The 57,671-nt window shown below is 60.8% G+C and carries 43 protein-coding genes and 5 pseudogenes; 18 read left to right on the top strand and 30 right to left on the bottom strand.

Translation table 11 applies throughout. The features are described from left to right. Window positions 1-295: 295 nt before the first annotated feature. The 6 genes from NKI24_RS27410 to tssL all read right to left on the bottom strand — a co-directional run bounded on the left by NKI24_RS27410 (window position 296) and on the right by tssL (window position 11,602). Window positions 296-2,629, bottom strand: a complete 2,334-nt coding sequence (locus tag NKI24_RS27410) for a M23 family metallopeptidase (protein ID WP_352749868.1) — start codon at window positions 2,627-2,629, stop codon at window positions 296-298. After that, window positions 2,626-3,036, bottom strand: coding sequence for a DUF1036 domain-containing protein (locus NKI24_RS27405; protein WP_352452797.1), 411 nt, complete (start codon window positions 3,034-3,036; stop codon window positions 2,626-2,628). Before NKI24_RS27405 ends, NKI24_RS27410 begins: the two co-directional genes overlap by 4 nt. Window positions 3,037-3,143: 107 nt before the next feature. Further along, window positions 3,144-5,834 (bottom strand): serine/threonine-protein kinase, encoded by a 2,691-nt coding sequence (locus NKI24_RS27400; protein ID WP_352746835.1) that lies wholly within the window; start codon window positions 5,832-5,834, stop codon window positions 3,144-3,146. A 5-nt stretch (window positions 5,835-5,839) separates the two neighbouring features. Beyond that, window positions 5,840-6,613: a PP2C family protein-serine/threonine phosphatase gene (locus NKI24_RS27395; protein ID WP_352692841.1), complete on the bottom strand. Its 774-nt coding sequence runs from the start codon at window positions 6,611-6,613 to the stop codon at window positions 5,840-5,842. 173 nt (window positions 6,614-6,786) lie between these two features. Next, window positions 6,787-10,347 (bottom strand): type VI secretion system membrane subunit TssM, encoded by a 3,561-nt coding sequence (gene tssM / locus NKI24_RS27390; protein ID WP_352749865.1) that lies wholly within the window; start codon window positions 10,345-10,347, stop codon window positions 6,787-6,789. Between the two features lie 22 nt (window positions 10,348-10,369). Next, window positions 10,370-11,602: a type VI secretion system protein TssL, long form gene (gene tssL, locus NKI24_RS27385; protein WP_352749863.1), complete on the bottom strand. Its 1,233-nt coding sequence runs from the start codon at window positions 11,600-11,602 to the stop codon at window positions 10,370-10,372. Between the two features lie 235 nt (window positions 11,603-11,837). On the opposite strand from tssL, the gene NKI24_RS27380 reads away from it, so the two are divergent. Continuing rightward, complete coding sequence (locus NKI24_RS27380) at window positions 11,838-12,140, top strand: hypothetical protein (protein ID WP_352749861.1); 303 nt, start codon at window positions 11,838-11,840, stop codon at window positions 12,138-12,140. A 24-nt stretch (window positions 12,141-12,164) separates the two neighbouring features. Here NKI24_RS27380 and tagH (NKI24_RS27375) read toward each other — a convergent pair whose 3' ends face one another. Further along, the gene (gene tagH, locus NKI24_RS27375; protein WP_352749859.1) at window positions 12,165-13,220 is read right to left on the bottom strand and encodes a type VI secretion system-associated FHA domain protein TagH; all 1,056 of its coding nucleotides are present in this window, start codon (window positions 13,218-13,220) and stop codon (window positions 12,165-12,167) included. A gap of 242 nt (window positions 13,221-13,462) precedes the next feature. On the opposite strand from tagH (NKI24_RS27375), the gene NKI24_RS27370 reads away from it, so the two are divergent. Genes NKI24_RS27370 through NKI24_RS27360 form a run of 3 tightly spaced genes read left to right on the top strand, consistent with a single transcriptional unit; the run spans window position 13,463 to window position 16,623 of the window. Continuing rightward, a complete protein-coding gene (locus tag NKI24_RS27370) occupies window positions 13,463-15,793 on the top strand; it encodes a type VI secretion system Vgr family protein (protein WP_352749857.1) in 2,331 nt (776 codons plus the stop codon). Window positions 15,794-15,805: 12 nt separating this feature from the next. Continuing rightward, window positions 15,806-16,231, top strand: coding sequence for a DUF6484 domain-containing protein (locus tag NKI24_RS27365; protein WP_352692836.1), 426 nt, complete (start codon window positions 15,806-15,808; stop codon window positions 16,229-16,231). Further along, on the top strand, window positions 16,231-16,623 hold the full coding sequence (locus tag NKI24_RS27360; protein ID WP_352746843.1) for a hypothetical protein: 393 nt from the start codon (window positions 16,231-16,233) through the stop codon (window positions 16,621-16,623). Before NKI24_RS27365 ends, NKI24_RS27360 begins: the two co-directional genes overlap by 1 nt. On the opposite strand, the gene NKI24_RS27355 is transcribed toward NKI24_RS27360, so the two are convergent. Genes NKI24_RS27355 through NKI24_RS27270 form a run of 18 tightly spaced genes read right to left on the bottom strand, consistent with a single transcriptional unit; the run spans window position 16,593 to window position 37,009 of the window. Next, window positions 16,593-17,432 carry a hypothetical protein gene (locus tag NKI24_RS27355; RefSeq protein WP_352749854.1) on the bottom strand — a complete coding sequence of 280 codons (840 nt, stop codon included), beginning with the start codon at window positions 17,430-17,432 and terminating at the stop codon, window positions 16,593-16,595. The two genes, NKI24_RS27360 and NKI24_RS27355, sit on opposite strands and share 31 nt — an antisense overlap. Next, on the bottom strand, window positions 17,429-18,547 hold the full coding sequence (locus tag NKI24_RS27350) for a DUF4150 domain-containing protein (RefSeq protein ID WP_352749852.1): 1,119 nt from the start codon (window positions 18,545-18,547) through the stop codon (window positions 17,429-17,431). The genes NKI24_RS27355 and NKI24_RS27350 overlap by 4 nt, the downstream gene beginning before the upstream one ends. Then, window positions 18,544-19,569, bottom strand: coding sequence for a beta-ketoacyl synthase N-terminal-like domain-containing protein (locus tag NKI24_RS27345; protein WP_352749850.1), 1,026 nt, complete (start codon window positions 19,567-19,569; stop codon window positions 18,544-18,546). Before NKI24_RS27345 ends, NKI24_RS27350 begins: the two co-directional genes overlap by 4 nt. Then, on the bottom strand, window positions 19,566-20,669 hold the full coding sequence (locus NKI24_RS27340) for a DUF2169 family type VI secretion system accessory protein (protein WP_352749848.1): 1,104 nt from the start codon (window positions 20,667-20,669) through the stop codon (window positions 19,566-19,568). Before NKI24_RS27340 ends, NKI24_RS27345 begins: the two co-directional genes overlap by 4 nt. Further along, entirely contained in the window at window positions 20,669-21,196 is a 528-nt protein-coding gene (gene tagF / locus NKI24_RS27335) for a type VI secretion system-associated protein TagF (protein ID WP_352749846.1), read from the bottom strand. Before tagF ends, NKI24_RS27340 begins: the two co-directional genes overlap by 1 nt. Further along, entirely contained in the window at window positions 21,193-24,729 is a 3,537-nt protein-coding gene (gene tssM / locus NKI24_RS27330) for a type VI secretion system membrane subunit TssM (RefSeq protein WP_352749844.1), read from the bottom strand. The genes tagF and tssM (NKI24_RS27330) overlap by 4 nt, the downstream gene beginning before the upstream one ends. Before the next feature lies 1 nt (window position 24,730). Next, window positions 24,731-26,053 (bottom strand): type IVB secretion system protein IcmH/DotU, encoded by a 1,323-nt coding sequence (gene icmH, locus NKI24_RS27325; RefSeq protein ID WP_352749842.1) that lies wholly within the window; start codon window positions 26,051-26,053, stop codon window positions 24,731-24,733. A gap of 4 nt (window positions 26,054-26,057) precedes the next feature. Then, window positions 26,058-27,392 (bottom strand): type VI secretion system baseplate subunit TssK, encoded by a 1,335-nt coding sequence (tssK, locus tag NKI24_RS27320; RefSeq protein WP_352452812.1) that lies wholly within the window; start codon window positions 27,390-27,392, stop codon window positions 26,058-26,060. A gap of 39 nt (window positions 27,393-27,431) precedes the next feature. Continuing rightward, window positions 27,432-27,887 carry a type VI secretion system lipoprotein TssJ gene (gene tssJ, locus NKI24_RS27315; protein WP_352452813.1) on the bottom strand — a complete coding sequence of 152 codons (456 nt, stop codon included), beginning with the start codon at window positions 27,885-27,887 and terminating at the stop codon, window positions 27,432-27,434. Between the two features lie 3 nt (window positions 27,888-27,890). Beyond that, complete coding sequence (tagH, locus tag NKI24_RS27310; RefSeq protein WP_352452814.1) at window positions 27,891-29,366, bottom strand: type VI secretion system-associated FHA domain protein TagH; 1,476 nt, start codon at window positions 29,364-29,366, stop codon at window positions 27,891-27,893. Then, the gene (gene tssG / locus NKI24_RS27305; protein ID WP_352749839.1) at window positions 29,363-30,424 is read right to left on the bottom strand and encodes a type VI secretion system baseplate subunit TssG; all 1,062 of its coding nucleotides are present in this window, start codon (window positions 30,422-30,424) and stop codon (window positions 29,363-29,365) included. Before tssG ends, tagH (NKI24_RS27310) begins: the two co-directional genes overlap by 4 nt. Then, window positions 30,388-32,262, bottom strand: a complete 1,875-nt coding sequence (gene tssF / locus NKI24_RS27300) for a type VI secretion system baseplate subunit TssF (RefSeq protein WP_352749837.1) — start codon at window positions 32,260-32,262, stop codon at window positions 30,388-30,390. Before tssF ends, tssG begins: the two co-directional genes overlap by 37 nt. A gap of 1 nt (window position 32,263) precedes the next feature. Continuing rightward, window positions 32,264-33,019, bottom strand: coding sequence for a type VI secretion system baseplate subunit TssE (gene tssE, locus NKI24_RS27295; protein ID WP_352749835.1), 756 nt, complete (start codon window positions 33,017-33,019; stop codon window positions 32,264-32,266). Next, window positions 33,006-33,467, bottom strand: a complete 462-nt coding sequence (locus NKI24_RS27290) for an Hcp family type VI secretion system effector (RefSeq protein WP_023678576.1) — start codon at window positions 33,465-33,467, stop codon at window positions 33,006-33,008. The genes tssE and NKI24_RS27290 overlap by 14 nt, the downstream gene beginning before the upstream one ends. Window positions 33,468-33,513: 46 nt before the next feature. Beyond that, window positions 33,514-35,016: a type VI secretion system contractile sheath large subunit gene (tssC, locus tag NKI24_RS27285; protein WP_023720342.1), complete on the bottom strand. Its 1,503-nt coding sequence runs from the start codon at window positions 35,014-35,016 to the stop codon at window positions 33,514-33,516. 2 nt (window positions 35,017-35,018) lie between these two features. Further along, entirely contained in the window at window positions 35,019-35,555 is a 537-nt protein-coding gene (gene tssB, locus NKI24_RS27280) for a type VI secretion system contractile sheath small subunit (RefSeq protein ID WP_023678574.1), read from the bottom strand. Between the two features lie 6 nt (window positions 35,556-35,561). Further along, window positions 35,562-36,740 (bottom strand): type VI secretion system protein TssA, encoded by a 1,179-nt coding sequence (gene tssA / locus NKI24_RS27275; protein ID WP_352749833.1) that lies wholly within the window; start codon window positions 36,738-36,740, stop codon window positions 35,562-35,564. Window positions 36,741-36,787: 47 nt separating this feature from the next. Further along, window positions 36,788-37,009, bottom strand: coding sequence for a hypothetical protein (locus NKI24_RS27270; protein ID WP_352692803.1), 222 nt, complete (start codon window positions 37,007-37,009; stop codon window positions 36,788-36,790). Between the two features lie 67 nt (window positions 37,010-37,076). On the opposite strand from NKI24_RS27270, the gene tssH reads away from it, so the two are divergent. The 3 genes and pseudogenes from tssH to NKI24_RS27260 form a co-directional block, all read left to right on the top strand. Continuing rightward, complete coding sequence (gene tssH / locus NKI24_RS27265; RefSeq protein ID WP_352749831.1) at window positions 37,077-39,827, top strand: type VI secretion system ATPase TssH; 2,751 nt, start codon at window positions 37,077-37,079, stop codon at window positions 39,825-39,827. Window positions 39,828-40,105: 278 nt separating this feature from the next. Continuing rightward, a pseudogene (locus NKI24_RS36020) lies at window positions 40,106-40,252 on the top strand (FadR/GntR family transcriptional regulator); the annotation flags it as partial. A gap of 234 nt (window positions 40,253-40,486) precedes the next feature. After that, a pseudogene (locus NKI24_RS27260) lies at window positions 40,487-40,660 on the top strand (DUF736 domain-containing protein); the annotation flags it as partial. Window positions 40,661-40,759: 99 nt separating this feature from the next. On the opposite strand, the gene NKI24_RS27255 reads toward NKI24_RS27260, so the two are convergent. Further along, window positions 40,760-41,284: a Ros/MucR family transcriptional regulator gene (locus NKI24_RS27255; protein WP_352749830.1), complete on the bottom strand. Its 525-nt coding sequence runs from the start codon at window positions 41,282-41,284 to the stop codon at window positions 40,760-40,762. 2,155 nt (window positions 41,285-43,439) lie between these two features. Further along, window positions 43,440-44,498, bottom strand: a complete 1,059-nt coding sequence (locus tag NKI24_RS27250; protein ID WP_352749829.1) for a LacI family DNA-binding transcriptional regulator — start codon at window positions 44,496-44,498, stop codon at window positions 43,440-43,442. 161 nt (window positions 44,499-44,659) lie between these two features. Between NKI24_RS27250 and NKI24_RS27245 the strand changes: the two genes are divergently transcribed. The 7 genes and pseudogenes from NKI24_RS27245 (at window position 44,660) to NKI24_RS27215 (ending at window position 51,561) form a co-directional block, all read left to right on the top strand. Continuing rightward, window positions 44,660-45,649, top strand: coding sequence for an autoinducer 2 ABC transporter substrate-binding protein (locus NKI24_RS27245; protein ID WP_352692793.1), 990 nt, complete (start codon window positions 44,660-44,662; stop codon window positions 45,647-45,649). 86 nt (window positions 45,650-45,735) lie between these two features. Further along, window positions 45,736-47,250, top strand: coding sequence for a sugar ABC transporter ATP-binding protein (locus NKI24_RS27240; protein WP_352749826.1), 1,515 nt, complete (start codon window positions 45,736-45,738; stop codon window positions 47,248-47,250). After that, window positions 47,243-48,244, top strand: a complete 1,002-nt coding sequence (locus NKI24_RS27235; RefSeq protein ID WP_352692789.1) for an ABC transporter permease — start codon at window positions 47,243-47,245, stop codon at window positions 48,242-48,244. Before NKI24_RS27240 ends, NKI24_RS27235 begins: the two co-directional genes overlap by 8 nt. Then, window positions 48,241-49,236, top strand: coding sequence for an ABC transporter permease (locus tag NKI24_RS27230; RefSeq protein ID WP_352749824.1), 996 nt, complete (start codon window positions 48,241-48,243; stop codon window positions 49,234-49,236). The genes NKI24_RS27235 and NKI24_RS27230 overlap by 4 nt, the downstream gene beginning before the upstream one ends. 5 nt (window positions 49,237-49,241) lie before the next feature. Continuing rightward, the gene (locus NKI24_RS27225; protein ID WP_352453096.1) at window positions 49,242-50,090 is read left to right on the top strand and encodes a sugar phosphate isomerase/epimerase family protein; all 849 of its coding nucleotides are present in this window, start codon (window positions 49,242-49,244) and stop codon (window positions 50,088-50,090) included. A gap of 8 nt (window positions 50,091-50,098) precedes the next feature. Further along, window positions 50,099-50,749, top strand: coding sequence for a class I SAM-dependent methyltransferase (locus tag NKI24_RS27220; protein WP_352749821.1), 651 nt, complete (start codon window positions 50,099-50,101; stop codon window positions 50,747-50,749). 139 nt (window positions 50,750-50,888) lie between these two features. Then, window positions 50,889-51,561: pseudogene (locus NKI24_RS27215) on the top strand (protein-L-isoaspartate(D-aspartate) O-methyltransferase). Between the two features lie 191 nt (window positions 51,562-51,752). Here NKI24_RS27215 and NKI24_RS27210 read toward each other — a convergent pair. The 3 genes and pseudogenes from NKI24_RS27210 to NKI24_RS27200 form a co-directional block, all read right to left on the bottom strand. Continuing rightward, window positions 51,753-52,301, bottom strand: a complete 549-nt coding sequence (locus NKI24_RS27210) for a ParB/RepB/Spo0J family partition protein (protein ID WP_352453126.1) — start codon at window positions 52,299-52,301, stop codon at window positions 51,753-51,755. A 146-nt stretch (window positions 52,302-52,447) separates the two neighbouring features. Continuing rightward, a pseudogene (locus tag NKI24_RS27205) lies at window positions 52,448-52,609 on the bottom strand (hypothetical protein); the annotation flags it as partial. 722 nt (window positions 52,610-53,331) lie between these two features. Then, a complete protein-coding gene (locus NKI24_RS27200; protein ID WP_352749819.1) occupies window positions 53,332-55,077 on the bottom strand; it encodes an adenylate/guanylate cyclase domain-containing protein in 1,746 nt (581 codons plus the stop codon). A 490-nt stretch (window positions 55,078-55,567) separates the two neighbouring features. Between NKI24_RS27200 and NKI24_RS27195 the strand changes: the two genes are divergently transcribed. The 4 genes and pseudogenes from NKI24_RS27195 to NKI24_RS27175 form a co-directional block, all read left to right on the top strand. Next, window positions 55,568-55,846 (top strand): hypothetical protein, encoded by a 279-nt coding sequence (locus NKI24_RS27195; protein ID WP_352749817.1) that lies wholly within the window; start codon window positions 55,568-55,570, stop codon window positions 55,844-55,846. Next, window positions 55,818-56,108 carry a hypothetical protein gene (locus NKI24_RS27190; protein WP_352749815.1) on the top strand — a complete coding sequence of 97 codons (291 nt, stop codon included), beginning with the start codon at window positions 55,818-55,820 and terminating at the stop codon, window positions 56,106-56,108. Before NKI24_RS27195 ends, NKI24_RS27190 begins: the two co-directional genes overlap by 29 nt. 51 nt (window positions 56,109-56,159) lie before the next feature. Continuing rightward, a pseudogene (locus NKI24_RS27185) lies at window positions 56,160-56,326 on the top strand (tyrosine-type recombinase/integrase); the annotation flags it as partial. Between the two features lie 1,190 nt (window positions 56,327-57,516). Then, window positions 57,517-57,671 (top strand): selenium-binding protein SBP56-related protein (locus tag NKI24_RS27175; RefSeq protein WP_352749874.1); only part of this gene is annotated, 155 nt, incomplete at its 3' end.

Here is a 57,671-nt window from a genome sequence, read left to right as displayed (position 1 = left end):
TCAAGGTTTTGCCACCGACCGTGTGCCAGAGCGTCTCCAACTTGCCGCCTCGAAGGAGGCCCTGTAGCTCACGGAGCCGGGTCCTGCTTTTCCTTCCGCCGTCGCAGCGAACTCTATTTTGCACGTGTTAGGTCTTTTCAGCGACAGGTCGCTTCAACCCGAAAATGGCCGTGGCGTATGTGAACTTGGCCACGGTTCGAAAGTGCGCAGAGGTCGAAGTACAGCACTCGTTGGACGGAAAGCCGGTCGTCTGCGTGCACCGAAGCGGTTACGATTTGCCGCGCCATGCACAGGTTCAAAGCGCATTCTGAACAGAGCTCAGCATCGCCGTGATCGCCTGTTTGTACTTTGCGAACTCGGGCGACGTCTGCCGGACCTCCGTGGTGGTCGTCGTCTGCTGACCCGCCGTGGTTGTGGCTGGGCTCAGCTTGCGACCCATCTTTCTTTCGGCCCAGTCCGCGACATAGCTGGCGGTCTTGCCCGTCAGAAAGGGATTGGCCTGAATGACGGCTGACCCGAGCACGGCGCTCAATTGCGCCGAACCCGATGCCGACAGCACCTGATGCGCGCCCTCCATGCCGAGAAAGTGGCAGAGATAGAGCCGGCCGGCTGTGATCTGGTGGCCGCGCGTCCGAAGATAGGCTTCGCCTTCTCGCGCCAGATTGCGAACCATCTCGCGCGAGATCGTGGCGTCGTATCGCAGGGCGAGCAGGTCGGCAGTCGAGAGTGTGCGTGCAAGTTCGGGGCGGTAAGTGTTCATCATCCGGATCCAGGTCTTTGTGATGAATTGGCCGGCGCCGGTCGCTGAAGAATTTGGGTTCTTGGCACGGGCGCTGCCGCCACTTTCGACATGAACGATACGGTCGGTGAGCGTTTCCACGGCGGAAAGATCCGAAGCGACCGCGGTAACCGTGCCCAGTGGGTCGATCGCCGCGCCATTCTGATAGAGTTCGAAATGCAAATGCGGTCCGGTCGAAAGGCCGGTGGTGCCGATATAGCCAATGATGTCGCCAGCCTTCACCTTGGTGCCGACGCCGCCCTCGATTGCGAATTTCTGCATATGAGCGTAGCGCGTCTCGCGCCCGTTTCCGTGCGAAATCTTGACCAGATTGCCATAGCCGCCCCCATCGCCCTGGAAGCTGATTTCGCCATCGAAGGCGGCTGCGATCGGCGTGCCGACCGGCGCCGCCCAATCGACGCCCTTGTGGATGCGAACGGTGCCTAGAATTGGATGCTTGCGCGGCCCGAAGGTCGAGGTCAAGACCCCGTTGACCGGTGTGACCATGCCGTTGGTGACCGTCAGCGAGCGGACCTGATCGTCGCCTGTCACGCATGCAAACTGGCCATCGCCCTGCTGGAAGACGAAACAGTCGAGACTTTTTGTCGTGCCCTGGACACCCACATATAGCACCCGCCCGGCGCCTTCGTCCTTGCCGCGCGGCGTCTGCGAATAGATCAGTACAAGACGCTGGTCCTCGCTTGCGAAAGCGTCCAGATCCTGTCCTCTCGACAGATACATGATCGCTTCGCCGATCACGCCGGTCGGAACGCTGTTGCGTGCCGCTGTCGAGTAAATCGCGTCGAGCAAACGATACTGCCTTTTGTGTGCGCCTTCTTCCGGCGCACCCGAGTAGTTGAACAAATCTTCGCGTACCCAGGGATCAGCCCCCGAGACGAACACGCCTGCGGCATCACGCGTCAGCGTCCCGACAAAAACGTTCTTGGCGTAGATCGACACCTGCATGAGGGACATTGTTGTCGTCTCGCGGTTGGGTCGGTATCCACGCAGGGCGACGACATAACCCGGTTCCAGGCCGTCCCGGCTAAAGAGCGCCTTCAGGGCCTCGCCTGCCAGCCTGGCGTCGTCGGCGGAGAAATGCGCATCGAGCGCAACGCTGTCCAGACTGCGACTGTTGAGGATCTTCACGAAAGTGTCTTCGGTGGCCTCGAACCGCTGATATTCATTCGTGACAGTTGCGACGCTGGTGTTGTTTTCGATCTGGGTCTTCTGGAATGCGGGAAGGGCTGCGTCGCCTGCATCGATTGTTTCACCCCAGCCGGCTTCGGGATCATCGGTGTCGGCCTGTTGATCCGAAGCCGGCGCGAGCTCACCCGCGGCAGGAGATGGCTCAAGATCGTTCTGCAAATCGCTGGAGGGCGCGGGGGCGGTCTTTCGTTGCGCCTGGAAGAATGCAAAATCCTCCTGCGTCGACGGTATCGTCGTCATGAATTTTTCGCTGGCGCTAAGCATGACGTCGAACAGGAACTCGATCTGTGGCGAAACCCCTGCCGGGTCGAGTTCTGCCGGACGCGGAATCACGCGGCCTTTCGTTGCTGCGCCGTTATCGGGTGCGAGCGTGATCCACATAGGGTCCCCCGCCAGGCCGATAATCGCAGGCACATAGACAGATGCATCGGCCGGCACATCGTCGGCTCCTTCTACCGCGCGCAACTCCTCGTCTTCGTCGCCAAATGACCAATAGTCCGCGGTGAGGTAGAAGCCGACGGCGATCGAACACAGGAAAATCAAGGCCAAGCCTGCAATGAGCCGGCGCCAAAGTGCGCGCCGGCGAAGGGCGGCGCGCGCCTGCTTTTTCGCCTTGAAGCTGGTGTCGATGGCGTGCGTCACGGACTGCTTCCGGTCAGGAAAAACGTCCACCGCACCTGTTCAAGCGTATCGACTTCAACAAATCGCGCCGCGATATGGCCGCGCTGCCAGCACTCGTCGATGCCGCGTATCGAGAACCGTCGACGCTCGATGCACATTTCGGTCGACCCGGTCAGGATCGCGTGGCCAAAAACGTCCGTGGCGTAGATGTAGATGAAGCGGTTCGTCAGTTCGTCTCGAACGACGTTTACGCACTGATTTGCGCCGATCGTCCACCAGCCATCGGTCTGGTCGGCATTGTCGATTGTCTGGCCGACGGCGAGGTTGACGACGTCGAGTGTCTGATTGCAGACCGTGAATTCGGCGCGCGCTTCATTGCATGAGAGCACGGCCAGGAGTGCCGCGCCCGAAACGACCGCAAGCCTCATGCGGCCTGTCAAGATATGCAAGGCTCGAAACCGATCGCTCTGCTTTACGGGCAGGCCGTCAGACGAGCGGGGCAAACGCGAGCGGCAGAGTTCCATTGCACGCCATACTACCCGCCGAGCCGGAAATATTTGGCATTGGCCGAGAACTGAGATCCGTTGGTCTCGATTTCTTCGAGAATTTTGGGCAACAGTTGCGAGGCCGGCGTTGGCGTAGAAAACGCAGCCGCCTGAATGTCCTGGGGGCCGGTGATCACCATAATGATCTGCGGTACGGCCTTGCCTGCAGCCCTGTCGGCGGCGCCGAGGCCGATCGGGATGCTGAAGGTGGCCTTGTCCGACTGTACGACCATGCGGTCGTCGAGGTTGAACATCATGCCTTTGTGGTCGATCAACAGCACGCTGGAAATGAGCCCGCCATGCGTCACCAGCGTGCCGCTGATCGGCGTGCCGTTCGGCACCGATGTTCGATCGAGAACCAGCTGCGGCTTGACGACTGCAGTCTGGCCCAGAAAGCGCAGGAAGTTGGTGACTTCGCACTGGGGCGGCTCGATGAGGCGCACGCTTATGTCCGGTTCAACGTGGAACTTTGCCTGGAAATCAGTCAACATTTGTTCGAATGGATGAACCGCCGTTCCAAATCCTTCGATGGCCGCCGTCTTGTCGGTTATCGACGTGACGGCCGCATAGAAACAGTCGCCGCCGCTGAAGTCGCGAACCCACGAGACCCGTTGCGCTACGTCGTCGATGACCGGAGGAACTTCCAGCTTGGGCACGTTCAAGGCGACCGTGGCCTGGTCTGGCTGTCTGGCGGCCGGCTGGTCGGCCTGCTGCCCCTTTGCGCTCATCGCATCTGCCTGGCCTGCAGCCGGCTCGGGAAAGGGCGCGGCCGATTTCGCCTCCGCCGGCTGGCTTGCCTGTCGTTCAGGCTTTTGGCTCACCGCGACATCGGGTTGGGGGGCTGGCGGCGTTAAAGCTTTTTCGGCTGGTGGAGCGATTGGAGCGATCTTGCCAAGCGGGGGAGGCGTCTTCGGGCTGTCGCCGGCCGCGATGTCGGGCTGAACTGCCGGCGACATTTTTTCGGCCGGCGGCTGTGCCGCGCTTGCTGACGATTTCGGTGTTTCCCTGGCTTGCAGGGGGATCTTGGCGGGCTCTGCCGGCTGCGGCTTTTGGCTTTCGGCGACGTCGGGCCGCGGCGCTTGCGGCGTTGACGTTTTTTCGGCTGGTGTTGGAGCTGGAACGAGCTTGTCAGGCGGCGGAAGCGTTGTCGGGCTGGCGTTGGCAGCGGTATCGGGCTGAATTGCCGGCGCTACGTTTTCGGCCGGCGGCAGCGCTGCGCTAGCTGATGGCTTCGGGGCTTCCCCGGTTTGTGGGAGTATCTTGGGCGACTCTGGCGGTTGCGGCTTTTGAGGCGCAGCCGCCTCTGCCTGATTTTTAGTTGGCGATGCGGTGGTCTGCGTTCGCGGCTGCGCGGGTGGAGCTAGCTCTGGCGGCTTAGGAGCGTTCGCAACATTATCCGTCGCGACCGGCTTTGATGCCTCTGGTGCGGGCTCTGATGGTTCTGGGGCAGATAGCGATGTCGTGCCGGCGCTCGGCGTGGTAGGCGTCATAAAACCGCTGACATAGAGGCCAGCAACCGCGGCGAGAGCCAGCGTCGCGAAGGCAGATATCGCGATGATTCGGGTCTTTGTGGACTTTCCAGGCCTGCCACGTGCGACCGCGCGTGGCGGGCTGGCGACTGCTGAAGGCCGCCGCGGTTCGGACAGCAGCGCAGGCCGGACATGCGGGACGAAGCGCTGCCCACCTGAACTTGCCGTCGCAGGCGCGTCACGCCCCAAATCATAGGAAGGCTGGGCCTTGGACTCAGGCGCAAGTGTTTGCCCCGCTCGTGGCAAACCCGGCCGATCGCGGGTCGGGACGAACGTTGGTGGCGTTGTCCCTTCGTCCTCGTCACGCGTCATTCTGGCGATTTCCGCCATGCTCACCGGGCGGTCTCGCGGATCCGGCTGCAGCATGGCTTCAAGAATGCCACGAAAATCGTCCTCGATGTCGGACAGGTCGGGCACGGTCCGGCGCTTTTCGATGATCTCGAATTGCGACCCGCTCATGTCGATCGGCTTCCCGCGCAGAGCGGCAACCAGCACCAGCCCCAGGCTGTAGATGTCGGATTGCTCGCTGACGTCGCCGCTGTACAGCCCCAGCTGTTCGGGCGAAACGTAGTTGTACTTTCCCGCGAATTTTCCGCCGATCAGGGTCTCCCCGCCGACGGTCGCCGATCGCGCAATACCGAAATCGATGATCTTGGCGTGGTCGACTCTACCCCCTGGCAAGATGATGTTATCGGGCGAGAGGTCGCGGTGAATTGCTCCCGCTTGATGCACGGCGCTCAGACCCGACGTGAGGCGATGGCAGAGCTTGCGTACCTCTTCAGTCGGCATCGGGCCACGTCGCATGATGTCGTACAGCGACTCGCCGTCGACAAATTCCATGGCAAGGTAGGGACGGCCGATGCCTGGATCGATGGTGAAGACGTGATATCGCACGACCGCATCATGCGACAGGTGATTGAGGATTGACGCTTCCTTGCGGAACAAGGACAAGATCGTCGGGTCGCGGGCAAATTCGGGCAGGACGATCTTGATCGCGACGTGGTCGCCAGTCTGGATGTTGTGGCCACGGTAGACCTCGCCCATGCCACCGAATGCGATCCGCTCGTCAAGTTCGTAGATGCCGCTGAGTTGCGTGCCGACGGCGGTATTGGCCAGCTGCGGCGATATTCGCGTCTTGTCGTCGGCGCTCATCAGCCTCAACCCTCCGCTCTGGACAGATCAGGGTAGGGGGGGTGTCCATTGTGCCCGTTTGCGAACTTCACCAGCACAATGGTGACATTGTCTGTTCCGCCCCGCGCCAGCACCATTTGCAGCAGATTTTCGCAAGCCGCCTGAGGCGTCGCAGACACCACCACGGCCCCGATCTCGGCGTCGGTCAAATGCGCCGTCAGCCCATCTGTGCACAACACGAAGATGTCTCCCGGCATAATTTCGCCTTGCTGGAAATCGATGACGATTTCGTCGCTGACGCCGACGGCATGCGTGATGACATTGCGGCGCGGCCAGGTGAGCGCCTCGGCTGCGCTGATCATGCCGCGATCGAGAAGTTCCTGAACTTCGGTGTGGTCCCTCGAGATCTGCGAGATCGAGGCATCACGGACCAGATAAACCCGGCTGTCGCCCGCCCACAGGCAGGCAAATCGCCCATCCATCGCCAACAGGGCGGCAACGGTGGAGCCGATGGTTATGCCGCGAGATTCGGAGATCCTGCGGATCTCGGCGTTGGCGCGGCTCAGCCTGTCTTCGAAGCGCGCACGAAGATCCGGGGCGGAACTAGCAATGCCGATCGTGGCCAGATGATCGACAATGCTGGCTGAAGCGACCTCTCCGGCTTCATGTCCACCCATTCCGTCGGCCACCACCCACAGGCCGGTTCGTGGCTCGACTAGATAGTTGTCTTCATTGTGCTCACGGACACAGCCATTGTGGCTCACGCCGAAGCTTTCAAAGGAAAGGGCGACATCGCTCACCTTGCCACCAAGCGCTTCTCAAAGCGTCCTCTGCGGCGCACCTTCAGGCGCTCGCTGCTGCCACTTTGCCACAGGCTGGAATATTAAAGTATCGAAATTTAGCTTTGAGCCCGTGACGCGGGATCGCAGCCAGCTTTGGCGCCCTAGTTGCACCAGGTGAGGCTCAAATCCTCTCAAAACGCCTTCGGGCAGCTGAATGCGGAAAGTGCGGGAAGTAAGAAGGGACTGGGTCCGGAACCGGTCTGGATCGTGTAGCTGACGTCGCGTCCGCCGATTACGAAGCGCGCCTCAACAGTGCCGTCTTTGCTGGTGATCGTCGCCTTGTCCAGCAACCTCTTGAGCGACCACGGCCCTTCGAAGCTGATAGCGGATTCGCGGCCCGGCATTTCCGGCATCAGTCTCAGACTGGCGGATGCCGAGGCCGCACCGCTCGGCCAGGACACAGTGCTTGGCGTGTTACCCGCCTGATTGCTCTGGACGATCTGGCCATCGACGTCGAGCACCGCAGTATCTGCATCACCGTTCAGCGAGAACGGGGTAAAGGTCAGGTTGACCGACGGCATTGACCCACCCGACGGGAAAAATGCGCCGCGGATTTCAGCAGCCAGCTGAAAGTTTTTCAGCGTCGACTTCGACAGGTCGCGCCCAAAGCGCGCATCCCGTTTCCAGCTCCAGTCCTGGCCGCTCATGTCGATCAAGGAAGCAAGGTTTTGTGCGAAGAACCGGTCCATCAGGCCGCCTGGAGAGAACAACTTGGCGAAGTCCGCCATCGCAACATCCTGGGTACCATCGCCGGCGAAGGGGTAGCGGCCGTTGACCGCCTCCTCGCAGGGCTGCGTGACGGCCTGGTCGAGCATCTCGTTCAAATTCGTCAAGGAAATTTCAGCCGCGTTGCCCTCAAATTCGTCTGCAGTTGCGTTGACCATTCTGCCGAGTTGCTTGGGCAGACGCGATGCATTGGCGCGAAGAGTGGCTATCTGCAGCTGCAGGTTGGCGTTGACACGTTCCGTCTGCAAGGGGACCTCGGTTGCCAGTTGCAGACTCTGGTGGATGTCGCGAAAATTCTGGGTCAGCGCATCGATGGGTCGGTGTCCAAAAGGACCGCTTACCAGAGCCTGGAAGGACCTGAACTGCGCTTCGATGTTTGCCCCAGGGCTCTGGCGAAATTTCGCGGACCCCGTACCGGCACGGCTTTGCGACTTTGCGGAGCTAATTTGAATGCCGATGCGAGCCAGGCCCTTGGCCATGTCCGCGACATCCTGGTACTGGCGCATGAGGGTGCCGGCTATCACCCCAGTGCCCGAGTCTTCGCCGGAGACAGGGTCGCGCGCCAGGGCTGTTTCCTCGGCAATCGCGGTAAAAAGCTGTTCGATCGGCGAGCTTGGTGAGGCAACGGCGGAAAGCGCGACATAGTTCGGCTTGTCGTTCAGCATGGCTTTGAATTTCAAACCATCGAGAACGCTGTTCCACGCGGCTGCGAACTCCTTGCCGTAGCGATCGAGAAGTTCGGGGCCGAGCTGGAGCAACTCCTGATCGATCCCGCCTTGCTCGCCGCCACCGCCCAGGACCCACTGGTCGTCGACGAGTGTCTGCGCAATGCGCGAAAGCTGTCCGAGATAAAAGTTGTTGAATCCGGCATGGGTGTAGAGACCGGGAATACGGAGCTTCGACAGATCGCCGCCATCGACGCGCTCGAACACAAGCTGCGCTTCCGGCCCGCCTTTTTGCGAAACAGAAAAATCGTCCAGCGCAGCCGCGTACACCGCCGACTTGATCAATGCGGACGCACGATCGGTAAGGCTCATGCGCCCGAGTGAACGTTGGGCGGCTTCCACAAGCGGCTGGTTGAGTTCGAAAACCGGATCATAGGCATCGTCCAACGCAAGCATGGCGCGCAGGTGCTTTTCGAGCTGCGCACGTCCTTCGCGGTTGCTCTCGCCTGGATACCGGTTCTGTTCCCAATCCTGCTTCATCCAGGAGATGATCAATGCGTCATCGACCTTGGGTGCCTTGCCGCCGAGCATCAGGTAGATCTTGAGCGGTTCGTAGAGCGCGGCGGGCTCAGCCATCGTCGCCTGGACGCTCCGCTCCGCCTGAACAAGCAGACGCGACCGCAACATTCGTTCCAGTGCTTGCCGGTAGGCCGTTGTCGATGCCGAAAGAAGCCTTTCCCGCTGGCTAAGGCCGACCGTTTCCTCGATCGGGGTCGGTAAGTCACTGGTTTCAAAACCGGCCGGCATGTTGCGCAACTGGTCGAGCGGCCCGATGACGTTTTCAAGGTCGACATCGGTGACCGTCGTGCTCTTGGGCAGAGCGTCGGCTGTCTCGCGATATTGGCTCGTCGCCTGCGTCGTGGAGGCAATCAGCGAGCGGTTGGCCATGAAGCTCATCCCGAGCGCGCCAAGGGCCGCTGCAGTGATCAAGGCTATGATGCCAAAGCCGCCATATCTGAGGGCCGCTGCCCGCCTCTCGCTCGCTCGGTCATAGGAAACCCATCCGGATTCGGCGAAAATGACATCAGTCAGGAGATCGTGCAAAAAGAAGCTCTTGCCGGTCCCGGACAGGTGGGGGCGGGAATTGTTGCCGAAACTGCGGCCGATTGCGCCCAACACTTGATCGATCGGCGTTCCCTCTTGGGTCCCCGACGAGAAGTAGAGCCCACGCAAGCTGATGTTCACTTGGCTACGGACCGGATCGAACAGGCTGGTCACGAAATTGGCAATTCGGCCCTTGAGCGCGTAAAACTGGGCCGGAAAGCCAAAGATCGATATGCGCGAGACCGGGTCAGGCTCTTCCTGCAGGCGATCAGGCATCTCGTCCGCCAAGCGGATCGCCAGTGCATCGAATTCGGCCGAAGCCTCACCGGCCATGTTCTTGTTGCGGTCCGTGGTCTGGAATGTCGCGCCCCAGACCTTGCGCCTGCGCGGCTCCTCGAAACTGCCGAAATAATCCATGAAGCCGGCAACAAGATCGGCCTTGGTGAACAGCAGGTACACCGGAAACTGGATTTTCAGCGTCTCGTGGATCTCCCTCAGGCGACTGCGTATTTCAACGACATGGGCGTCAAGCTGCTGGTCATCAAGCCTGATGAGATCGGCAAGGCTGATGGCCAGGATAACCCCGTTAATCGGTTGTCTGGTGCGGTGTTTTTTGAGCAGTGACAAAAACGCAAGCCAGCTCTTGCTGTCGCTTCCAGCATTGGAATCCTGCGTGGTGTAGCGTCCCGCCGTGTCGATCAGCACAGCCTTTTCGGTAAACCACCAGTCGCAGGAGCGGGTGCCGCCAACACCGGCCACCGGCTGGGCGTCTCCTGAACCGGCAAGCGGAAAATTCAGACCCGAATTGACCAGTGCCGTCGTCTTGCCGGCGCCCGGCGGGCCAATGACGATGTACCAGGGAATGTCGTAAAGGAAATTGCGCTTGCCGCTCGACCGCTTGAGTGCTGCGATGGCCTCACTCATGCGCGCCTCGAGCACCGGTGAATCGTCATTGCGCCCGTCGTTGCGGGCAATGACCGTCTCGAGCGCTTTTTGCGCCTTTCTCACATGCCAAGCGCGCACTCCGTAAACGAGGGCCGCGGTCGCCATGATCGTGCCGATGATTGTCGCACGCAACCAGACAGGTCCCAGCGGCCGGATATCGGCGAAGCGTATCAAAGGTCCAGCAAACCAGATCGCCGCCGCAAAACCGGCCAACGCGGCCGTGCTGAATATCCGCGGCAGCCAACGCATCATTGGCGTTTCCCACCGGCGGTGTTCACAGCGTTTCCTCCTTGAGGATCATCACGTCGACACGGCGGTTCTTGGCGCGGCCCTCGGACGTCGCATTGTCGGCAATTGGCTCATCTTCGCCCTTGCCCTCGGCGGTTACTCGCGAGGGATCGCTAAGCTTCGCGGCGATCATTGTCTCAACAACCTTCGCGCGGGCGACCGAAAGGTCAAAATTCGATTTGAACGTGCTTGATTTCCGTGGTTTCACATTATCCGTGTGGCCAACGATCGTGATTGGCCCTGGCTCGTGCTCAAGGGCTGCGGCAATCTGTGTGGCCAGTGGCAGAAAGTCGGGCTTCACTTCGGTCTTCCCTGGCTGAAACAATAATTGATTGTTGATCTCCACTACGATGAAGTCGCCTTTTGTGCCGATGGTCATCCCGCCGAGCTCGACTTGCGTGGACAGTGCTGAGCGGATGCGGTCGATCTGGCCGGTCACGGCAGGCGAGGCGGCTGTCACCGGTTTGGCGAGTGGGGGTACCACACTGGCGCGCTCGATCGTCACAGTCGTCGAGGGATTGAGCGCGAGCAATTGTCTGGCTGCAGCATCGCCTTCATCGGTCATGAACGCCCGCAACGTGAAGAACGCGGCCGTCACCAGGGCTGACGCCGCTGCAGCAACTCCCCAGAGCGGCAGGCGGGTCGAAGACGGCACCATCATAGCGGCCATGCCTTGCCAGCGGGGGGAGATGTCCTCTCCGGCGGCCCTGAAGTAGCGAAGCGTCTCGTAGACGTCGCGCCGCACAGGTTCGAGACTGGTATCGTCGCGCGCCAGGCCACGATACTGGCCCTCAAATCCCAGGGATAGGCAGACATGCATCAGCTCGAGCAGGTCTAAGTGTGGCTCAGGATTGGCCAGCACCTTGTTCAGTGCTTCGTAAAAGCCGCCGCCGGTGGGCTCGATGTGAAAGAACCGCGACAGCATACTGTGCTGTGCCCAGGTGTCCTCGCCGGCCCAAGGCAGGTTGCCGACAAGATCGTCGGCCGTTTCGCAAAGGGCAAACTTCGCGATCCGCGCATCCTCTTCGGCAACCCCTGACTTCTCCAGCGTCCAGTCGAACCTCTCGATCGCCTCGGCGATATGTTCGGCCAATGGCGCCGCCTGTCTTTCGACCGGCACGAGCCTGAGATGCCCGAACAGGACGAGCAACGGTGCTGACCCAGCGAGGATCGGATTTGCCGTCGAATATTTTACCGTGTCTGCGGCGCCGAGCAGCACCTCCTGCTGAATGCTCGGCCTTGACCCGGCCGCCTCGGCTCTGGCCGCTGTACCGGACGATGCTCCCTGATAAAGAATGGTTCCGGATGTCCAGTCCGGCGGCATATGCCGACCTATGTCAGGATCGAAAACTGTCGATTCCTTGACATGCGGGGGCGCGACGGTCTTCGCAATCGGTTCGTTTGCGGCTGGTTTCGCATTCTGCCCGCGTGGTGGATTGGTGCGGATGACGGTCTTGCGGACCGGGCCGAAAGGATCGTCCTTCGAGCTCATCGCCGATATGCCGCTGCCGTGCAGTGTCCGCGCTCGCGTGCGAGAGGCGCCAGATCTTTCCTGGCTGGATAGGGCAGGCAATGGTCCTTCCGGCAAGGCGGTCCGGAGCTACAAGAAACAATGGCGCCACAATGTGACATTTGCCGCAGACCCCCGGGTCAATCAGGCTTACCCGCTTGGCGAACTGTCGTATGTGATCGTAGTCCCAGATGTTGTCGATTGGAACATGATGCGGCGCGCCGATGCGTTTTTCTTCGTCTGCTAAAGCGCCGCAGTCTGTTGGGCCGGTCTATTTTTGCTTGTCAGCTTTTGCATAGGCTTCGCCAAAATAGGCCAAGAATATATCAAGCATGCCGTTTTCGTGTGGTTCCTCCATGCTCCTCCACGTCCCGACAAACGCGTCCCATGCTTGGGCCTTCTTCGAGGTAAACGATGTCGGCGGGAGCTTTTTACCGATCGCCTCCGGCGAAAGGTCATCAAGCAGTCGCGAGAGCGCTGCTTGCATGGCGGCATAGGTGGCAAATTCGTGCGCCTTGAGATCGCGGAATGCGTCCTCGACGCTGTGCCTGGCATCGAGATAGCCGGCCCTGCGCCGCGCGAACATGATTTCGAGTATGTCGTCGGTGCCTGGGACAAATTTGAGAGGATTGTTTTCAGCGGAGCTTATCATCGTCCGGTGTGGGCTCTTGGCCAATGTCTTTGCAGCCGCACGTGCCTTCAGCAGCATGGCCAGTTGCTCGACCACCGTGCGCAGCACCGCGCCGATTTCGGCAGCGACTTCATGCGGATCACGCAACTGCAACAATTCCGGCGAAATGCCTGCGGCGATTGCAATTTCCCGCAGCACCTCGTCTATCGTCGAAGGCAAGGTCGCAGGCGGCGACGATGTCGATGGCGGGGCTTGCCCGAGCCATCGCTCTGCCGAACTGAAAAAAGGCTCGCCTCCGGAATCGGGCAGCCGATCGGCCGCGACCGGCATGTGTCGTTGCGTCGAACCTCGGTCAGCCTCCGGATGACCTGGCGTTGCGTGCTCGTCGTCAATCGATACAAAGATGACATAGCGGCCGACCAGGAGCCTGTCGCCGTGGTCTAGCCGGCGCGGACCGGTGATGCGTTGGCTCGATCCATTGATGAAAGTGCCATTGCGCGAAATGTCGTGCAGCCAAAACGCGCCTGCCTCGTATCGGATCTGGCAATGCCGGCCGGAGATGAACTTGTCAGGGTCGGGCAAGATCCAGTCGCAATGTTCGCGCCCGATTTTGAAGCTGCGATTACGCGATCTGTAGCCGGGCGACACGCCAGCGGGCAGGGCATCAACGTTGCTGATCTGCAGACTGATTAACATGCGAAATCGCCTGTGTGATCGCTGGCGGCCTTGCCGACAGGATACTCCATGTCTTTAGCGTGGCTAATCCCAATATTCGCATCCCAGTCGGTCCTATTCGTGGTCAGCTTTGGCCTGCACAACAAACATGTGGTACGTTCGAAATGGACTGGCAACCATCAGGGTCTGATGTGATTTCGAGTTCCTGACTAGGATCTTCAAATCCACTGGGCTGGCCGCCAGGCCGAGGAGGGGCACGACCCATGCCAAGTGAACAACGTGCCACAGTTGTGCAAACGCCAGTTGGCGCTGAACTGTTGACCTTTACACATCTCGTCGGGCGCGATGAGATCAGTCGTTGTCTGGCCTATACGGTCGGGTTCGTGAGCCCCAGCCACGATATCGATCCGCTGGAGATGCTGGGTGGCCCCGTCTCGATCGAAGGTGAAGCCGACCCCCAGCGCTGGTTCAGCGGCATCGTGTCGGAGTTTCGCCTCACCCGGATCGAGGATCGACTGGCCTATTACGAAGCAGTCGTCAGGCCATGGCTCTGGTTTCTCGGCAATACGACCGACTGCCGTATTTTCCAGAACATGAGCGTCATCGAAATCGTCGAAGAGGTTTTCTCGAAATACAGCACGGCAAAATTCGAGAAACGCCTGCAAGGGTCCTATCCGCCGCGCGAATACTGCGTGCAATATGACGAGACGGATCTCGATTTCGTGCAGCGGCTGCTCGAGCACGAGGGCATCTTGTATTTCTTCGAGCATGGCGAGGGCAAGCACACGCTTGTGCTTGCTGATGCGATGAGCAAGCTGAAGCCGGCGCCGGGCTATGAAAAAGTGCCTTACCACTTCGAGGGGCAGGGCTCCCGGCGCGATGTCGAATATATCACCGAATGGATTCCAGGCAGTTCGGTGCGGCCGGGCGCCTATGTCCATACCGACTATGATTTCAAGAAGCCGGGCGCTGACCTGATGGCCAAATCCGCCCAGCCGTTCAATCACAAGCTGGCCGCAGGCGAGAATTACCGTCAGCCCGGCGCCCACCTGGAAGTCGGCCGCGGTGATAGCCTGGCGGCGATCCGGCGCGAGGAAATCCAGGCGGTGCACCAGCGCATTGCTGCAGTCGGCACCGTGCGCGGCCTGTATTCAGGCTGCACTTTCAAGCTGGACGGCTTTCCGCGCGAGGACCAGAACCAAGAGTATCTGGTGGTGAGCGCCGAATACAGGCTGTTCGACCCCGGCTACAGAGCCCATGCGGATGTCGAGAGCGAGAACTTCAAGGTGATCCTCGGCGTGGCACCCACGGCATTGCCCTATCGTCCGCCACGGGTCACGACACGGCCGATCATGCGCGGCCCTCAGACGGCGACTGTGGTCGGTCCGTCCGGCGAGGAGATATTCACCGACAAATATGCGCGCGTGAAGGTCCAGTTCCATTGGGACCGGCTGGGCAAGAAGGACCAGAACAGTTCGTGCTTCGTGCGGGTTTCGCAGACCTGGGCCGGCAGCGGCTGGGGATTTATCCAGATTCCGCGTATCGGCCAGGAGGTCATCGTCGACTTCATCGAAGGCGATCCTGACCTGCCGATCATAACCGGCAGGGTCTACAACGCCGCGCAGATGCCGCCTTATGGACTGCCCGGCAACGCCACGCAATCCGGCTGGAAATCCGATTCGTCGAAAGGTGGCGGCGGCTACAACGAGCTGATGTTCGAGGACAAGGCTGGCTCCGAACTGGTCAACTTCCAGGCGCAGAAGGACCACCACCTTCTGATCAAGCACGACCGCAACAAGTTGGTAAAGCATGATCAGTCGGACCGCATCGATCACGATGCAAAACACTCCGTAGGGCACAACCTCGACGAGGACGTCGGAAACAACAAGACGGTCAAGGTCGGTGTCGACCAGACGACCAATATTGGCTCGAACGACACCGAGACGGTGGGTGTGGATAGGTCGCTGACCGTCGGATCGAACGAGACGATTCACGTTGTGGCGAATTCGACCGAGAATATCGATGCCAACCATTCGCAGACCGTAGGATTAGTTCAAACAATCACTGTTGGCGCGGCTCGTATCGATTCGGTCGGCGCCGCCGAGACCCGAACCGTCGGGGCGGTGCAGATGAACACTATCGGGGCGACACGGTCGGTCAGCGTGGGTCTCGGCCAAAGTCACGACATCGGCGCTTCCGACAGTTGGAAGATCGGAGCCAACCAGGGCATCGACATAACTGGCAACCAGAGCGTCAACATCGGCGGTGGGCAATCAACAGAGATCGGCAAGGCTCGGACAGCCAAGGTAGCCGCGGATGATATCACCGATATCGGCGGAGCCCACGCGCTCAAGATAGCAAAGGGCAGCGGGATTACCATTGCCGAAGACGGCTCGATTGGTGTCGGGAAGAAGCTGGTCATAGACGCCGGAGACGAGATCACGATCAAATGCGGCGACGCCTCCATTATAATGAAGAAGGATGGAACGATCGGCATCAAAGGAAAGGACATAACAATAACCGGCAGCGGCAAGATATTCGCCAAAGCGTCCGGTGACATTGTCATGAAGGGTTCGGAAATCAAACAAAACTGAGGAAACCGTCAGGTGGCAAAGATCATCGAACGAATCGAAGGCGTCGTAATCGGGATTTTTCTCGGTTTCGGCGAAGGTGGCCCGCTCGTTGTGTTTCCGGGCAATCCGAAGGATACGGCCCTTCCGGCTCGTAGTCTCGCTGAACTGAATTCCGATATGATTGGCTCCGAGGTCGCATTGTTGTTTGAGGACGGCGACCTAGGCCGGCCACTAATTGTCGGGCGTATCGTTGAACCAAAGGGAAAATCTGTAGCTCCTCATGTCGTCCGCGACGGCGAACGGGTGAGAATCACAGGCGAGGAACGCATCGAGCTGCGCTGTGGCAAGGCCGTGATCATCATGGAAAAGGATGGCCGCATCACCATTCGCGGCACCTATGTGACGAGTCATGCCAGTGCCGCGAATCGTATCCGGGGCGGTTCCGTGAATCTGAACTGATGCCGGCGCCCATCCTACGCGAAATCGTCCGCCAGCACGCCGAAATGGCGGCATTTCTATGGACTGTCTACGACTACAATCTGCTGCATCCCGGCGAAAATCCCGAGATGGACGATGAGCGGATAGCTAGATTGGTCGAGAGACTAGAAGCACATCTGGATGGGCTGCGGGTGGCCGGAGATGCGGGAAAGGAAATCGTCAAGGAGCGCTACGACGAGTTTCCTGAGGCTGGAGAGCTTTTCGTCCTTCGAATGCTGACGACCAGATCGACTGTTCGCATCGTCGATCTCAATCTTGAGAAGGTTCGAAAATATCTCACCAATGCGGGCACATCGGTTGCGGCTAGCGTACGTGCTCCTGGTCAGTCTGGTATTTCCCTCCCAAAGAAATAGCGAACTCCCGGTCTGAATTCGAACAGGTCGACTTCGTCGAAGAGTTGCTCAAGGGCAGCGGCCGCAGGTTTTCGGTTCAGCTGAATATTCTTGTAAAATTGCGAAAGGTCGAATCCGGTGAATGCCTCTATTAGGTTTCTGGCGGTAACGACGTCTTCGTTGTCATAGGTCTCCCCAAGGGTATTCAACAAATTGAGCGCCAGATCCTCAATGTTTACGGGCTTGCCGTAGAGAAAGGACTGGCGCGAAGAATTAGGAAAATTTGCACGGATCTCATCGATTTTTAGCTCAACGGCTTTCGCGTATTCAACTACGTCATATTGGCGACGCCCAGGTTCATACTCATCGATCGAATCCGGCACAACTTGCGGTCCATCGAAGACATCTCCGACCGAAGCCTCCAAGGTGATCGACAAATGGTATGGAAGGTCGGTATCGCTGTCGACGGTGACTTCATCTCTGTAGAACCAGACCGCCTTCTGCGTCGCATCCAAAATGCCGCTCCTTGAGAGAGCGATGCAGAGCCATTCAATGGATTGGCTATCTTGCTGCAGCGATTGGCGGATTGGGTCCGCCACATCCAGGAGCAAGGTCCTTGGTGTGACGTACGGCAACAGCGCAAACGCGTCGATAACTACTTCCACCGAGGGGGAGGCTTCGAAGACTGTTGGAAACATTGCAGATGATGCGAAGTTTCCCTTCTTGCACTCTTCAAATATCTGCAGCAGCCGCGCTCCGGCTGGCGTCGAACGGCTGCGAAACTCGTTCGTCCCGAAGTGGAAAAGTTTGCCGCGCGTCGAGAATGTCATGGATAAGGGTTTATTCCTTGAAGCGTGCCTTGCGCCTCATTGATTTTGTCGCATTCGCCGGAAAGGGCGCCTTGGCCTATCAAGTTCTTGGGGGAATTGGGACATCCACCGGCATCTATGGGGGTCATGTGGTGCACTTTGCCCGTGTTTGTTCCGGTGCCTTTGCCGTCCCGTTTTATTATCGCTTTTTTCACAGAATCGGTAATTCCAAGTATTTTTGTACGGACATGATGCAGTATGTCGACGTGAATAAGGTCTTTTTCGTTCTTTCTTCCAGCGTGCTTGGTTTCTAATTCTCTCTTCTTTTCCGGGTCTGCTTGCTCAAGAATTTCGGAATAGCTACGCGTTCCCTTGAAGTGGACACCGCAATCTTTATCCTCCTCATGCAGGTTTGGGCATTTTTCTCCCGTTGCTCGTGCATTTGCTACGGTCTTAGACGCCTCCTTGCGTTTTTCGTACTGATCCCACGCTTTCATGCGAGGCACCAAGCCTAACGTACCGGCTTTGGCTGTTTCCTCAATATTGACGATCTTAGCGTTCGCCCGCTGCATGCGCTCCTTGTAGTATTCGGCCTCGGGGACAGTATCACACATCTCGCCGTTGGCTTTCACCTGATTGGCGTGGGCGGGTTCTGTCCCGCAGCACGGGCACTTGGTCTTTGGCGCCGACCCGCCACCAGGTCCCGGTATCCCCACCTTAGCCTGCGGAGGTGTGTTTCCAACCTGATCGCTTGTATGATTGTTTGTCGAGATATCTGAGAACCGGCTGACAGGGAGGCTGTCCGCCTTTACATTGCTTGACCACGCTCGCGCGTATTCCTTACTGGTGTTAGTAGACGAGATGACTCCTTTCTTGGCTGCGCTGCCGGCTTCCGTGCCAGTGGTCTTGCTGTAGTCCGATTTGTCCTTTTGGGTGATGTTCTCTCCGCCGATTTTGACGGTACCGGTGCCCTTCTCAGTATCCGAGTCCATTCCAAATGACGGATACGGGATCGGTACCCCTGGCGGTGTCGCTGGATTTTCGGGCGGAGTGAAACAGACATCTGGAAAGGCCGCGATGACCTTGTTGCCCTGGGCCTTTGCGGCCACCTCCAGTCCGTTGGCGAAGACAGTCACCAGGCGGCCCTCGCAGCCAGCACGGCAGCTCCACAAGCGCCTGCATCGTTGGAGGACTCGACAAGCACCGGGTTCCCCGTCGCGTAGTTCTTTCTTGCCGCCATTAGTGCCATTCCGAGCATCAGAGGCGTGACCGCCGCACCAACATTGCCGAGGGTTTCCGCAGGCGACCACAGATCCTGGGACGGACACGGATTGCGCACCAGCCGTATCGATGCCAGCGCCGTCTGCTTAAACCAATACTGTTCGCCGATGAGATCTGAAATTCGATAGCCGAGGCGGTTTATCTCTATTCCAGTCTCACCCAACGCATGGCGATAAGCGGACGTCATACCGTCCGCCCTGAGCGGCAAGTCTTGCTTGTTGTAAATAGAGGCCGCCTCGCGCGAAAGGCCTAGTCCCGCTAGCCGAAATCCCCCCCGCCTCGGTGGCCCGCACAGGACTGCCGCCGCCGCTTCCCCAGGAATAAACCCGTTTGGATTGTCGGACGTTAGAAGTCGACGCTCCTTAAGGTAATACGTCGTGGCCAAGGTCGTCAAATAGCTATCAACGCCGGCAACCATCACGTATGGTATTTCGCCCGATACAATCATCCGACGCGCATGATCAAGCGCCACGTGTCCGGACGGTCGCCCATGGGCAACCACCCGTGACCGCGAATGCTTTTCGACTTCGGTGATCTCGGCGATACGGTCGAGCAGACGCAGCGTGCTTCTTACCGGCCGCCCTGGGCGGTCTTCCTCTGCCAAGCAAAGGATCAGCGCGGCTTGCCCACGCGCTTCCGGAACTTCTTCGAATGCCTCGACAATTGCGCCTGCGGCGAGATGCGCCATTCGTTTCTCGCCGATCCAATTGCGTGGCAGAGGTACCGGCGCGCCGATCAGCCACTCGTCATTTTCATCCTTGAAACGCGTTTCCTGAAAGCCATCAATCCCAGCCCGGATCGCTGCGCAAGCCGATGGTGCGTCAAGGCCAACCGCCGTAACCATGCCGACCGAAAGAATGTCGAGTGCCGGCCTCACGTGTTCTCCGCCTTCTGCGCCGCAGTCGTTTCATCGAAGCGAGAATAAGCACGAGCCGCAGCTCGTATCCGCACCATTGCCTCGGTCGGCGGGCCGATCCAGCATTCGCTGAAATCGAGAATAGTACGGTGAATGCGCTGCGATACGCGCCAGACCAACGAGAAGCGTCTGTTCTCCGGGTCGAAGAGGACAGTGTCTGGAAAGGTGACGCGCTCGGGGGCCTTCTGCCTACCCTCGAACAGCGTCAACGGCAATGCTGTCGATGGCAGCCGAAAACTCACCCGCCCGTCAGGTGTCAGATTCACCAGTTGCACTTCTTCGCCACCTCTTGGCAGGTCGATCTGCTGGTCCGGCGGTGCCATCTGGAAGTAGCGCTCGTCGAAATCCTGGGGCAGGAAGGGGAAGACATTGTCGATCCAGTTCTGGTCATAGGTGCCGCCAAATTCGATGCGTCCCGGCCAGCCGCGGCCCATCGGACCGAAACTCATCGGCTTATAGTCGCCGAATGGCGAGCGGATTTCTTCACCGACAGCTTGCGTATTCGGTAGCCGCAGGCCGGGAATGAGGCGCTGGTTCTTGGTTCGCGACCAGCCGGTGCCGACCGGGTTGTATTTGTAACTCGCTGGCAGTTTGTCCTCTGGATCGAGCCGGTCGGTGCCACCCCAGGCGACATCGTAGGAAATTGCCATGCGCAAGAAGGGCTGTGCCGACGTGGCAGTAAACACTGGCCCGACGGAGCGCCACTCGCGGTGGCCCACGACCTCGAAGAGCTTCGACCAATTGCCCACCTTGACGCCGACCGGCACGCGTTCGGCCGGACGTCCTCCCGGCGCATAGGCAAAGGCATTGGCAATCACGTCACAACGCGGCTTGCGGAAGGCGAAATCGGTTTCCCATAACGTGGCCGAATAACCAGGCACGCCGGTGTGCGTGTCGGCCATGACCAGCGGAATCTGTTCCACCGATTTTTGTACCGGTCCGCCGGGCGTGGCGGGAAAGTCGAACGTGCCTTTGACCACCACGACGATCCACTCATGGCCGGCCTTGTCCATGCCCATGGTGAATTCGTGCGGATACCCCATCTGGTTCCAGATCTGCATCAACTGGTCTCCCAGTTGGCGGCAAAGATCTGCTTCAGCGTAGCTTGCGGCGACAGCGGATCGACGTCGAAAATGTCCGAACGCGCTGTCCACATCACCATATCGCTGATGACCTCTTCGCCCGGCTCGACAGGCGGTACTGGCAGTGCGCTTAAAGCGGTATCCAATTCGCCAGGCGTCAGCTCGCCCTGCTGGGCGGCGACGGCCGCTTCTTCGATCCCGGAAAACCACGCATCGGCGCGAGCCAGCTGAACGGAAGCCTCAGAAAGCTGCGCGACGACGCTCAACGGAAACTGCCTGCCAACCCTATCGACGCTCTGCAAGATAATGCCCGCCGACGCGTCGACAAAGCCCGGACCCGTTAGGAACCGTAGCGCCGTGCCGCGCGGCCAGGTTTCCGAGCCCATCAGCGGCACAATGTGCTGCGCCAGCCAGCGGTCCCAGACGCGCACAAAATCCCCCGGCAGCCGCCGCGTGACGAAATCGCCGGTGGCAGGCATCTTGCCGTAAAAGCCGGGCAGGATCATATCTGCGGCGGACATGAAAATTTCTTGAACATTTGCAGGTTGTAAGGGTTTTCGACGCTGGCGGCCTTGAGTTGGAAATCGGCGTACATGGCTTTGGTGCCCAGGCGCAGGCTGTAGACGTCCGACAGCGAGGTGCCGGTGAAGCGACCGCTGCGCAACATTCTCAGCCACGCCCAGCTGCCGGTCTCGTTGAGCAAGATTTCGGGCGAGCCATCGATCGGCTGGAAGGCCAGCGAGATGACGCCTGTGCCGTCCTTGCCGGGCCACGTCATCGGCTGCGGCCTTGTTGCATTGTTATAATAGACGAGGTTCTGGCCATCGAGATTGAGCGTCACGCGCGCGACATTGGGCGACAGATCCTTCGGTTCGAGCGTGAAGCTCATCAGCGGGCCTGTGCCGCCGGGAAAGAGATCATCACGGATCCGCCTTGCCTGTTCGAACGCGGCCAGTGCCGAAGGATCGAGGCCGAAATCGGCGCGCCATTTCCATGGCTGCGCCGACGTGTCGACATAGCTGATCAGGTGGTCGTTGATGAAGGTGTCGATCAGTCCTGCCGGTCCGAACAGGCGGGCGAAGTCGCGGACATTGACGTCGACGGCGCTGTCCGGGCTGAAAGGATAGCGGTTGTTGAGTGCTGCCTGGCAGAACGGCAGGATGTCGGCGCGCCAGATGGCGTTGAGCTCCGAGGTGACCGCCTTCTGCGTCAGGCCACTGGTATCGCCGGCAATGCCGCCCAACCAATCGTCGATCGGGTCGGGCAGGATCTGCGCCTGTCTGGCAACCGCTCCAGTCAGTTCGGCGAGGCCGCCCTGCTTCTTGATGGCGTCCTGAGGATCGGGATTGGCCGTCACCGTCTGCAGCACGTTGGACAGTGCGGTGAGCGCGACGATTGCGGCGTCGAGCGCCGGCGGCTGGCCCTCGACCTCGGCAACGGCACCCTTGAGCGGCTTGAAATGCTCGGCTACCAGACTGCCGGTAAGATCCACTTCGTCGGCGGAGCCCGCACGCGGCAAAAGCTTTGCTCCGGTTTTTACGATCTTGCCAAGCTTGCCCAGCTTGCCGAGCAGTTTCGAGCCACCTGCCGCCGCGGGCTTGTCGTTTGTCGGCGCTTCATCGGATCGCGTAAGCTCGGTCTCCTGGACCACCGCGGTAACCAGGCGCTTCAGCGCGGAGTCGGCACTTGAAAGATCCTTGAGGTTCTCACTGGCGACGTTGAGGTCGGTCAATGGCGCGAGCCTCATGTCGCGCAGGAAGCTGTCCCATTGCGCGATATAGTCGTCGTAATAAAGCTTCAGAATATCCTCTGACAGCGCCGACACCGAGGTTTCGGAATTTTCCGAGCAACCGCCGGCGAACACCGCCCGGTCGAGTGCTGCCTGGGCGGCGACATCCTCGACCCGGTCGAGAATGGCCTCATGGAAGCCGGCATAGGTGAACGCTCCCGAAATGCCGACCCGAAGCGTCTTGTCGGAACGCCGCGCAAAGACCTTGGCGCCGTTGGGGCCGGCGAAGTTGGCAGGAATCCATTCCTTGAGCGCAGCCACCGCCGGGTCGGCCAGCAGCTGCTTGTAGGCACGCGCCGGCAAGGAAATCGTGCAGACGGTTTTCAGTGCCTCTGCAACCAGTGCCTGGTCCGGGGCGATATAACTGGCGTCAACCGCCATGCGACGGATCGCGGCAAGCTGGTGCTCTTCGGCGTCAGCTGTCGGAAAGGGGGCAGCCGCGGCGAATTCAGGCAGATTGTTGACCCACCAGCTCTGGGCGAAGTCTGGATCCATCTGAGAAAGGCCGGTCATCATGCGATAGGTCTTCAGCGCGCCAAGCATGAAATCCGGATCGCGGATCTGCCGCCACATCGTCGCTTCGAGCAGCGCCACCATGTGCGGCTCGAGAACGTTACGCAAAGCATGGTCGTAAGTGTCGGTCTGTGCCCGCACCAGTTCCGCCGAGGATGATGGCCCCAGCAAATCCTGTGCTGCGCCAGGCGGCGGGGTGCGGGCATTTGCGACCTCATCCATGGCACTGAGGGCGACATCGATGGCAGGCTGTTCTACGGATGCCGGGTTTGCCGCGGCCGAGGTCAGTGGCGTTTGCAGCGCCTCGAACTGGCTTGCCTGGGCCGTGATCGCGTTGCGGTTGTCGTAGTAGGACCAGATGAATAGGCCGCTGACCAGCAGGGCGGCTGCGGCACATGCGGCGGCCGCGCCACGCCAGATCCAGGCGCGGCGGCGTTGCGCCAGCGGATCGAAGGTGCCGAGGCCGGCTTCCTTGAAGATGACTTCTGTGAGCAGGTTCTTTAGGAAGAAGCTGCGTTTTTCGACACGCGGCGCGGCCAACGCCCGGCGCGGCGGAAGGCCGAAGGAGGCAGACAGCGCTGCGGTCAGCCGATCGATGGGCGCCCCTTCCTGGGTCGCCGACGTCAGATAAAGGCCACGCAGCCAAGCGGCCTCCTCATACCGGCTTTCGCCGAACATCGCCTCGATCAGTACCTGGATCGGCTCGGACAGGCTGGCGAGTTGGGCGGGAAACCTGAAGATTTCGGCGCGGGCAGCAAGCTTGTCTTCGTCCTCCAGCCGGGGCACCAGCCGCCGCTCGAGCTCGGTTGCTAACGTCGCGATTTCCCGCTCGATGGTCTTTGCATCGACATGCGCGTCGAGTGCGAACGTAGTCCCCCAGACCTGCTCGCGCGCAGCCGTCGACAAACCGCCGAAGAAAGCCTCGAACCCCTTGATCAGGTCGGCTTTGGTCAGCATCAGATAGACCGGAAGGCGGATTTCGAGGCGATCGTTGAGCTCGGCCAGCCGACGGCGGATCTTGCGGCCATGCGCCTTGATGGTGTCGTCGCCCTCCGAAAGCACATCGATCGAAAGCGCGACGATCACCCCGTTGAGCGCCCGACGGCCCCGGTGCTTCTTCAAAAGGTCGAGGAAGCCCAGCCACTCCACTGCGTCGACGTCGGGTTGGCTCTCCTGTTGGACATAGCGGCCTGCAGTGTCGATCAGAACCGCACTCTCCGAAAAGAACCAGTCGCAATTGCGCGTGCCGCCGACCCCTTGCAGGTCGTCGGTCAGGTCGATCGGAAAATTCAACCCCGACTGGCGCAAGGCCGTGGTCTTGCCGGTGGCCGGCGGTCCGACGATCACGTACCAGGGCATCTCGCGCAGGAACTTGCGACCACCCAGTTTGCGGCGCTTCAACTCGGCCATGACCTCGCCGAACTTGGCTCCGACGGCAGCGACATTCTCTTCGCCGGGGCTGAGTGGCTTGTCTACCGCCGGCGCGGCGATTTCGGCGACGAACATACGGTTGGCACGGATCGCCCGACGCTGGGCGGCGATCAGCCAGATCAGCCAGAAGATGACCAGCAGCGCGATGATGACGATGCGCACATTGTCGGAGGCGAAAGGGTCGTAGGGTCCGACCCTGACGATCGGCCCGAATACCCAGATCACAAAGGAAAGCAGTGTGATGCCAATCAGTGTCCACAGCCAGCGCGATGTCAGGACCGCCCAGAGGAAGCGCAGGATGAACATCTCACAGCCTCTTTTCCACCAGCACCTCAACGCGCCGGTTCAGGGCCCGGCCCTCGCGCGTGCCGTCGTCGGCCACTGGATCCGTGGCTGCCCGGCCCTCGGAATGGACGCGTTCCTGCGGCACTCCGTTTTGTACGAGCATGTCGGCAATGGTCTGGGCGCGAGCCTCTGACAGTCGCTGGTTGGTCGACAGCGGATTGGTTCTTTGCAGAGGGACGCCGTCCGTATGTCCGACCACAGTGATGTTGCCGATCAGGTCACGATTGGCGAGGATCACCTTGGCGATCGAGCCGATCAGCGGCTCGAATCCTTCCGTCAGTGTTGGCCGCGACGACTGGAACAGTTCGGGGTTGGAGGCCTGGATGACCAGCTTGGCCAGCGAAACGCTCTCCGTGCCGCTGAGAGCCGATCTGAGATTGCCCGGCGCCCCGGCCTCAAATTCGGGCAGTAGTGCAAAATCCACAGTCTCCGGCGGCGGGACATCGACCGTCGGCGACACGCGGCTGATGTCGCCACGGGTCGGCGGCGGCAAGGCGCGGACCAGCGCTGAAAGCTCAACCGCCTGGCTGCTTAGTCCCATCGAGAGCCCGACATAGGTCGCGGTGGCGATGACCGCCGCGGCCAGGGCCATCACCCAGATCGGAATGATGAAGCGCTGCGGCTCGTCGGATGCGATGACGCCTTTCCAGTTCGGCGACAGCGGTGCATTCTCGGCGTCGGCATCGCGCAGGAAACGTGCCGCGGCCACACGAACGGCATTGAGCGAGCGATCGCCCGACCGGCCGGGCACGCGATACTTGCCGCGAAAACCGAGTGCCAGGCAGTCATACTGGAGTTCCAGCAATTCGCGATCGCGGTTCGGATGGCGTTCCAGTTCGTCGAGCCGTGTGAAGAACTGCGTGCCGGCGTCGACGTCGCCGCGCAACATGACCACAAGCGGCTGACGCGGCCATGCGCTGGCCCCGCCCCAGGGCGTGTTCAGGGCCAGATCGTCGAGCAAGGCAGCCACTACCCATGCTGCCTGATCGGCCCGTTCCATCGACGACCCCGCCGCCATTGCCGTGTCGCGTGCCCGAACCAGTTCTTCGAGCAGCCGAGTGCGTAACACTTCCGGATTCTCCGGTGGCAGCGCGCTCTCAAGCTCCGGCGCAAACTCGAGCAGGGGCGCGAAGGCGTTGACAAGGCCGTTCGGGTGGGTGCGCGAGCGTTTTACCGGCCCGCCCGGCAAGGATGCCGCCATCGGTCGCGGCATCGGCGTGCCGGTCAGCCTGATGCGGGTGCGTTCGCGATCCTCCGACAGTCCGAAAGGATCATCCCGGCTCATGGTTTCACCTGTTCACCGAATAGCAGTCCACCTGCGGTTCGCTCGGCAGTACACCCGAAACGCCAATGACGAAGCCTGGGGCACCGAGCAGCGATGCCCAGTGCTCGCTTTTCTGGTCGAGCTCAAGGCACAGCCGATCGCCGTCGTAAGGAATCTCGCGCGGTTGCGAATGAAGCGGTTTCAGCGGGATGCCGGGCAGGCGGGACTTCCACAGGCCCTCGAACTCATCCGCCGAGCCTACGGTCGCCTGGTTGACGAATATCTTGCGTAGCGCGTCCTCCGACAGTTCCGAACCGACCCGGATGACGATCCGGCTGGCCACCAGCAGCTTCGGATTGTCGATGCGGATTTTCCAAACATTGGTCGAATGGCGCATGACGGGCAGCGCGCGCGATTTCGGCTCGATGTAACGCAGGCTCAGGATCAGTGAGCGCAATGCATCCGCCAGCGCCGAAAACGGTAGGCCGGGCGCCATGTGATCGTAAGCCGGCAGCTCGCCCAGTCGCCGCGCGCTCGAGCCGTAGGTCGCCATCGAACCGGCTAGCCCGGCCAGTTCCAGGTAGAGTTCGGCCGGATGGAAAACATCCTGCGCCAGCATATGGGCCAGTCGCGGACGCGCCGCGTTGGCGAGGTTGAGCATCAGCAGGTCTTCGACGCTGCGCCCTGGCCCGCCCATGACCATCTTGCCATGCGCCTCGGCGATCTGGTCAAGGCCTGTGACGACTTCCAGAAGCAATTGCCGGTACCAGGCCACTGCACCAGTAACCAGGGCCGGTGGCAGGAACGTCTCGTCTAGCGAAACGCCGCCATCGGCACGAACCCCCTTGATGCCGGCTATCGGCAGGGCGGTATAGCCGCCGACCGATTTGCCGGGTGCAAGCAACAGCGATTGCGGTCGGGCGATTTCGATTTCTTCGGGATCTGAACCGCCCTGGACGGCATCGCGCACCGAAACGATCCGTCCATGATAGCGCGCACCGCTGGGTGGCGCATGCGCCGGATCGAAGCCAACGCCGCCGGCCGGCTCGAGCGGCAGGGCGACCAGCACCGGGCCGGCGCCTGTATCCGGGGTGACCGGCAGCGGACGCGGCGCGTCCATCAGATCCGGAATGGAGAAGGGGGTTCCGTCAGGGAAAATGCCTCGTGCAGACAGGATCGAGATCTGGCCGGCATCGAGCAATGCCTTATCCAGGGTCAATTGCTGAAAGCCGAACGTGTGCAGCTGGCCGGCCTGCAACGCGCCGCGCACAGTCGCCTCGAAGAAACGGTCCTGCTGCTGGAAATGCTGGGTCCGCAGAAAAAGGCCCTCGGACCACAGCACCCTGTTTGCATCGCTCATCCGGCTACTCTCTGCATCGAGCTCCCCATGCCTTGGCCGTCAGGCGGAAATGCCGCCGCTGCCGAGTGTGACATTGGTCGTAAAGTTTGATCCGGGCGAAACCGATTTGGTCGTCCGCCAGTTTCGCCCGCCAGGCTCACGGATGAGTGCAACGAAGCCCAGGGCCGTCGCATCCGGTTCGACCGTAATGGTCTTGGTCGCAGTTTTTCCAGGCGCGACGGCAATCTGGTCGGATCCGATGAGATCACCTGCCAGTGCCGAGCCGGCATCCCCCTGCAAGGCAAAGTAGTCGGCAGAGTTGAACTTACCGGTGCTGCGTAGCCGCATGACCAGCACCGTCACTGGCCGGTCGCCGCCGCCTGGTCCAGGGTTCATGCCGGCCGCTCCTGTCAGCTTGACCGTGATGACCGACGGTTTTGGCGGCCCGGCGCTTTGACAGGCCGTAAGCAGCCCGGTCGCGCCCAAGGCAACGATAAATTCGCGTCGATCGATCATGTCTTACTCCTCCTCATATGCATCCCGAAAATCGGCGCCGATTTCGCCGAGAAAGCTCTTTTCCGCGCTCTCGGCGATTTCACGATGGCGTTTCTGGTAGAGCTCCCACAGCTTCGCGCCGCGCCCGCCCGACAACAGCGTGCCGATCGCGGAACTCGATTTCAGCTCTTCTTCGATGGCTGCCGGCTCAAAACGGTCGACCATCCGCCGCAAGGCAGCCTGCACGCCGCGCCAGGCGCGCACGTGATGCTGTGCCAGATCGCGAACCGCATCCGCGATAGCCGCTTCGCCGGCGAGAAATCCGGGGCTGCGTTCGGCGATAAGCGTCACGATTGCGTCGTCGACCGTCGGCAGAAACTTGAGTGGATTGACCTCGGAGGCTCCGACCATTGTCTGGGCAACGCGGGCATTTCCCTTTTCTTCGGCACGCTTGCGCAGCAGCTGCATCAATCCTTCCATCATAAGGCGGTATTCGCGGCCGAACTTTTCCATCTCGGCGACGGCGTCGCGCCCGGGAAAATCGGCTTGCGCGACACCCATACCGCGCAGGAATGCGGTGCGAAGCGCCATGTCGGCGTGCTGCCTCGCAGGCGGCTGGCGGGCGGGGCTGGCGGCTGCGCCTGCCCGTATTGGGGGAGGGGCATCTGCCCCTCGCACGGGCACGTCCCAGGGATTGGCCGCTTGCTGTGGCTGGGCGTCGCGCTCGCGCTGCCCGGTTGAGCTGGCGCCGCTTCCCGGGTTGGGCGCTGCGGCTGGACCAAAACCGAAGTCGTCGTTGAATTCCGGCAGCTTTGCCGTCGCAGGCTCCGTAGCGCCGTTGGGGAACGACACCGACTCGAGGCCAAATGGGTCTGTCTGCTTGGGTGCGCTGGCTGGTTCTGGATAGTTTGCGGTGCCTTTGGATACTGGTGTTGCGATCGGATCGAGGCTGAACGGGTCGTCGAAAGCAGGCGAGCTGCGCTGTCTGGAATTGGCGCGTTCGAACGCACCCGGGATCGGCTGCTCGAACGGGTTCGGCAGCTCGGCTGGACGTGGCCGCTGCGGCTCTTCTTCCACGGCGGCTGAAAAGAAATCGTCACGGCCGATGCTGACCGGCGCCCGAGACGCCAGCGGTGAGCGCTCCGGAACCGGCGCTGCGGCTGCTGCTGTGGCTTGGGCACTCGACGTCTGCAGATCGACATGCACGATGTAATCGCCCAGTCTCAGCCGCATGCCATTGCGAAGACGCGTCGACTTGCCGGCGCCGAGCGGGCTGTCGGAGTCGTCTATGAACAATCCGCTGCTCGACGTATCGGTGACGAAATATCCGTCGCGCCCACCGCTGATCCTGCAATGGGCGCGCGAAACGAACATGTCGGGATCGTCGATCTGCCAGCCGGCGTCCGCGCTGCGGCCGATCACCAGTTCCCCCTCGTCAAGCCGGGTCTGCCGTACCGCCTGGGTGCGTGGCCCTTGCTCCAGCGTCAGCAGCAGACTCATGCCGCGACCTCCGCCCCTTCCTGCCGCCAGCCGACTAGTGTCCGCAGCCGCATGTCGTCAGCATCGCCCCTTTCAGCGGGCCGCGCAAGCCACGCGGTCCGGGCGAGTTGCACGGTTCCAATACGCGGCGGCGGAACGGCATCGCGCGCCAGCACGATGCGCAGATCGACGTCGAGCGATGCGCCGACCATGTCCCTAACGGCTTGCTTGAACAATTTGAGGCGTTGACCGCCCGGCAGGAACGCCTTGAACTCCTGATAGCCCAGCGGGCCGACGCGGAGCTCGATCCTGCTTTGACGGTTGAAGACGCGCGGACCGATCGTCGCTCCCCGACCGAGCCCTGCGCAGGCTTTGCCAACGCGGGTCTGGAGCGCGGCTGGTATGGTCATCCAGGCAGCGATGAACTCCCTGATCTGGACCGGCACCTTGAACGCCTCAGCCAGGAACAGCGTCAGCCGCTCGGGGCCGTCGACCTGATTGGCAAGCGAAGCGGCCTGGCGCAGCTTCACTGCGTCCAGTTCGGGGTTGTGGGTGCCGGGAAGCCCTATTCCCGCCATGGCTTCAAGCATGGCGCGAACGCGCCCACCTACCGGGCGCTCGACCTGAACCGCCGGATGCGCATCCGCCCACGCCCTGTAATACAGCGCAATCATGCGGTTCTGAAGAATGTTGACGAAGTCCATGAACGTCGTGTCGCTGGTCTGCTGCGCATCGGCGCCGGTGAACCAGCGTTGCGACAGGCGATCGAGTACCCAGCGCGTCAAATGCAGGGGCATCGGACCTTCAGGCCCCATCAGACCAATGTTTGCGACCGTGACCCGAGCGGGCGCTTTGTCAGTCGCTTCGCGGAATTCTGCCAAGTCCTTGGCGAAAAAGCTGAGACGGACATGCTGCCCGAGCCGCGACGGCTCGCGCTCCGGCGGGCCGGAATAGCCGAACAGCCCGCCTCTTCGTTCGAGTCGCCGCAACAACTCGAAGAAGTCGAATGCATCCGACAGCTCTTCGGACCGGCCAGGCTTGTCTAGATCAGGTAGCGATTGCCGGGCGTCATGGGCCATGGCACATCCTCCTGCTTCTGCAGCAGCCATGTGCGGGTTCGCACAAAGCCGTTTATTCCGGCATGACGGGCAAACAGCCGTGCCAGCAAGGCCGAAAGCAGCAAGGTGCTCTGCCCCGCCAGAACCGATTGATCGACATGCAATGTCACCTCCGTGCCTCGTCCGAAGCACATCGGCCCATCGATCTGCAGCCGTTCGATGACCGACCGGGAGTCGATGCGCACGATCGAGTGCACATTGCGGGCGAGGCTCGGGTCTCCCCTGTCGGCGTAAAGCTCAAGCAGCGCATGCAGCGGACCGACGCCGCGAGCTTCTTTTGCAAGGCTTAGAAAGTTGAGCGCGAGCTGCGCTACAAGCCGCCAGGCGAGATTGTCGGCTCGCGATTCACCCGCCGCGCCCGCCGGCAGCGCTGCGGGGATGGCTGGGCGAGGCGGGCGCAATGCGCCGAGAAGCCGGATCGTCTCGACCGGATCGCCGGCTTCCAGAGTCAAGGTAGGGTTGTCGTCAAGAATCGGCAGATCGCGGTTGGTGCAGAGCGCCACGACGTCGACGCGCTTCAGCGGCCGGTTCGCAGGACTTTCCGCGGGACGCGAAATCGCCAGGAAAACGTCGTCGCCCGTGTATGAAGTACGGGTGAGGCCGTCGCGCCGTTCCTCCTCCGTCGGGCGGCGTGGGCGCCGTTCGGTGGAATAAACCCAACCGCTGCCGCGGTTCTGTCCCAGGCTGAAGAGCTCCGGGATTGCGGCGTCGCTCCCCTCGCTGTCGGCGTCCTCGACGCGGATAACCCGATAGATTTCGAAGTCCCGCGCTCGCGTGCGGTCGGCATGCAGCACCTGCCGCGTCTTGCGTGGATCGAGCTCGACGACGTTGCACTCACGTTCGAACAGATTGATGATCGGCGTTGCGAAAAGTTCAAAATCGGCCGCCGTCACATCGGCAACTTCAGGCACCGGACGCTTGAAGATGAAGATTATCTCGAGTTCGGCTGTGCATGTGCGCACGATGGGCTGCAATCCCGAAACCCGAGCATAATGAAAGCGCTCCGGCATCATGAAATATTCGCGCAGAAGACGGTACCCTTCGAAGGTCGGACGTGTACGAGGCATCAGCGCCTCGTCATCGTTGATGCCGACCATTTCAGGTACCGGCAACGGCGATATCGGGTTGGCCTTGCCTTCCGGCCGTGCACCAACGGCCGCGCAGGCGCCGAAAATCGCGTCGAAAAGCAGTGGTGCCTTGGTGCGCGCGGAAAAGTAGAGATCAAGCCGGTCGAGCGACAGTTCGTCGAGCTTGCCTTTTCCGGTACGAGCCAGCGTGATGCGAAGCGCCGCCTCGCCATCCACACCGCCGATCCGCGCGATGCCGGCTGCAGCCAAGGCGCTGCGATCCTGAAAATAGCCGACCGAGGTGATGGCAATCGGCCACAGCGTGATGTCCTGGGCGGTGGTGAACGTGCAACGCGTCGACAGGCCTGGCTGGAGGCTGGAAACCAGACGCGTATTGCGTTTGACGACATGGCCCCCAATCATTGTCTGGACCTGCTGGCCGGGTTTGAACACCACCACGGCCGTTGCCGGCGCCGGCGTGACAAGATCGGGATAGAGAACATCAAGGACGGCGCGCGAGAAACGCGAGCGTTCCGCATCGACCTTGAGTCGGGTCCGCGCGGCCAAAAAAGCAACGCCGTCAAGCAGCCGCTCGACGTAAGGGTCCGGACAGGGGACCGTATCGAGTGAAAGGTTGCGCGCCACCGCGGGATGCATGTCGGCAAATTCTGCCGCGAGCGCGCGGATATGGGTCAGTTCCTCCTCGTAATATTCTACGAAGACCCGGTCCATCTCAGGCTTCCCTAAATTCGGTCCGAGCCAAGCCGTTATCGAGATTGATCGTGGTGCGCAGGCGCATGCGTTCGGGCGTGGGCGTCATGATCAACACCGCATCTATCTCGATCCTCAGGCCCACGGTTTTGTCGCCAAGGGTTACGGTAACCTTTGTTGCACTGTCCTTGAGACGCGGCTCGAAGGTGGCAAGCACCGAGCGGATCTCGCGCGCAAGGGCCTCGCGATCAAAGTCGCGGGAAGAACGGCCCGAGAAGGAAGGCACTCCGTAATTGACGACGCTGCGACGCACCTCCGGAAAATCGGCGAGCGACGGTGGGTTGTCCGTGGCCTGTTCGCTTTCAAGGTCGGAAAGCAGCGGAACGGCCTCGAAGCGCTCGGTATTGAACAAAGCCTCGACATCGCGCCGCACGGCTTCCTTGAGCACACGCGCCGACACCACCACGCCGCGGCTTTCGATTTCAGCGCGGTGCTGGCTCTGAAAGGCCAGGCGATGCAGACGCCGCTTCTGGTCGGCTGTCAACTCCGCGTCGGCGTCGATGAGCCGCGCGCTGGCCGCAACAAGATTGTCCAGCCGCTCCGCGCCAAGCTCGTCCTGCAGTGCCTGGCGCAGCCCGTCTATCTCGGAGGTCATACCCGGCAGATCGTTTACGAGGCGGTCCCATAGAGAGGGCTGGACGGCTTCGCGCTTTGCTCGCGAGCTGCCGCTACCCAGCGACTTGTCCGCGCCGGGCCGCCGGGCCTCACTTGCCGACATAGACATCCATTTCGATTTCGTCGTTGTCGTCGTAGACGAACTTTATTTTCTTGTAGGCAAAGCTGACCTCTTCCTCGATCAGGTCCTCCTCATCCTCGGCCTGCGACATGTCGTATTCCATAATCGAGGCGTCGGTGAGTGTGACGACCAGGTAATCCTTGGTCTCGCCATCAATGGTCCGCCGTGCCGAAAACACGACTTCGTCCAGGGCCTTGTTTTCGAACAGCGCCTTTTTCAGGTAGGGCGAGGACTTGTCATAATGCTTGGTGAACTTGATCATACCCAAGGACACACGACCGCGGCGCGAGAGCGAGTTTGGATCATAGGGTGCGATCATCTTGTAATCGACGCCATGGATTTCGATTTCGTCCTCATGGCCATCACGAGTGCTTGGACCTTTGATATCCGGAACCTTTAGAAAGCCATCAATCTTCGTATTTGTGGGCATTGTCTTTCTCCACCGCTTTCAAAAACCAAGATGTTGTTGCTGCAAATCAAGTCTTTACGGACGGAAGTTCCGAAACCAGCCGGAGCGAGGCATTGATACCCTCCAGCTGATAATGCGGGCGCAGATAGAAGCGGGCATTGTAGTAGCCTGGGCGTCCCTCCACGCTGTCCACCTGAACCTCGGCGGCGGCGAGCGGGCGCTTGGCGCGCGCCTTGTCATCGGCAAAGGCCGGGTTGGCCAACACATACCGGTTGATCCATTCGGTCAGCCAGATCTGCATGTCGGAGCGCTCCTTGAACGAACCGACCTTGTCGCGCGCGATCGCCTTGAGGTAGTGGGCAAAGCGCGAGACCGGGAAAAGGTAGGGCAGGTTGGCGCTCAGCCGCTCGTTGGCTTGCGCATCGGGGTCGACCAGCCGTCCCGCCCTTGTCTCGTCGTCCTGCAGCGAATGGGCGCCAATGAAGGCGGCGAGATCGGTGTTCTTTCGATGCAGGATGGGCATCAGGCCGAGCTTGGCCAGCTCCGCCTCGCGCCGGTCGTCGATGGCGACCTCCGTCGGACATTTCATCGCTATCGAGCCATCATCGGTCGGGAAGCTGTGAACTGGCAGGTTGAGGACCGTGCCGCCATTTTCGACGCCGCGGATCTGCGTACCCCAGCCATAGAGCTTGTGGCTGCGGTTTATGTTCACGCCCATCGGGAAGGCAGCGTTCATCCAGACATATTTGTTGTGGTCGCCATGCACCTCCTCCTCGAAGGTGAAGCCCTTCACCGGAACGGTATCGGTGCCATACGGCAGCCGCGCCAGAACGCGAGGCATGGTCAGGCCGATGTAGCGTGCATCCTCGCTCTCGCGCAGCGACTGCCAGGAGGCATAGGCGGGGTTGGAGACGATCTGCTGCAGGTCCTGCGGATTCGGCAATTCCTGCCAGCTATCCATGCGGAACAGGCGAGGCGAGGCAGCTGCGATAAAAGGCGTGTGCGCTGAGGCGCAGATGCCGGAGATGTTGCGCAGCAGACCGACGTCGCGCGGGTGGTTGGAGAATTCGTACGCACCGATCACACAGCCGATCGGCTCGCCGCCAAGCATCGAATACTCGTCCGTGTAGACTTTCTTGAAGATCGGGCTCTGATCCCACATCTGGCCCTCATAATCCTCAAGCGTGTCGGCCAGCTGCTCCTTGGAGATGTTCATCACCCGGATCTTCAGCTTCTGATCCGTCTCGGTATTGTTGACGAGATACCACAGGCCACGCCATGTGCCCTCCATTTCGCGCACTTCCGGCGCGTGCAGGATCTCGTTGACCTGTTCGGAAAGCATCTTGTCGATTCCGGCAATCAGCGACTTGATCGACTTGATCGCATTCGACGAGATGGTCGTGGTATCGGAACGTGTCTGCGCTGCAAGTGCGAGATTGCGCACCAATTGCTGCAGCTTTTCGCTGTCGTCCTTCTTGACCTTGAAATCCTTCTCGAGGAGCCCGCTGAATTCTCCAAGATCGATGGTTTCCGCCTCGGCGACGGCGGCGGTTTTTTGCTGTTCGGCCATGGTCATTCCCCTGCCTTGTCGTCCGCCAGTGCCTGGCTGGCGATCTGGCCAAGAAGCGGTTCATTGTTCAGCAGTTGCGCAATGCGCTTTTCGGCGTCGACGCGCCCGTCCATGAAGCCGAGAAGTTCCTCGAGTTGGCGGCGCATCTTGAGGATTTCGGCCAATTGGGGCACCTGCTCGGCAATCTTGTCCGGCGCAAAATCGCCCATCTTGGTGAAGGTAAGGTCGAGCGCCAGCTCCTCGTCCCGCTCGGCGCCTTCAGCCTGTGGCAGCGTATTCTTCACGCGGGCTTTCACGCGTGGTCCAAGTGCCTCCATGAAACGCGGGAAACGGTTCGCATCGGTCTCGACCAAGGAGCGGTCCAGCACCGACTTGGCCGCTTCCTTCGTCTGCGAAGCCCCCGAAAGATCGGCCATGACGGCCATGACGAACGGCAGCTCGATTGTCGTTGGACTGCCATAGGTTTCCACGTCATAGGCGATCTGCACCCGCGGCGCGCGATTTCGTTCGATGACCTTGGCTTTGCTTTCGGCTGGCATTGCTTGCTACCTTTCATCCTTCGGAGCCGTCTTCTTGGCATCGGGAACGCCGGCAAGAAGCCGGAACTCCTTCAATCCCGACGGGGCGAGATCTTCCATCAGTTCTACAAAATCCATATGCACCATCCGGCGCACACGGCGGGCGAGGTGGGGAATCGGGCTCGACGGTTCGGTGCGGTCATAAAAGGCGACTACGAGGTCCAGGCATTTTACCACGTCGTCGCGCGAAGAAATCCTGTCAGGGAGTCCGGTGCTCGAGTCCGCGCAGCCAGCCACACTTGCCATTGCATCGGCTCCATGACCGTTTCGGGCAGGCATTATCGGTTCTGCAAGCGAAGGGGACGGCTTTGCCGAGCCATTCGCCATCGCGCCGGCAGCCGAGTTGCGCTCGAGGGTTGTCAACAAACGCTGCAGGAACCGTTTTAATTCCGGAATGGTGGTCCCGCCGCTGCCTTCAAGGCGAGCGTTGAGGGCTGTCTCGACGGCTTCCAGTGCCGCGACCGCCGCGCGCGCATTGGCGATGAGCGACTGCATTTCCTGATTGGCTTGATCCGCCTGTGCCGCGCACCCGGCACGGACCCGATTCAACAGTTGTCCGTGCGCACTGACAAGCGCTGCCTTTTCGGCCGCATTCAATCCTGACGCTGCTTCTTGCAGCATGACGCGGTCGTCGAGCGCAGCGTGTTCCAGGTCGCGTCCGCTGATCGGCCCGATCGAGCGTGGCGCAAAGAAAGTCATTTGCCGTAGGTTGGCCAGCAGCCCGTTCTGACCATTTTGAAGGTCGAGCAGCGCGTTGATGCGGCGCAAGGCGGCCTCGCGAGGCGACGTGTTGGGGCGCAGCGCCGGGTGCATGGTTTCCCAATGCAGGTCGAACGTCCGCCCAATAAGCGTCAGACCCTGCGCCAACCCGGCCAGTCCCTGCTCGTTGGCCAGTGCGCGTGTGACAATTACAATCAGGCGCAAGTCGCGGCCACGCGCGCGCAATTCCTCAGCCTTGGTGAGCACTGCTGGCCAGTCAACGGGAATGGTGCTTTGCGAGACCGGCCTGTTGTTGCCGTCATGGACAACCTTGACCTGGGGCTCCGTCAGGCGCTCCAGTTCGTGAAACGCCGGATCGTTACGCAAATCCTCTCCCGACGGATTTTCACCGTCGAGCGGAGCAAGCCAGAGTGCGACGTCGATCACACCGATCCCCCAGTCGCCGGCCCTGAGGCCGACCTGCCCCTACGTTATCACACGGTTGCGCTTTTCCACAATTCAGCGAGTGCGGAAAAATTAACAAAAGCTAATGCAGCCTTGTCTTGATTGTGGAATCCGAAAGGCGTGATTGCCGAGCCCTGGACCGGAAATGTCGTGCCTGGGATCTCAGGCTCGTGGTTGTTTGCAGCCGGCGATGCAGGATCTTCCACCAATGATGGGAGCCCGCATAATCGGGGATCGAAACCTTTGTTCATCCCGCACTTTGTCAAGCGGCTGCTTATGTGGCAGGTTATCCACTTGCAGAGTGCAGGAGCACGTTCGATGGAACAGCGCCGGTCATCGCAGAGTTTCAAGCGCAAGGAACTGGTCGGCAAGCTCAATCCTCTAGGGTTGCGCGCCTTCAAGGCAGCGGCCGACAGCGCCAAGCTGCGCGGCAATCCTTACGTCGAACTCGTCCACTTCATTGAGCAGCTCGTGCTCTCCGACCGCTCGGATGTGCAAATGATGATCGCCGATGCGGGACTGGATGCGAGCCGACTTACGGCCGATATGACGCGCGCGGTGGACAAACTGCCTTATGGCGCAACCTCGATCGAAGAGTTTTCGGACCATATCTTCCACGCCATCCAGGAGGCATGGAATCTGGCAACACTGGAATTCGGCGTGGAGGAGGTTCGCAGCGCACATGTTCTGCTTGCTTGCCTGAAGACACCGGTACTGGAAGGCCTGCTGTCGAAGATCAGCGGCGAGTTCGACAAAATTGACGCCGACGCCGTAGTGGCGCGCTTCGCCGATATCACGGAGGGCTCACTCGAAGCCGGCGCTTCGCCTACGGTCGCCGCGGCAGAGGCGCCGCGGCGGGTTCCGGGCGGGGATTCGGCACTGGCCAAATATGCCACCGACCTGACTCAGCGCGCCCGCGACGGAAAGATTGATCCGGTCGTCGGCCGCGATCCGGAGATCAGGCAGATTGTCGACATACTGATGCGGCGCCGCCAGAACAACCCGATCCTGACCGGGGAGGCGGGTGTCGGCAAGACCGCAGTCGTGGAGGGTTTTGCTCTGCGCATCGCCAAAGGCGATGTGCCGCCCCCACTGCAGGGAGTGAGCGTGCGCATGCTCGACGTTGGATTGATGCAGGCAGGCGCTAGCGTAAAGGGTGAATTCGAAAAGCGGCTGAAGACCGTAATCGACGAAGTTCAATCCTCTGAAGCGCCGGTCATCCTCTTCATCGACGAAGCTCATACCCTGATCGGTGCCGGTGGTGCTGCCGGAACCGGCGACGCTGCCAATCTGCTCAAGCCGGCGCTGGCGCGCGGCGAACTTCGCACGATAGCGGCAACGACCTGGTCGGAATACAAGCAGCACATCGAAAAAGACCCGGCACTGACCCGCCGCTTCCAGGTGATAAAGATCGACGAGCCTTCGGAATCGGTTGCCATCCTCATGTTGCGCGGCGTAGCCGGCGTTCTCGAACAGCACCACGAAGTGCAGATATTGGACGAGGCGATCGACGCGGCGGTCGCCCTGTCGCATCGCTACATCCCGGCGCGCCAGTTGCCGGACAAGGCGGTCAGCCTTCTCGACACCGCCTGCGCGCGTGTCGCCGTATCGCAGCACGCCACGCCGGCCGAGGTCGAGGACATCATGCGCCGTCGTCAGGCGCTGGAGGTCGAGCGCGGCATTATCGGCCGCGAGGCTGCAATCGGCATCGAAGTGGCTGAGCGGCAGGCACGGGTCGAGGCTGGGCTTGCTGAGACCGAACGCACGCTAGCAGCCGCGCAACAGCGCTGGGAGCGCGAAAAGGCGCTGGTGGCCGAGATACTCGAACTGCGCGCCAGGCTACGCGGTGACGGCGTGCCTCTCGATGCCGTGGAAGGGCAGGAGGCCGCCACTGAGACAGAGAGCGTGGACCTGCCGGAGACCGAACGGTCCAACGCCGGGACGAAGCTTGCGGCGGGAGGCGGTACTTCTCCTCCCGATCCGGCTGCCGATCTCGCTCGGCTGCGCGAACTGATGAGCGAACTGGCCGAGGCGCAAGGCGAAACACCGCTGATCCTGCCATCGGTCGACCGCAACGCCGTGGCGGCGGTGGTCCAGGACTGGACGGGCATCCCGACGGGGCGGATGCTGTCGAGTCAGACCGAGAAGGCGCTGCGGCTCGCGGCCACTCTGTCCGAGCGCGTTGTCGGACAGGATCACGCCATGGAGATGATCGCCAAGCGCGTGCAGACCAGCCGCGCCGGTCTCGGCGCTCCGGAAAAGCCGGTGGGTGTATTTCTGCTTTGCGGCCCCTCGGGCGTCGGCAAGACCGAAACCGCCTTGGCACTGGCCGAAACGCTTTTCGGCGGAGAGCAGAACCTGATCTCGATCAACATGTCTGAATTCCAGGAGGCGCATACGGTCTCTACCTTGAAGGGCGCGCCGCCCGGCTATGTCGGCTACGGCAAGGGAGGAATTCTCACCGAGGCGGTGCGACGCAAACCCTATTCGGTGATCCTGCTCGACGAGGTCGAGAAGGCGCATCCAGACGTGCACGAAATCTTCTTCCAGGTCTTTGACAAAGGGATGATGGACGACAGTGAAGGTAGACGCATCGATTTCAAGAACACGCTGATCCTTCTTACGTCGAATGTCGGCTCCGAAGTGATTATGGACCGGACAAGGAATGGCGCGGTCCGGGCAGGGCTCGACGAACTGGACACCGCATTACGCAGCCCATTGCTGAAAGTCTTCCCTGCGGCCTTTCTCGGCCGGGTGGTGACCATCCCCTACTTTCCGCTTTCGGATTCGATGATCGAAGCGATCACCCGTCATCAGTTCGCCAAGATTGCTCGCCGGCTGCGCGCGACCAACGATGCGGAATTGGTAATCGGCGACGGTGTAATGGATCTGGTCAAGACCCGCTGCACGGAGATCGAATCCGGCGGCAGAATGATTGACGCCATCCTAACCAACACGCTTCTTCCGGAACTGAGCCGCGGCGTGCTGAACCGGTCGCTCACGGGCGAAAAGATGACGAAGGTCACGGTTGGCGCCTCAGGCCAAGGGTTTACCTATTCCTTCGAATAGGCCAGGCGAATTATGGCGGCCCCTTTCGGCCGATTACTGCATTGAGCTGATGTCCGCTAATTGATACCTGCGGCTTGCACGCGCTCAGCTCGCTATCCGAGGACAATCATCGCCGCCATCGCCCGCAGTTCTGCCTGCTGGAAAAGCGCGCAGCCGACCGGCGAGCGAGATGCGGTGCATAGCAGAGGACACATGATGACTTTAGCAATCTCGCCCTCGGAAGCTGAATTTTCGTATGATGACTTCGATTTTATCTTGCGCCGGGTGTATGCGACGTCATGGCCCGCAAAAGTTGGAGGACCCATGCAGCAGGTCGAACATCGAACGTCCCGCAGGTCGTTCGTTTCGGAGGCGCAGATGCGCTGCGTGACCAGATCGAAGCAGGCTTCCACGCGCCTGGTGACAAATTGCCGACAGAACCCAGCGCTTATCTAGCACGCGTTCACATCCTCGGCGGACAGGTTGGGAGCCTCAAGGCGCTCGGGCCTTGTCTTGACCGCTTGGTAGCGATCACCAACGGCACGGAGCGATGAGCGTCAGCCGGCGCTCCAAAGCCGCCACCAACAGCTGGCGCGAGGCGCCAGCGTCACTTCGGATCGCCGCCACCTCGGCGTGAAGGACGGTGAGGTTCACCCCGGTCGAAGTCGAATGAGAAATGCTTCCGCATCTTCGCCGGCGCTACCGAGTTCGGCGCCGCATGGAAGAAGACCTCGCGCGCGGGCCGCGACTATCACTCGGTCAAGCTCGACGATCCGAGCTTCCCCGCTCCGATCTATGCGAGCCTGGTCGAAACCGAGACCGAGGGCGAGTTCTCCCTCATCTGGTCCGCCCCACCGCAGAGTCATCCGCCCAAACGGAGCACCGCCGCAAAAGGCGGGGCTTCGCCATGTTCAGGTCCGCTGCTGACTAGCACATACGTTGGGTGCAGCACTCTAAGCTTTAACGGGTGCCTTGCGCGCCTTCCTCACCGGCGACTTGATTGCGGTTGTCGCTGCCGCGGTGCGAACAGCTCGTTTTGGTTTTTCTGCCGCAGCTATTGCTGGCACTGCTGCCTTGCGCCCCAGGCCTATCGATTTTGCCAGGGCCGAGCGGGTAGCCGTGTAGTTCGGCGCCACCATCGGATAATCCGAGGGCAGGTTCCATTTCTGGCGGTATTGGTCAGGGCTCAGATTGTAATGCGTCCCAATATGACGCTTCAAGGATTTGAACTTCTTCCCGTCTTCCAGGCAGATGATGAAATCCGGTGTCACCGATTTCTTAATCGACACCGCGGGCTCCAGTTTGACTGCGGCCGGAGCCACGGGCTTGCCGACCCCTTGCAAAGCGGCATGGGTGTCCCCGATCAGCTTCGACAACTCGCCGACCGGCAGAGGATTGTTCGAAACATAGGCGGAAACGATGTCGGCGGTAATTGCTACGAGATCAGCCTGGTCGTTTTGGTCTGGAGAAACCGTCATCGAGTTTTCCTCTTGTCTAATGGCGCGCGTTGAAATGGATGAGCTGTTTATTGCCAACCAGGCAAACAATTCGTTATTCCGCAACAAACCCTTTTCCCCACAAATATCAAGCCGGCAAGCTTCGCTTTCATCGCCTCCAGACAAGCTTGGACGCGCTCGATGGCGACAGCCGTGCTGGTCGGGAATACTGAAAGCGAGCAGCGGCTTCGGACAGCGCTGCCCTATTCCGTGCGTACGGCACGCCGAGAATGGCCGGGGCGCTGGCCCGCGAGCGACGGATCATCAGCGCGACGATCGCCGCAACATAGGGCATCATCAACATATATTGGTAGGGAATGGCTATGCCGATGCCTTGGATTTGCAATTGCAGCGCGTCGAGGAAGGAAACACTAATGCCGCTACCAAATCGGGTAGGGCCGCCACAGGCCGGCGATGAGGATGATGATCGCCAGCCAGCCGCGTCCGTTGGTCATGTCCGGCACGAAACGCGCCGCTTGGCCGACAGAAAGAAACGCCTGCCAGCCCCGCCATCAGGCCGCCGAAGACCACGGCAGCATACTGGACCGGTGCAGAGGCATCTCCATGGGATATTTTCGCGCACCTACGCTCACATATGCCGGATAGTTATAGCGAACTCGTGCACGGTGCCTGCCGTCATCTTCATACCTGATGGCGCCGTTCGCGTCCGTCTCGACCAGGCCAATAGCGACGTCAAAGTCATAGTCCCCATATAGCGAGACATTGTTGTTCACGACGCTGAGCTGGACCGACGTGGCATCTGGCTTGGCTATGAGGCTCTGACGCTCTACTCGCAAATGTTGGACTCGAGGACGCGGCGCCGCCTCGGAAGAGGTAGGCCCGCTACCGACGATGATCTTCGAGGTTCGTCGAACGAGCGCTTAGAACAGGACCACCCTTGCCGTAGGTGTGGGAGGTTGAAGGCCTGCAAGGCCCTGGGCGGCTTCTCGACCAATATGGGCATTTGGAATTCGATAAAGGACAGCCGGCCAAGGCCAGAGCTCCGTAGCATGCACCCGCACTCCAAATACAGCCATCGCGTTAAGACGCAGGCCGAATAAATTTTCACCAATATTCCGGACTGAGCGGCTAAGCAACGGTGGAGCAACCGTACGTTTGTTACATCCAATTGAAGCCAATCGGGAATAGTCCCAGCGGGGCGTGTTTTTGGGGATGGACTGGATGAGCAATGCGCAACGGGTAACTCCAGTTCTAGAACAAGCATCGCTGCACTTCTAAATAGGGCCGAGTATGGCGACACAGTTTCGATGAAAACGGCACTGAAGCAAATTAGGCAGGCTGCGCCTTGTTTGGTCGCATCCGACGAAGAGCTAACCGAGGCGATCGTCGAAGCAGCTGCCATGGGCCTGTCTCAATGAGTGGCATATTATCCTGGCGATTTGGCCTTGTTGAAACAGAGGTCTTTCATCGTGTCTGCGCCGAGGCCGGTATCTCGGTTAGTAGCCAGCAAGCGGAGCGCCTGAGCATGACCGCAGTGGCACTCTTCTCGGACGGCGAGTTCGACGAGGCTGTTCTTTATGAACGCCTTCGGCTTGTTGCCGGCTCTCTGCCGAGAAAGGACCAAGCATGACTCCCATCATCGGGAAGCCCTAGCGAGCGTTGTCGGTCGATATGACCTTGTCGATCGAAACGTGGGCGACAGGACAAGCGATCCCGCAGCAATACTGTGAGGCGAAGGGTTTGCTGCCTTTGCCGAACTTCCCTGCGCGCCGGTGTTCCACCGCGGAAAAAAGCCCGCCGCACGGTTGGGTGCGGCGGAGCCGGACGGGCGCTGTTGCACCAAGCGGGGGACTAGGTGGGCGGGCTTGCCAGGTGCGCGCGAGCCGTAGACAAACTTAGGCGCATGAGTTGGCCATACGCCTAGTAACCGCCAGTTAGACTGGCCCGAAATCGGGTTTCCACTGTCAAGGGACAGGACAGTTCCCGGAGCCCCGCCCGACGGGATCGACGCCGGCTGCATCCGACCGGTTCAGATCAGAGCCGTGCACACGTCATGAACAGGCAAACCCGCGCACCCCTGTGAGGTACGAACCGCCGCTGGTTTCCATAACGCTACACGTCTCGGGTCTTGATACCTGCGTGCGGGGAGCTGTGCAAAGATCCGTTCTCGGGGCGCTCACGCTATATCCTTCAGCGTGTCGAGCGGCCCTTTCAAAGCGGACCTCGGTTGGATCAACTCCGGCGCAATCAGGAAAATCTGCGGGGCCGTCGGCGGTTCATTGACCAGTTCGAACGCTTTCGCAATCATCGCCTCAAAATTCTGCCGCACCATGATTACGGGGAAGGGCAGGAAAGAGGCGAATGGGTCATAGTCGTAGCAACCGACGACAAGGTCGCTAAACATCTCCGCCGGCCGGCCCGCCATGAAACGCAGCAGACCCTCCATATTGATCGACGAATTGATGAACAATGCGCGCGGCAGCTTGCCACGGCGTTGGCAAAATGCCTCGAAGGCACGCAACGTTATCTCGGGCGAATAGCCGGAGGACTGTACTCCGTCATCAGGGTCGGCGCCCAACAGTGCCTTTTTGGTCGCATGGAAAGCGGCGATGCGTTCGCGGCTTGCGTGGTCGTTGCGGCCGCCAAACAGAAACAGCTCGTCCGGCCGCAGGGGGTCATCATTGCCGAATTGGCGGATGATTGCCTCCGTCAGCATCCGCGCGCCCTCATAGTTGTCGCTGATCACCGAATGCGCCTTTGCTCCCGGCAGGTCGATGTTGACATGCCTCAGTCCCGCCGCCTCGCAGACCTCGTGCACGCCGTCCGGATCGGTGGCGCCGACGATGAAGAGCTGGTCGATTGAGTAGGAAATCAGCGTCTCCGCGGTCCGCCGTTCCTCTTCCGGGTCGCGGCTGGCACTGACCACGACCGGGCATTGACCGCGGCTGCGCACATGTCCCTCAAATGTCTGCGCCATGGAGGAGAAGTAGCGATTGTCGTGGATGGGCAGCATCAGGCCGACCAGGCCCGATCGCGACCGTCGCAAGCCTCGCGCCTGCAGATTGGTGGTGTACTGGTGGCGTTCGGCGAGGCTGAGAATTGTTTCCGCCGTGCTTTCTTTGATGCGGCGCTTGCGCCAAGTGCCATTCAGCACCGCGCTCACGGTCGACGGCGAACTGCCCGATAGCACGGACAGATCATAGATCGTCGCCTTCTTCTTGACCTGCTGATCCATGTGGCCCTCCGGAGGGTCTCTTTAGAGCAATATCCCGCTGGAGCAATATCTCCCTTGACGAGCGCATCTTGATGCAAGATAGTTTTTGCACCATCGATTGTGCAAGCACAAATCGGTGGCGGACGTATGTCCCCTTTGGGAACGCTATGGGAGGAGTACAGATGAAAAAAATCATGATCGCGGCGCTCGCCGCGACCCTTATGGTTGGCGGATCAATCGCTGCCATGGCTCAGCAGGCCGGCAAAGTCGGCGTCGTCGTCAAGATCGGCGGCATTCCCTGGTTCAACGCAATGGAGGCGGGGATCAAGGAGCGCGGCCAGAAGCTCGGCGTCGACGCATTCATGGTTGGCCCGACTAGTGCCGATCCGGCACTGCAAGTTCGCGCCATCGAGGATCTGATCGCACAGGGCGTCAAGGTCATAGGTGTCGTGCCGAATGACGCGAAGGTGCTTGAACCTGTCCTGCAGAAGGCGAAGGACGCCGGCATCATCGTCATCACGCATGAATCGCCCGGCCAGAAGGGCGCCGACTGGGATTTCGAACTCGCGTCCGCGACCGGCTTCGGCGAGGCTCATGCCAAGCTCTTGGCGGACAAGATGGGCGGCAAAGGTGAATATGCAGTCTTCGTTGGTTCGCTGACGGTCCCGCTGCACAATGCCTGGGCCGATGCGGCAATCGCGTATCTGAAGAAGAACCATCCGGACATGAAGCTTGTCGGCGATCGTTATGGCGTCGCCGAGGATGTGGACAAGAGCCGCAGCACTGCACTTGACCTGATTTCCGCCAATCCCGGCTTGAAAGGCTTCCTTGCCTTCGGCAGCCAAGGCCCGATCGGCGCTGGCCGCGCAATCGAAGAGCGCCGGAAGGTGGGCCAGATATTCGTGCTCGGCCCATTCTCGCCGGGGCAGGGACAGAAGCTCATCAAGAGCGACGCGATCTCCGGCGGCTTCATGTGGAATCCGAAGCAGGCGGGTGAGGTTTTCGTCACGCTGGCCGACCAGCTCATGAAGGGCAAAGAAGTCAAGGATGGCGATACGATCGAAGGGCTAGGGACAGTCAAGCCCGACTTCGAAAACCATAACATCATCGTCGATCAGCTGGTCCCGATCAACAAGGACACTGTCGACGGCCTTGCGGCGATGGGCCTGTAAAGCCTCGCAAGGCTGTGGCAGCCGGGCTGGCCTCGAGCCGGCCCGCCTGAGGATGTGTCAACGCGATTAGATCCAGGTTCAACTCGATGGCTGATCAGGCACCCGATGGCTCCGCGTCACGGCCGCTGCTATCGCTCCGAAATGTCAACATGACGTTTGGCGGCGTCAAGGCGCTGAAGAATGTCAGCTTCGAGGTTCTGCCGGGCGAGGTGCATTGCCTCGCCGGCGAGAACGGTTCAGGCAAGAGCACGCTGATCAAGGTCATCACTGGCGTGTACAGGCCCGAGGCCGGCGCCGAGATCGCCTATGACGGCCAGAGCTACGCCCATATGTCACCGGTGACGGCGCAGGCCGGCGGAATTCAGGTCATCTGGCAGGACCTCGCCCTGTTCCCCGAGATGACCGTCGCCGAGAACATCGCGTTCCAGACTGTCATCGGCCGCTGGCCGCGACTGGTGAACTATGCCGAAATGCGGCGTGTCGCGACCAACGCCTTGCAACGTCTTGGTGTTACCCTCGATGTCGATCTCGCACTCCACAATTTTCCAATCGCACAGCGGCAGATCGTAGCTATAGCGCGCGCGCTCGTCGGCGAAGCGAAGCTTGTCTTCATGGACGAGCCGACGGCCTCGCTCACCCAATCTGAAACCGACTATCTGCTGGACATTGTGCGCAATCTGTCGGCGTCGGGCGTTGCCGTTGTGTTCGTCAGTCATCGCCTGGCGGAGGTTCTCGAAATCTCCAGCCGTGTGACGGTGCTGCGCGACGGCGCCTTGGTTGGCGTCTATCCGACCAAAGGTCTGACCCAATCGCGCATCACCGAGCTGATGACCGGTAAGACCTTCGACTATTCCGTCCTGCATCGCGATTTGAGCACGAGCCCGGTCATGCTTGAGGTTAAAGGGCTGTCGCGGCCCGGTGAATTCGAGGATGTGTCATTGACGGTCCGGCGCGGCGAGACGCTCGGCGTCACCGGGCTGCTTGGGGCAGGGCGCACCGAGCTGGCGTTGACCTTGTTCGGCATGCGCAAGCCGAGGTCCGGCTCTGTTGTGCTGGATGGCAGGCCCGTTCGCTTCGGTTCCAACCGTGACGCGATCGCCGCCGGCGTCGCCTATCTTTCGGAAGACCGGCTGTCGCTCGGCCTCATTCAGCCCCAATCAATTGCCGACAACATGGTCATTGCCTCGCTGGACAAGGTTCTTTCGGGCGGTTTCATTTCGAGCGATCGCAAAAGGTCCCTGGTCAGTAGCTGGATAAGGGATCTCGGCGTTAGGATCGGAATGCAGGAAGACGCGGTTTCGACCCTGTCGGGGGGAAATCAGCAACGTGTCGCCATTGCAAAATGGCTGGCCACTCAACCGAAACTGCTGATCCTCGACGGACCGACGGTCGGTGTTGATGTTGGCGCGCGTGCCGGCATATTCAATATCGTTTCCAAGCTGGCCGACAGCGGCCTATCGATTATCCTGATCTCGGACGAGGTACCGGAAGTCTATTTCAACGCGGACCGTGTGCTGCACATGGCTCAGGGGCGCGTTGTCAGCGAATATATTCCCGGCGCCACGTCCCTCCAGGCGATCGAAGAGGCGGTCTATGCGTAGGTTTGTCCGCTCTCATGCAACAGAGCTGGCTTTGCTCGCCGTGATCGCGGTCATCTGCGCCTTTCTGTCGTTTGCGACAGACCGGTTCTTCACCCTCGGCAATGCGTTTGACCTCCTGAACACAAGTTCGGTCAACATCATCTTCGCCGTCGGTCTGCTCGTCGTGCTGATTGCCGGCGGCATTGACATCTCCTTCGCGGTTGCCGCCTCCGTGGTGCAATATCTGACGGCAATAGTCCTTGGCTGGATCGGCGGCGGGAATTGGATTGTCGGCCTCACCATCGCTGGCGCATTGGGCGTCACGTTGGGCTGCATCAATGCTTTCCTGATCCACAGGTTCAGGATCATCTCGATCGTCGCCACGATTTCGACCTTCAACATTTTTTTCGGCTTGCTGATGTTCTTCACAGGCGGCGTTTCGATCTACAATCTGCCGGACTGGCTCACCACCCGCGTGGTGCTGTTCGAGCGCGAGATGGCTGACGGCACCTGGGCGGAGATCACCCTACCCGTGCTCATTATGGCCATGTGCGTATTCGCTACCTGGGGGCTGATCACGCGCACGACCACTGGTCGCCAACTCTACGCTTTTGGCGACAATCCGGAAGGCGCGCGCCGCTTCGGCATCAATGTTGGGGCCATGCAATTTATCGCCTTCGGCTGGCTTGGCCTGATGGCAGGCATCGCCGGTCTCGTCCAAGCGCATTACGCGCAGGAAGTCGTGCCTAACGCCCTATATGGGCGCGAACTCGACGTCCTGGCAGCCGTGGTCCTTGGCGGTGCACGGCTTGGCGGCGGCAAAGGCAGCGTGCTCGGCTGCATTCTTGGCGTTCTGTTGGTCTCGATCACCCAGAACGGACTTAATTTGATGGGCGTGTCGCCTTTCGCGTTCAAGATGATCGTCGGCACCATCATCCTAGCCGCCATTACCCTGTCGAACACCAGCATCGAACGCCTGCTGCCGTTCCTGAAAAGCCGGCGGGTGCCTTCATGACGGCTGTGATTGAACGCGTCCGCAACTTGCTTGGCCCCGAACTGGCAGGTCCGCTTGCTGCGTTCGTGGTAGTCATGATCGTGTTCGGCATTGCCGCACCGAACTTCCTTTCCCGGGCCACTTTTGGCTCCGTCGCCTACCAGCTGCCGGAGCTCGGCCTGCTCACACTCGCCATGCTGCTCCCGATCCTGACCGGCGGCCTGAACCTGGCCACCACCTTCACCGCCAACATCGCCGGGCTGACGCTCGCTTGGATCCTTCAAAGCCAGGGCGGCGTCGACGCGGGCATCGGTGCCTTTGTCCTTGGCGCGATCCTTGCCCTTGCGGTCGGAGCACTTAGTGGACTGATCATGGGGCTCGTCATCGCCAACACCAAGGCTCACCCGATCCTGGTCTCGCTGTCGATGATGATTTTCCTGCGCGGTCTCGGTGAGTTCCTGACGCATGGCGGCGACGTGTCCGGCTTTCCCAGCTTCCTGGCGCCGATCGGCTACGGTTCGATTCTTGGTATCCCGGTTCCGTTGCTCATTTTCATCACCTGTGTGCTGATCTGGCAGCTCCTGCTGACACGCATGAAGCTAGGCTTCAACACCTATATGATCGGCTCCAACATCGAGGCCACGCGCTACTCCGGCATTAATACGCGCAAGGTGCAGGTTCTGGTCTACACACTGTCCGGTGCGATGTGCGCGGTCGCCGGTATCATCATGCTGGCGCGCTTCAATTCGGTGCGTGTCGGCCACGGCGAGTCCTACCTGCTGATCACTGTGCTTGCCTGCTTTCTTGGCGGGGTCAATCCGTTCGGCGGCTTCGGTCGCGTGATCCCTGTCTTCGTCGCGCTCGTGGTGCTCCAGCTTCTGTCCTCGGGACTCAATCTGATGGGCGCCAACCAGCATCTGGCGACGGCGGTCTGGGGCATTTTGATGATCACCGTGATGATCCTGCGCTGGCTTGCTGGGCGCCTAAAGTTCCTAAACACAAACAAAGGGTGAGTTAGATGCATGGTTTTGGGGTCCACACCTCGATGTGGACGATGAACTGGGACCGGGCGGGCGCAGAGAAGGCGATCGCCGCTTCCGTCAAATACGGCATGGACTTTATCGAGATCGCGCTTCTGAACGCGCCGGCGGTCGATGCCGCGCATACGCGCGCCTTGCTCGAAAAGCACAATCTTCCAGCTGTTTGCTCGCTTGGCTTGCCGGAGCGGGCCTGGGCCTCGGTGCGGCCGGATGCCGCCATCGAACATCTCAAAGTGGCCATCGACAAGACTGCAGAGATGGGCGCTCTGGCGCTTTCCGGTGTGATTTTCGGTGGTATCGGTGAACGCACCGGCGTGCCACCCACCGACAAGGAATACGACAACATCGCGCATGTGCTGACCGTCGCCGCCAAGCACGCCAAGACGCGCGGCATAGAGCTCGGAATCGAGGCGGTGAACCGCTACGAGAACCACCTGATAAATACCGGCGCGCAGGCCGTCTGGATGCTCGAGAAAGTCGGCGCCGACAACATCTTTGTCCATCTCGACACCTATCACATGAACATCGAGGAGAAGGGGGCCGCCAATGGTATTCTGGCCGCTCGTGAGCACCTGAAATACATTCACTTGTCAGAGAGCGATCGCGGCACCCCGGGCACCGGCAACTGCCCCTGGGACGAGATCTACGCAACGCTCGCGGCGATCGGCTTCAAGGGCGGACTTGCCATGGAAAGCTTCATCAACATGCCGCCGGAAGTCTCCTATGGCCTCTCCGTCTGGCGGCCGGTCGCGAAGGACGAGGCCGAAGTGATGGGCAATGGCTTGCCTTTCCTGCGCAACAAGGCTCGCCAATACGGTCTGATCTGACCCAATGCATGACGGGCAGGAGGCGGACGGCGCGAATATCGCCGTCTTCGACGTTGGCAAAACCAGCTCTCGGCGATGACGTTCGACGGCGTGCTCGCCGAGAGTCTTTCTGTCCGCAACGAGGTTCGGCCCGGTCCACCTTGGCGGGAACCACGACCTCAAGGGCATTAGCGACTGGCTGTTCGGCTCGCTTGCCACTTTGTGCCGACAAGGAAATTCTCGATATTGGCTGCAACATGGGTGTCGTCGCCTATGAGATATCCAAGCTAAGACCCAGTTCGATCCATGGGATCGACATTGCCAAACCTCATATCGAAACGGCAAAAATGTTATTGAGGGGCTCCCCGGTACATGCCCGGTTCGATCGCCTAAATCTTGGCAGCCGGCGCCTCGGCAATATCCTTCTGCCGAAGTACGATATCGTCCTGCTGCTGGCCGTCTACCAGCACATGCAGCGCAACATCGGCCCGGGCAAGGCGCGAAGGGTGCTTTCCAATATTGTGAGGCGCACCTCAAGCGTCGTTGCCCGCGTTCCGCCTGGAACGGATGGCGAATTCATCGAAACGCTTGCCGATGAGGGCTGCGCTCGGCATCTTCCCTCACCTCAACAGTCGTGCGTTCGTCTGAGTTCGTTTCTGCGAACGCGCCGTGGTCGATAACGACCAAAACGCAACGCCCAAATCACCTCCACTTGCCGTGGGGCACCCGCAACTGGAAACGATGGCGGGCGTTTCTGTGACTGAACGGGATATAAGACTACTGTGGCATCAAGCCTGGTTGAGGAAAAGCCCGACTGTCATGAAGCCAATGAACGAAGAGCATCTGGCGGTCCTACGCAGGCACATGGTCGAGATGATTGCAATCCATACCGACCTTGCAAGCGAAGAACTCGGCAAGGCGGCGCCCGATGAGCGGGTGATGGCAGCGATGCGGCGAGTGCCGCGGCATCTCTTCGTTCCAGCCTCGGTTGCAGCTTATGCCTACCAGGACATGCCCCTGCCGATCGGCTTCGATAAAACCGTCTCGCAGCCGTTCATCGTCGCTCTCATGACCGATCTCCTTGCGCCGCAACCGCACGAGGCGGTGCTCGAGATCGGCACCGGCCTGGGCTATCAAACCGCAATTCTTGCGGAGCTCGCCGGGCAGGTTTGGAGCGTCGAAATCATCGAGGAATTCGCAATCCATGCGAAGGCTCTCCTGCAGGGCCTCGGCTTAGCCAATGTCGGCATTCGTCGGAGACGGGTCTCGTGGCTGGCCCGAGCACGCCCCATTCGACAAGATCCTGGTCACGGCGGCGGCTGAGCAGACCCCCCCGGCTTTACTGAAGCAACTCAAGCCGGGGGGACGCCTGGTTCTGCCTTTGGGATCTGAAGAAGCACAGTTTCTGACTGTCATCGACAAGGATGCGGCAGGGCAGCTCGGGACCCGGAAACTCATCCCGGTTCGGTTCAGCCGGCTCGAAACGGCCTAATGGAAGACAGCCGCGACGGGGAGTTCCCATCGCCACGCTCGGCCTTGTGCCCCGCAGCGCCGCCATCAACATCGGCCCGAGCGAAAAAACTCCCCAGCCCTAGCCTTGTCAGCTTGGCTATTGCTGGGGTTTCCGCATCATCGGCAATGTGCGGCATGATCCGCATCGAGATAAGCTCGCTATGATGAAGTCTAACGCGAGATACAAGGCAGTCGACCGTCGCTTCGCATGATCTCGACCCATCTCCAGCCTTCCGCCTTCACTGCCTTGGCAGCGCTTTCAAGCTTGGCTGCGACAAGGGCGTCCAGCTTCACGACATCGACGGCGAAACCGCCTTCCTTGTCATCGAACAGATCGCGCCTGACGCTCCCGCCTGCCGCCTCGTAGGCGTCCAGCCCACCCAGGAAATTTGACCCTCTTGTCGCTTGCCCGAACGCCCCGCCAGCAAGCGCGGAACGAATGTTTTGCGCGTAACGGTTCCACGCCGGCAGTTCATTCCACACCCGTTCCTGCGCCTCGTGATCGTCGCTGATCGTGAAGGCCGAAAGCTGCTCAAAGGTCATGTCCTCGTTGCGGTAGGCTTCCAAGAGGCGCGGCGACACGCGACCAAGGGCAAGGCAGCGGCGCACAATCGTTTCGGCCGCGCCGAACCGTGCGGCAATGTCGGGGACCGACTTGCCTTCGTCCGCCAGATCGCGGAACGCCTCGTACTGGTCGACCGAGTGCATGTCCTCGCGCAAGACGTTTTCGGCAAGACTGGTCGCCTTCGCGTCCCCTCCCGCTCGCTCCTTGCATTCAACGGGGAATCCTTCGCGATCTCTCCCTTCTCGGCCAGCAGATTGAGTGCTGCGCGGCGTCGCCCGCCAGCGCTCACGAAATAGCGGCCCTTCTTGTCGCCCTTCCTGACGACAAGGTTTTGCAGCAGCCTGTAGCCATCGGCCCTGTTGCTCGCTGCCAGCGCCGCGATACCCTCGGCGCTATAGGTTTTGCGGACGTTCTTCGGGTCTACGTCCAGCTTGTTCAATGAAATGGTTATGGTCTCGGTCATGATGCTTTCTCCTGATTTCCCTTTTTCCCGCGAAGCGAAATCCTGCCCGAAGGGGCAGGAGCCCCGCTCCTGCTCCCGAGCTCGTGCGGAACAGCGGCGGAGAGGGGGCAAGACGACAAATCGGACGGGGATCACCCGCCCGAAGGCGAAGCCGGGGGTCGGCGCCGATCCGCGTATGTGGATCCGCGTCGATCCTGCACAGAGCGCGGCCCTGGCCGCGCGGAGGAAGGACGGGGAGACCGATTTTCCCCTTGCAGGGGAGAGGGGGCAGAGCCGCCCTTTCCCCCCTCTTTTCACTACTAACCCTGACCCGGCTGGCGGCCGCCGCCCTGTGGAAGCAGGCGCGGCGCCGTCGGTCACGACGGCTGGTTGTCGTTGCCGGATTTGCCCTTGAACTCAACCGCACCCGACCAGGCTGCGCAACCCCGACCAGCTGCGCCTGGCCAGTGCTCTACCTCAGCCAAGTCGTGAGGGACCACGGCAGCAGCTAGCGCCGGTGGCGGGAAAAGTCATGCTCTCCTAAAGGGAGAGACGAGCGCCTTTGTCGGAATGTCGCAGTGGGGTGGAAACCGGAAGTTCGACGCGAACCCAACAGAGAGCTTGCCGGCTGTTCACGGCTGCTCTACGCGCTCAGTCCTCAGACAAGCCGGCCAGAGAACTGTCCTTCCAGAAGCGAAGGGGTCAAGGGAACGTCGCCTCGCCGGGCATTGCAACCGCGACGATCACTCCGGCACGCCGGAGATGCCCAGCGCCTCGACGTAACGCTCGGCGAACACCTCGTCCAGCCACGGGTTGATCTGTCTCTGCAGGGTGAGCGTGTAGGTCGGGAACGCCTTCATAAGCCGCCGCGCCGCCGCCTGCGCTTCGTCCAGCCGGTTGAGTTTGATCAGCGCCATGATCACCACCCGGTGCGAGGAGCCGTAGTTAGGCATCTCGTGCAGCGCACGTTCTCCCCATGCCAGCGCTTCCTCGTAGCGCTCGAGCATCAGGTAGCTCATCCCGATGCCGGAGAGCGCGATGCCCTTTTCGGGGTCGACCGGGCTCAGCCGCATTGCCCTGTGAAAGTGCTCGATGGCGACGAGCGGGCGGCTGGAATGTGCGTTCACCCAGCCGCTGCCCGTATGGCCCTGCGCCGAATTGGGGTTGAGCAGCAGGGATCGCTCGATTGTGCGCAACGCCATCTCGTAGTCCTTCGCGCTGTAGGCGATCACCTGCGCGGCGAAGCGTAGGCTCGTGGGATCGTCGCGCGCTTCCGCCAGTACCTCGCGCGCCATGCGGGCGGCGACTCGGATATCGTCAGGCTCGTGCCAGCACTGGCTCACGGACAGGCTGCGGATATAGGCGCCGAGTGCCTTCGCCAAGTTGAAACCAGGGTCGATACTGAGCGCCTCGTTGGTGAGCCGGCGCACGTCGGCAAAGCCTTCGCGCGTCATGCTGTAGAAGCGCGGCAGCGCGCGAAGGTAGAGGTCGTAGGCGCTGATGTACTCGGTCGGCTTCATGCCCGCCTGCTTGATTTCCTGCAGCCGGATGCTCGGTTCGACTGCGCCGACGACGCTCTCGGTCACCTTGTCCTGCAGGTCGAAGATGTCGCTCACGTCGCCCTCGAAGCGGTTGGTCCAGACATGATGCCCGCTGATCGCGTCCACCAACTGTCCACTGATGCGCACCCGCGATCCTGCTCTGCGGATGCTGCCTTCGAGCACGTAGCGGACGCCCAGCTCGCGCCCGACCTGGCGCAGGTCCACCGCCCGGCCCTTGTAGGTGAAGGACGAGTTGCGGGCGATCACGAAGAAGGAGTTCACCCGGCTCAATCCCGTGATGATGTCCTCCACCAGCCCGTCGGCGAAGTATTCCTGGTCGGGGTCGCCGCTCATGTTGGTGAAAGGCAGAACAGCGATCGAGGGTTTCTCGGGCAAGGGAGGCGGTGCAGCCACCGAGGCGCTGGCGTCGGTCTCGACGCGGTAGGCGCGCACGGGCCGCTCGATGTTCTTGAGGCGCAGGTTGCCGAGCGGCGTGAAGCCGCAATCGAGCTTGCCCTGAAGGTGGTCGTAGGCGGTGCCCGAGACCACCACGGTGCCGGGATCGGCGATGCTTTCGAGGCGGGCGGCGATGTTGACCCCGTCGCCGTAGAGGTCGCCGTCCTCCCCGCAGACCACGTCGCCGAGATTGACGCCGATGCGCAAGCGAATCCGCTCTTCCTCGGGCATCTCCGCCTCGTGTTCTGCCAGGGCCTGCTGGATCGCCATCGCCGAGGCCACAGCGTTAACGACGCTCGCGAACTCGCACAGCATCCCGTCGCCGGTGAGCTTGACGATCCGACCCTGGTGCACGGAGACCAGCGGTTCGAGGAGGTCCTTGCGATAGATCTTCAGCCGCTCGAGCGTGCCGCGCTCGTCGCGCTCCGTCAGGCGCGAATAGCCGACCACGTCGCAAGCCAGGATCGCTGCCAGGTGGCGCTGCGTGGTCATTGCACCGGCAAGCCAAGCGCCTGCACGGGGGCCGCCCCGCGTCTGTGTCCTGCCAACTTCCTGACGCCCCACGTGCATCGTATCCATCTTTCCCAGTCGCCGGCCGTTGCCCCAGTCGCCGGCCGTTGCCGATACAGAACGCAGAATGCAGCTCGACCTTGCCTTCACGAGATTTCGCTATCCTGCTTGCGAGGCGTGGAGCGTTCCAGTCGCGGCGCTAACAGCCAACCGAGACACGCCCACGCAGCCTCTAGAGACGCTGACACGCCACTCCCAGAAGGCCGGAGATATTTCCTGCCCTGCGTAACCGGTTGACGCCACCGTGGCGGTGCTTTTGTCACCGCGATGTAACAGGGAGATGCCCTACGAACGCGCGCATCGGGCATCACACCAGACGTTCGCGCTTAGAGGTGCTGAGGTTGGCAAGTGGCGCTATCGACTCCTTGCTGAAGGCGCCGCCCGAGTACCGAATCCTGCTGGAGGCGAAGGAATGACCCAAAGCGGATACCACTTTCGCGGCGCGCCTGAGACAGGTATCAATATCGCATGCTCGACATCGAAGCGGAAGCAGCAGCGTTGGCAGGACTTTTCGGCACCGGCCAATCGGCGCCCGTTCTTGACTGCTACTCATCCATCCCTCGACATGCGGGATGGCCCCTCGATCGGCCGCAAGATCGGCTTCACCAATCATCGCATGTGGGAAAGATACGCCGTAAAAGCGCCCATCTCGGGCTATATGTATGAAAGCACCGTTCAGCAAAATTGCTGAGAACGCTCAGGTCTCTCTCTCCGGTTTCCCCGAACGGAAGATCGAGCCTGAAATTGTATTTGGACTTGGGGCCGCTCCTAGTCTGGGGATGAGTGAAGCGGAACTTCTCGGATGTGTCGAGTGGGTCGCATTGGGCTTCGAAATGGTCTCATCAATCTATTCCAGATGGCATTTTGCGCCGGCGGACGCGGTCGCTGCTTACGGCGCCCATTTTGCGCTTCGCGTAGGTGAGAGGATCCCCACAAAGGCCTTCGACGACTGAGCGGCGTCGCTAGGGTCATTTCGACTGGACCTGTTTCAAAACGGAGAGCGCGTGGCCAGCGCTGTTGGCCAGAAGCCTCCGCTCAAGCCACGAGAGGTCTGGAGCAGCTGCAAGTATCAGGTGCGGAACGCGATCTTGCACTGTTCAATCTCGCGATCGACAGCAAGTTGCGGGGTTGCGACCTGGTTACGATCACCGTCGGAGACGTCGCCCCGTCCTTATCGGCTGCCGGAGAGCCAATCGCTCTCGAGTGCAGGCACTCCAGTGGAGTCCAGACGTTGGAAAAGGCACACGGAGCTTCGGGTCGGGCTACGACGGCATTCCGAAGCGATCGCTTCGGCGAGAAGGCGTCGTTCCCAATTGGGCGACGGGGGATACATCGGCGAAGACGGCATAAGGGAGCATGGGCCAGACCGAGCCGACGGAAAGGTCGTGGCCAAGGCGTTGGAGCGCATAGCGCCTGGCCGGGAGGGCGCCCGCCAGCCAGGCTTACGCGGCGCGTCGTTGAGCGAGATGGAAACCCGAACGGGCTCGACGAGGGTCCACGGCGGTCACGATGTTGTGGTGGTGATCGCAGTAGACGCGATCCGGCGAAGTTGGCCCAGCACAAAAACGATAGCCGCCGGGTACTGACGGGTCTTCGCTCACCGGGAAGCGGCACTGATAGAGGCCTAGCTGAATGAGAGGGACGTCTCTCGAAGTTAGTCTGATATTTTCAGGCATGATGGTTTCCTAGTTCATAGCAATTGCCGCCTGACGGCCGCAGTGCGACCCGTCGGGGCGAGCTTCTCTCGTTTTGGAGGGCTATGGATCACCATATGGTGTTGGTAGCACCGTCAATGAAGCCCGACGCCCTGCTTCTGAAGCCAATAGTTTGCGACTTAAGGCCACACGCGCGAACGCATTGGCAATCTACCATCGTGTCCCCGAGGCACCCGCCCGCCGGTGTTTGTCGGCGGGGGGTGGCACTGGCTTGGGGCCCCCTAGAGACACGCTCTGCCGACACCCCTCGTTCACAGTCCGGACCACCTCATGCCGGGCCGCTCTAGCCGCCAAAACCCAAATCACTCTAAAACGACCGAGTTCCGACCCGTTGCAGTCGATCAGTTGCGAGCGTCGCATGGCGCGATCTGACCCTGAGCCGCCCTTCATCAGCCCATTTCGCTGCTCGATAGCCGACGTTCACCGCAACCAGCGTTCCTGATCCATTGCAGACCTTTGTGTCCATCACTCGGAACGACCGCAAATCGATCTAAAGCCGCTTCCTATAGTCCAGCCGCCTCGCAGTCCTGTCTCCCGCCAGCCAACCCGGCGACGCCTACCCCGGCGGTAGCGCCAACGCCACGCATGCACTAATGTCTCAGCCGCCTGGGCTGGAGAGTGATCTGTTCAAATTAGGGAAGTACCCATGACCGAACATTGCTGTGGACCGGGCTATGCTTCTCCCGCCGAGGCCGTGAGGGCACCCCGCGAAAAGTTGCTCTATACGATTGCCATCTACACCGGCACGGGCATTCAGAAGCCGGACTATCTGTGCACCATTGATGTCGACCCGGAGAGTTC

This window comes from Mesorhizobium sp. M0701 (assembly GCF_040320365.1).
Taxonomy (GTDB): Bacteria; Pseudomonadota; Alphaproteobacteria; order Rhizobiales; family Rhizobiaceae; genus Mesorhizobium.
The sequence above is the reverse complement of the archived record's forward strand: the minus strand, read 5'-3'. Positions and strand labels throughout refer to the sequence as shown.

What these genes read in the sequence shown, in the direction of transcription:
- NKI24_RS27405 (WP_352452797.1), bottom strand. Translation starts at nt 3,036, where the DNA reads ATGAGGCTTGCGGTCGTTTCGGGCGCGGCACTCCTGGCCGTGCTCTCA.
- NKI24_RS27400 (WP_352746835.1), bottom strand. Translation starts at nt 5,834, where the DNA reads ATGAGCGCCGACGACAAGACGCGAATATCGCCGCAGCTGGCCAATACC.
- tssM (WP_352749865.1), bottom strand. Translation starts at nt 10,347, where the DNA reads ATGATGCGTTGGCTGCCGCGGATATTCAGCACGGCCGCGTTGGCCGGT.
- tagH (WP_352749859.1), bottom strand. Translation starts at nt 13,220, where the DNA reads ATGTTAATCAGTCTGCAGATCAGCAACGTTGATGCCCTGCCCGCTGGC.
- NKI24_RS27370 (WP_352749857.1), top strand. Translation starts at nt 13,463, where the DNA reads ATGCCAAGTGAACAACGTGCCACAGTTGTGCAAACGCCAGTTGGCGCT.
- NKI24_RS27360 (WP_352746843.1), top strand. Translation starts at nt 16,231, where the DNA reads ATGCCGGCGCCCATCCTACGCGAAATCGTCCGCCAGCACGCCGAAATG.
- NKI24_RS27355 (WP_352749854.1), bottom strand. Translation starts at nt 17,432, where the DNA reads ATGACATTCTCGACGCGCGGCAAACTTTTCCACTTCGGGACGAACGAG.
- NKI24_RS27340 (WP_352749848.1), bottom strand. Translation starts at nt 20,669, where the DNA reads ATGCAGATCTGGAACCAGATGGGGTATCCGCACGAATTCACCATGGGC.
- tagF (WP_352749846.1), bottom strand. Translation starts at nt 21,196, where the DNA reads ATGATCCTGCCCGGCTTTTACGGCAAGATGCCTGCCACCGGCGATTTC.
- tssM (WP_352749844.1), bottom strand. Translation starts at nt 24,729, where the DNA reads ATGTTCATCCTGCGCTTCCTCTGGGCGGTCCTGACATCGCGCTGGCTG.
- icmH (WP_352749842.1), bottom strand. Translation starts at nt 26,053, where the DNA reads ATGAGCCGGGATGATCCTTTCGGACTGTCGGAGGATCGCGAACGCACC.
- tssK (WP_352452812.1), bottom strand. Translation starts at nt 27,392, where the DNA reads ATGAGCGATGCAAACAGGGTGCTGTGGTCCGAGGGCCTTTTTCTGCGG.
- tssJ (WP_352452813.1), bottom strand. Translation starts at nt 27,887, where the DNA reads ATGATCGATCGACGCGAATTTATCGTTGCCTTGGGCGCGACCGGGCTG.
- tagH (WP_352452814.1), bottom strand. Translation starts at nt 29,366, where the DNA reads ATGAGTCTGCTGCTGACGCTGGAGCAAGGGCCACGCACCCAGGCGGTA.
- tssG (WP_352749839.1), bottom strand. Translation starts at nt 30,424, where the DNA reads ATGGCCCATGACGCCCGGCAATCGCTACCTGATCTAGACAAGCCTGGC.
- tssF (WP_352749837.1), bottom strand. Translation starts at nt 32,262, where the DNA reads ATGGACCGGGTCTTCGTAGAATATTACGAGGAGGAACTGACCCATATC.
- tssE (WP_352749835.1), bottom strand. Translation starts at nt 33,019, where the DNA reads ATGTCGGCAAGTGAGGCCCGGCGGCCCGGCGCGGACAAGTCGCTGGGT.
- NKI24_RS27290 (WP_023678576.1), bottom strand. Translation starts at nt 33,467, where the DNA reads ATGCCCACAAATACGAAGATTGATGGCTTTCTAAAGGTTCCGGATATC.
- tssC (WP_023720342.1), bottom strand. Translation starts at nt 35,016, where the DNA reads ATGGCCGAACAGCAAAAAACCGCCGCCGTCGCCGAGGCGGAAACCATC.
- tssB (WP_023678574.1), bottom strand. Translation starts at nt 35,555, where the DNA reads ATGCCAGCCGAAAGCAAAGCCAAGGTCATCGAACGAAATCGCGCGCCG.
- NKI24_RS27270 (WP_352692803.1), bottom strand. Translation starts at nt 37,009, where the DNA reads ATGAACAAAGGTTTCGATCCCCGATTATGCGGGCTCCCATCATTGGTG.
- tssH (WP_352749831.1), top strand. Translation starts at nt 37,077, where the DNA reads ATGGAACAGCGCCGGTCATCGCAGAGTTTCAAGCGCAAGGAACTGGTC.
- NKI24_RS27255 (WP_352749830.1), bottom strand. Translation starts at nt 41,284, where the DNA reads ATGACGGTTTCTCCAGACCAAAACGACCAGGCTGATCTCGTAGCAATT.
- NKI24_RS27250 (WP_352749829.1), bottom strand. Translation starts at nt 44,498, where the DNA reads ATGGATCAGCAGGTCAAGAAGAAGGCGACGATCTATGATCTGTCCGTG.
- NKI24_RS27245 (WP_352692793.1), top strand. Translation starts at nt 44,660, where the DNA reads ATGAAAAAAATCATGATCGCGGCGCTCGCCGCGACCCTTATGGTTGGC.
- NKI24_RS27240 (WP_352749826.1), top strand. Translation starts at nt 45,736, where the DNA reads ATGGCTGATCAGGCACCCGATGGCTCCGCGTCACGGCCGCTGCTATCG.
- NKI24_RS27235 (WP_352692789.1), top strand. Translation starts at nt 47,243, where the DNA reads ATGCGTAGGTTTGTCCGCTCTCATGCAACAGAGCTGGCTTTGCTCGCC.
- NKI24_RS27230 (WP_352749824.1), top strand. Translation starts at nt 48,241, where the DNA reads ATGACGGCTGTGATTGAACGCGTCCGCAACTTGCTTGGCCCCGAACTG.
- NKI24_RS27225 (WP_352453096.1), top strand. Translation starts at nt 49,242, where the DNA reads ATGCATGGTTTTGGGGTCCACACCTCGATGTGGACGATGAACTGGGAC.
- NKI24_RS27220 (WP_352749821.1), top strand. Translation starts at nt 50,099, where the DNA reads ATGACGGGCAGGAGGCGGACGGCGCGAATATCGCCGTCTTCGACGTTG.
- NKI24_RS27200 (WP_352749819.1), bottom strand. Translation starts at nt 55,077, where the DNA reads ATGACCACGCAGCGCCACCTGGCAGCGATCCTGGCTTGCGACGTGGTC.
- NKI24_RS27195 (WP_352749817.1), top strand. Translation starts at nt 55,568, where the DNA reads ATGACCCAAAGCGGATACCACTTTCGCGGCGCGCCTGAGACAGGTATC.
- NKI24_RS27190 (WP_352749815.1), top strand. Translation starts at nt 55,818, where the DNA reads ATGAAAGCACCGTTCAGCAAAATTGCTGAGAACGCTCAGGTCTCTCTC.